50 protein-coding genes and 3 tRNA genes (2 of these 53 cut by a window edge) are annotated in these 57,671 nt (G+C 56.0%); 17 read left to right on the top strand and 36 right to left on the bottom strand.

Annotated features, from left to right (window positions below; all coding sequences use genetic code 11):
- Positions 1–1,814: the 3' portion of a two-component sensor histidine kinase BarA gene (gene barA, locus IAI47_RS04110; protein WP_008927114.1), read on the top strand. It extends 916 nt beyond the left edge of the window; the window shows 1,814 of its 2,730 coding nt (coding positions 917–2,730); its start codon lies beyond the left edge, outside the window; the stop codon is at positions 1,812–1,814.
- Between the two features lie 188 nt (positions 1,815–2,002).
- On the opposite strand, the gene IAI47_RS04105 is transcribed toward barA, so the two are convergent.
- The 6 genes from IAI47_RS04105 to IAI47_RS04080 all read right to left on the bottom strand — a co-directional run bounded on the left by IAI47_RS04105 (position 2,003) and on the right by IAI47_RS04080 (position 8,983).
- Positions 2,003–3,142, bottom strand: a complete 1,140-nt coding sequence (locus tag IAI47_RS04105; protein WP_003854619.1) for a glycerate kinase — start codon at positions 3,140–3,142, stop codon at positions 2,003–2,005.
- A 74-nt stretch (positions 3,143–3,216) separates the two neighbouring features.
- Positions 3,217–4,101, bottom strand: coding sequence for a 2-hydroxy-3-oxopropionate reductase (gene garR / locus IAI47_RS04100; RefSeq protein WP_003854621.1), 885 nt, complete (start codon positions 4,099–4,101; stop codon positions 3,217–3,219).
- Between the two features lie 19 nt (positions 4,102–4,120).
- Positions 4,121–4,891, bottom strand: coding sequence for a 2-dehydro-3-deoxyglucarate aldolase (garL, locus tag IAI47_RS04095; protein WP_003854622.1), 771 nt, complete (start codon positions 4,889–4,891; stop codon positions 4,121–4,123).
- A gap of 45 nt (positions 4,892–4,936) precedes the next feature.
- Positions 4,937–6,268, bottom strand: coding sequence for a glucarate dehydratase (gene gudD, locus IAI47_RS04090; RefSeq protein ID WP_008927115.1), 1,332 nt, complete (start codon positions 6,266–6,268; stop codon positions 4,937–4,939).
- A gap of 10 nt (positions 6,269–6,278) precedes the next feature.
- Complete coding sequence (locus IAI47_RS04085) at positions 6,279–7,625, bottom strand: enolase C-terminal domain-like protein (protein WP_008927116.1); 1,347 nt, start codon at positions 7,623–7,625, stop codon at positions 6,279–6,281.
- A complete protein-coding gene (locus IAI47_RS04080) occupies positions 7,622–8,983 on the bottom strand; it encodes an MFS transporter (protein ID WP_003854623.1) in 1,362 nt (453 codons plus the stop codon). The genes IAI47_RS04085 and IAI47_RS04080 overlap by 4 nt, the downstream gene beginning before the upstream one ends.
- Before the next feature lie 574 nt (positions 8,984–9,557).
- Here IAI47_RS04080 and garD point away from each other — a divergent pair.
- Positions 9,558–11,117 carry a galactarate dehydratase gene (garD, locus tag IAI47_RS04075; RefSeq protein WP_008927117.1) on the top strand — a complete coding sequence of 520 codons (1,560 nt, stop codon included), beginning with the start codon at positions 9,558–9,560 and terminating at the stop codon, positions 11,115–11,117.
- Between the two features lie 67 nt (positions 11,118–11,184).
- On the opposite strand, the gene IAI47_RS04070 is transcribed toward garD, so the two are convergent.
- The 4 genes from IAI47_RS04070 to syd form a co-directional block, all read right to left on the bottom strand.
- Positions 11,185–11,631 carry a flavodoxin gene (locus IAI47_RS04070; protein WP_008927118.1) on the bottom strand — a complete coding sequence of 149 codons (447 nt, stop codon included), beginning with the start codon at positions 11,629–11,631 and terminating at the stop codon, positions 11,185–11,187.
- A 12-nt stretch (positions 11,632–11,643) separates the two neighbouring features.
- The gene (truC, locus tag IAI47_RS04065; protein ID WP_008927119.1) at positions 11,644–12,423 is read right to left on the bottom strand and encodes a tRNA pseudouridine(65) synthase TruC; all 780 of its coding nucleotides are present in this window, start codon (positions 12,421–12,423) and stop codon (positions 11,644–11,646) included.
- A complete protein-coding gene (locus IAI47_RS04060) occupies positions 12,423–12,752 on the bottom strand; it encodes a YqcC family protein (protein ID WP_008927120.1) in 330 nt (109 codons plus the stop codon). Before IAI47_RS04060 ends, truC begins: the two co-directional genes overlap by 1 nt.
- Before the next feature lie 587 nt (positions 12,753–13,339).
- On the bottom strand, positions 13,340–13,888 hold the full coding sequence (gene syd / locus IAI47_RS04055) for a SecY-interacting protein (RefSeq protein ID WP_033743633.1): 549 nt from the start codon (positions 13,886–13,888) through the stop codon (positions 13,340–13,342).
- 62 nt (positions 13,889–13,950) lie between these two features.
- Here syd and queF point away from each other — a divergent pair, with 62 nt between their 5' ends.
- From queF to xni, 3 genes are all read left to right on the top strand, one after another.
- Positions 13,951–14,796, top strand: coding sequence for an NADPH-dependent 7-cyano-7-deazaguanine reductase QueF (gene queF / locus IAI47_RS04050; RefSeq protein ID WP_003854628.1), 846 nt, complete (start codon positions 13,951–13,953; stop codon positions 14,794–14,796).
- Between the two features lie 169 nt (positions 14,797–14,965).
- On the top strand, positions 14,966–16,330 hold the full coding sequence (ppnN, locus tag IAI47_RS04045) for a nucleotide 5'-monophosphate nucleosidase PpnN (RefSeq protein ID WP_003854629.1): 1,365 nt from the start codon (positions 14,966–14,968) through the stop codon (positions 16,328–16,330).
- A 34-nt stretch (positions 16,331–16,364) separates the two neighbouring features.
- Entirely contained in the window at positions 16,365–17,120 is a 756-nt protein-coding gene (gene xni / locus IAI47_RS04040; RefSeq protein WP_008927122.1) for a flap endonuclease Xni, read from the top strand.
- Positions 17,121–17,144: 24 nt separating this feature from the next.
- Here the strand turns inward: xni and rlmM are convergent, their stop codons facing one another.
- From rlmM to IAI47_RS04020, 4 genes are all read right to left on the bottom strand, one after another.
- Positions 17,145–18,245, bottom strand: a complete 1,101-nt coding sequence (gene rlmM, locus IAI47_RS04035; RefSeq protein ID WP_003854631.1) for a 23S rRNA (cytidine(2498)-2'-O)-methyltransferase RlmM — start codon at positions 18,243–18,245, stop codon at positions 17,145–17,147.
- Complete coding sequence (locus IAI47_RS04030; RefSeq protein ID WP_003854633.1) at positions 18,238–18,633, bottom strand: DUF423 domain-containing protein; 396 nt, start codon at positions 18,631–18,633, stop codon at positions 18,238–18,240. The genes rlmM and IAI47_RS04030 overlap by 8 nt, the downstream gene beginning before the upstream one ends.
- A gap of 50 nt (positions 18,634–18,683) precedes the next feature.
- Complete coding sequence (locus IAI47_RS04025; RefSeq protein WP_003854641.1) at positions 18,684–19,601, bottom strand: transcriptional regulator GcvA; 918 nt, start codon at positions 19,599–19,601, stop codon at positions 18,684–18,686.
- A gap of 335 nt (positions 19,602–19,936) precedes the next feature.
- On the bottom strand, positions 19,937–20,158 hold the full coding sequence (locus IAI47_RS04020) for a YgdI/YgdR family lipoprotein (RefSeq protein WP_003854643.1): 222 nt from the start codon (positions 20,156–20,158) through the stop codon (positions 19,937–19,939).
- Positions 20,159–20,367: 209 nt separating this feature from the next.
- Between IAI47_RS04020 and csdA the strand changes: the two genes are divergently transcribed.
- Together csdA and csdE are read left to right on the top strand one after the other, a co-directional pair.
- On the top strand, positions 20,368–21,576 hold the full coding sequence (gene csdA, locus IAI47_RS04015) for a cysteine desulfurase CsdA (protein ID WP_008925646.1): 1,209 nt from the start codon (positions 20,368–20,370) through the stop codon (positions 21,574–21,576).
- 2 nt (positions 21,577–21,578) lie between these two features.
- Complete coding sequence (gene csdE, locus IAI47_RS04010) at positions 21,579–22,034, top strand: cysteine desulfurase sulfur acceptor subunit CsdE (RefSeq protein WP_008925647.1); 456 nt, start codon at positions 21,579–21,581, stop codon at positions 22,032–22,034.
- Here the strand turns inward: csdE and tcdA are convergent.
- Both tcdA and mltA read right to left on the bottom strand, forming a co-directional pair.
- Positions 22,013–22,825, bottom strand: coding sequence for a tRNA cyclic N6-threonylcarbamoyladenosine(37) synthase TcdA (tcdA, locus tag IAI47_RS04005; RefSeq protein ID WP_003854645.1), 813 nt, complete (start codon positions 22,823–22,825; stop codon positions 22,013–22,015). The genes csdE and tcdA overlap by 22 nt on opposite strands.
- A gap of 48 nt (positions 22,826–22,873) precedes the next feature.
- On the bottom strand, positions 22,874–24,022 hold the full coding sequence (gene mltA / locus IAI47_RS04000) for a murein transglycosylase A (protein ID WP_003854646.1): 1,149 nt from the start codon (positions 24,020–24,022) through the stop codon (positions 22,874–22,876).
- 203 nt (positions 24,023–24,225) lie between these two features.
- Here mltA and IAI47_RS03995 point away from each other — a divergent pair.
- From IAI47_RS03995 to IAI47_RS03985, 3 genes are all read left to right on the top strand, one after another.
- Positions 24,226–24,302 (top strand) — tRNA-Met (locus IAI47_RS03995).
- Positions 24,303–24,367: 65 nt separating this feature from the next.
- Positions 24,368–24,444: transfer RNA gene (locus IAI47_RS03990), tRNA-Met, on the top strand.
- Between the two features lie 54 nt (positions 24,445–24,498).
- A tRNA-Met gene (locus tag IAI47_RS03985) sits at positions 24,499–24,575 on the top strand.
- Between the two features lie 111 nt (positions 24,576–24,686).
- Here the strand turns inward: IAI47_RS03985 and amiC are convergent.
- Positions 24,687–25,931, bottom strand: coding sequence for an N-acetylmuramoyl-L-alanine amidase AmiC (gene amiC, locus IAI47_RS03980; protein WP_003853935.1), 1,245 nt, complete (start codon positions 25,929–25,931; stop codon positions 24,687–24,689).
- Positions 25,932–26,163: 232 nt separating this feature from the next.
- Between amiC and argA the strand changes: the two genes are divergently transcribed.
- The gene (gene argA / locus IAI47_RS03975) at positions 26,164–27,492 is read left to right on the top strand and encodes an amino-acid N-acetyltransferase (RefSeq protein ID WP_003853937.1); all 1,329 of its coding nucleotides are present in this window, start codon (positions 26,164–26,166) and stop codon (positions 27,490–27,492) included.
- Between the two features lie 49 nt (positions 27,493–27,541).
- Here argA and recD read toward each other — a convergent pair whose 3' ends face one another.
- The 12 genes from recD to rppH form a co-directional block, all read right to left on the bottom strand.
- Positions 27,542–29,383, bottom strand: coding sequence for an exodeoxyribonuclease V subunit alpha (gene recD / locus IAI47_RS03970; protein ID WP_008925648.1), 1,842 nt, complete (start codon positions 29,381–29,383; stop codon positions 27,542–27,544).
- Positions 29,380–32,919, bottom strand: coding sequence for an exodeoxyribonuclease V subunit beta (gene recB / locus IAI47_RS03965; RefSeq protein WP_008925649.1), 3,540 nt, complete (start codon positions 32,917–32,919; stop codon positions 29,380–29,382). Before recB ends, recD begins: the two co-directional genes overlap by 4 nt.
- The gene (gene ptrA, locus IAI47_RS03960) at positions 32,916–35,807 is read right to left on the bottom strand and encodes a pitrilysin (protein ID WP_008925650.1); all 2,892 of its coding nucleotides are present in this window, start codon (positions 35,805–35,807) and stop codon (positions 32,916–32,918) included. The genes recB and ptrA overlap by 4 nt, the downstream gene beginning before the upstream one ends.
- A 106-nt stretch (positions 35,808–35,913) precedes the next feature.
- Positions 35,914–39,291 carry an exodeoxyribonuclease V subunit gamma gene (gene recC, locus IAI47_RS03955; RefSeq protein WP_008925651.1) on the bottom strand — a complete coding sequence of 1,126 codons (3,378 nt, stop codon included), beginning with the start codon at positions 39,289–39,291 and terminating at the stop codon, positions 35,914–35,916.
- A gap of 101 nt (positions 39,292–39,392) precedes the next feature.
- Positions 39,393–39,728 (bottom strand): prepilin-type N-terminal cleavage/methylation domain-containing protein, encoded by a 336-nt coding sequence (locus IAI47_RS03950; protein ID WP_008925652.1) that lies wholly within the window; start codon positions 39,726–39,728, stop codon positions 39,393–39,395.
- Complete coding sequence (locus tag IAI47_RS03945) at positions 39,679–40,083, bottom strand: DUF2509 family protein (RefSeq protein ID WP_033743127.1); 405 nt, start codon at positions 40,081–40,083, stop codon at positions 39,679–39,681. The genes IAI47_RS03950 and IAI47_RS03945 overlap by 50 nt, the downstream gene beginning before the upstream one ends.
- Entirely contained in the window at positions 40,080–40,613 is a 534-nt protein-coding gene (locus IAI47_RS03940; protein WP_008925653.1) for a prepilin peptidase-dependent protein, read from the bottom strand. The genes IAI47_RS03945 and IAI47_RS03940 overlap by 4 nt, the downstream gene beginning before the upstream one ends.
- Positions 40,604–41,074, bottom strand: coding sequence for a prepilin-type N-terminal cleavage/methylation domain-containing protein (locus IAI47_RS03935; RefSeq protein WP_008925654.1), 471 nt, complete (start codon positions 41,072–41,074; stop codon positions 40,604–40,606). Before IAI47_RS03935 ends, IAI47_RS03940 begins: the two co-directional genes overlap by 10 nt.
- 191 nt (positions 41,075–41,265) lie before the next feature.
- A complete protein-coding gene (thyA, locus tag IAI47_RS03930) occupies positions 41,266–42,060 on the bottom strand; it encodes a thymidylate synthase (RefSeq protein WP_008925655.1) in 795 nt (264 codons plus the stop codon).
- Positions 42,057–42,938 carry a prolipoprotein diacylglyceryl transferase gene (lgt, locus tag IAI47_RS03925; protein WP_003853950.1) on the bottom strand — a complete coding sequence of 294 codons (882 nt, stop codon included), beginning with the start codon at positions 42,936–42,938 and terminating at the stop codon, positions 42,057–42,059. Before lgt ends, thyA begins: the two co-directional genes overlap by 4 nt.
- A 142-nt stretch (positions 42,939–43,080) precedes the next feature.
- Complete coding sequence (gene ptsP, locus IAI47_RS03920; RefSeq protein WP_187961172.1) at positions 43,081–45,327, bottom strand: phosphoenolpyruvate--protein phosphotransferase; 2,247 nt, start codon at positions 45,325–45,327, stop codon at positions 43,081–43,083.
- Between the two features lie 12 nt (positions 45,328–45,339).
- Complete coding sequence (rppH, locus tag IAI47_RS03915) at positions 45,340–45,867, bottom strand: RNA pyrophosphohydrolase (protein ID WP_003853952.1); 528 nt, start codon at positions 45,865–45,867, stop codon at positions 45,340–45,342.
- Positions 45,868–46,551: 684 nt separating this feature from the next.
- Between rppH and mutH the strand changes: the two genes are divergently transcribed.
- From mutH to IAI47_RS03895, 4 genes are all read left to right on the top strand, one after another.
- Positions 46,552–47,229 carry a DNA mismatch repair endonuclease MutH gene (gene mutH / locus IAI47_RS03910; protein ID WP_008925657.1) on the top strand — a complete coding sequence of 226 codons (678 nt, stop codon included), beginning with the start codon at positions 46,552–46,554 and terminating at the stop codon, positions 47,227–47,229.
- A 99-nt stretch (positions 47,230–47,328) separates the two neighbouring features.
- Positions 47,329–48,039, top strand: coding sequence for a TerC family protein (locus tag IAI47_RS03905; protein WP_008925658.1), 711 nt, complete (start codon positions 47,329–47,331; stop codon positions 48,037–48,039).
- A gap of 118 nt (positions 48,040–48,157) precedes the next feature.
- A complete protein-coding gene (locus IAI47_RS03900; protein WP_003853956.1) occupies positions 48,158–48,376 on the top strand; it encodes a YgdI/YgdR family lipoprotein in 219 nt (72 codons plus the stop codon).
- A 140-nt stretch (positions 48,377–48,516) separates the two neighbouring features.
- Positions 48,517–49,557, top strand: coding sequence for an NADP(H)-dependent aldo-keto reductase (locus IAI47_RS03895; RefSeq protein ID WP_003853957.1), 1,041 nt, complete (start codon positions 48,517–48,519; stop codon positions 49,555–49,557).
- A 40-nt stretch (positions 49,558–49,597) separates the two neighbouring features.
- Here the strand turns inward: IAI47_RS03895 and IAI47_RS03890 are convergent, their stop codons facing one another.
- From IAI47_RS03890 to IAI47_RS03870, 5 genes are all read right to left on the bottom strand, one after another.
- Complete coding sequence (locus IAI47_RS03890) at positions 49,598–50,050, bottom strand: GNAT family N-acetyltransferase (protein ID WP_008925659.1); 453 nt, start codon at positions 50,048–50,050, stop codon at positions 49,598–49,600.
- A complete protein-coding gene (locus IAI47_RS03885) occupies positions 50,047–50,820 on the bottom strand; it encodes an FCD domain-containing protein (RefSeq protein WP_003853961.1) in 774 nt (257 codons plus the stop codon). The genes IAI47_RS03890 and IAI47_RS03885 overlap by 4 nt, the downstream gene beginning before the upstream one ends.
- Positions 50,821–50,916: 96 nt before the next feature.
- A complete protein-coding gene (locus IAI47_RS03880) occupies positions 50,917–51,234 on the bottom strand; it encodes a PTS sugar transporter subunit IIB (RefSeq protein ID WP_003853964.1) in 318 nt (105 codons plus the stop codon).
- A 15-nt stretch (positions 51,235–51,249) separates the two neighbouring features.
- Complete coding sequence (locus IAI47_RS03875; protein WP_008925660.1) at positions 51,250–52,677, bottom strand: glycoside hydrolase family 1 protein; 1,428 nt, start codon at positions 52,675–52,677, stop codon at positions 51,250–51,252.
- Positions 52,674–54,023, bottom strand: coding sequence for a PTS sugar transporter subunit IIC (locus IAI47_RS03870; RefSeq protein WP_003853969.1), 1,350 nt, complete (start codon positions 54,021–54,023; stop codon positions 52,674–52,676). Before IAI47_RS03870 ends, IAI47_RS03875 begins: the two co-directional genes overlap by 4 nt.
- A gap of 178 nt (positions 54,024–54,201) precedes the next feature.
- On the opposite strand from IAI47_RS03870, the gene IAI47_RS03865 reads away from it, so the two are divergent.
- Positions 54,202–54,510: a PTS lactose/cellobiose transporter subunit IIA gene (locus IAI47_RS03865; protein WP_008925661.1), complete on the top strand. Its 309-nt coding sequence runs from the start codon at positions 54,202–54,204 to the stop codon at positions 54,508–54,510.
- Between the two features lie 32 nt (positions 54,511–54,542).
- Here IAI47_RS03865 and lysA read toward each other — a convergent pair whose 3' ends face one another.
- Positions 54,543–55,799: a diaminopimelate decarboxylase gene (gene lysA, locus IAI47_RS03860; protein ID WP_008925662.1), complete on the bottom strand. Its 1,257-nt coding sequence runs from the start codon at positions 55,797–55,799 to the stop codon at positions 54,543–54,545.
- A 102-nt stretch (positions 55,800–55,901) separates the two neighbouring features.
- Here lysA and IAI47_RS03855 point away from each other — a divergent pair, with 102 nt between their 5' ends.
- On the top strand, positions 55,902–56,822 hold the full coding sequence (locus tag IAI47_RS03855; RefSeq protein ID WP_008925663.1) for a LysR family transcriptional regulator: 921 nt from the start codon (positions 55,902–55,904) through the stop codon (positions 56,820–56,822).
- Here the strand turns inward: IAI47_RS03855 and IAI47_RS03850 are convergent.
- Positions 56,819–57,671, bottom strand: the 3' portion of a protein-coding gene (locus IAI47_RS03850) for an MFS transporter (protein ID WP_008925664.1). It continues 311 nt past the right edge of the window; the window shows 853 of its 1,164 coding nt (coding positions 312–1,164); its start codon lies off the right edge, out of view; its stop codon occupies positions 56,819–56,821. The two genes, IAI47_RS03855 and IAI47_RS03850, sit on opposite strands and share 4 nt — an antisense overlap.

Raw genomic sequence — 57,671 nt, 5'->3', positions numbered from 1 at the left:
CGCCGCTGAATGGCGTGCTGGGCTTTACCCGCCAGATGCTGAAAACCCAGCTGCGCACGACGCAGCGCGACTATATGCAGACCATTGAACGTTCGGCTAATAACCTGCTCAGCATCATCAATGACGTGCTCGATTTCTCGAAGCTGGAAGCGGGCAAGCTGATGCTGGAGGCCATCCCCTTCCCGCTACGCGCCACGCTGGATGAAACTCTGGTGCTGCTGGCGCCGTCGGCACATGATAAAGGGCTGGAGCTGACGGTGGTGTGTGACAGCAGCGTGCCGGATAATGTGATTGGCGATGCGCTGCGCCTGCAACAGATCCTGATCAACCTGATCGGAAACGCCATCAAGTTTACCGAGAAGGGATACATCGGCCTGCGCGTCGGACAGCGGGTGATTACGCAGTCGCGCGTCGAGCTGGAGATTCAGGTTGAGGACAGCGGCATCGGCATCTCTGAGCAGCAACAGACCCAGATGTTCCAGGCGTTTCGTCAGGCTGACGCCAGTATTTCGCGCCGTCATGGCGGTACCGGGCTGGGGCTGGTCATCACCCAGAAACTGGTACGGGAGATGGGCGGCGAAATCACCTTTAGCAGCCAGCCGGATCAAGGCTCTGTCTTTGTCATTCGCGTACAGCTGGATCTTAATCCTAATGCACCCGGCATGCCGCGCGTGCTGGATGCGCTGTCACATGCGCGCATTGCCTACGTGGAACCGGATGCTTATGTTGCCAGCGCAGCGCTGGAGATGCTGAGCGCGACACCGTTGCAGATTGACTACAGCGAAACGCTGGAGGGATTAAAAGCACCTCACTATCCGCTGCTGCTGATGGCGATGCCCGTCGATATCAGCCAGCCCGAACTGCTCAACGAGCGCAGGATTAATGGGCTGCTGGATCGGGCTGACAATGTGCTGATGGCGCTTCCCAGCCCGATGATGTTGCTGGCTGATGAGCTGAAGGCGCGGGGCATTGACGGCTGCATTGCGAAACCAATCTCTCTGACGCGACTCCTGCCGATGTTACTGGATCTCCATACCCGTCAGATGAGTGAACTGCCGCCATCTCCCCGCCTGCCGCTGACGGTGATGGCGGTGGATGATAATCCCGCCAATCTTAAACTGATTGGCGCGCTGCTCGAGGAGCAGGTGCAGAATATCCTGCTGTGCAGCAGCGCTGAACACGCTATTCGCGAGGCTCGCCAGCAGCCGCTGGATGTGATTCTGATGGATATTCAGATGCCTGAGATTGATGGCATTCGCGCCAGCGAAATTATCCGTAGCCTGCCTCAACACGCCAGCACGCCGATTGTGGCAGTGACCGCCCATGCCATTGATGGCGAGCGCGAGCAGTTGATCAAGGCAGGCATGAATGACTACCTTGCGAAGCCAATTGATGAGAGCAAGTTAAGGCAGCTTCTGGCGCGCTATACGCCGCCGCCGGTGGTCCCTGTGCCTGAACTGCTGCCAATATTACCCACGCTCGACTGGCAACTGGCACTGCGACAGGCGGCGAATAAACCCGATCTGGCACGCGATCTGCTGCGGATGCTGCTGGAATTTTTACCGGAAGTGCATGCGAAGATGGCGCAGTTTATGGCGACCAATGAGGTCAACGCCCTGCGTGAGATTATTCACAAGCTGCACGGCAGCGCCAGCTACAGCGGCGTACCGCGCATGAAACAACTCTGCCATCAGCTGGAGCGAGGACTGCTGGAGGCCAGCGACATCGCGGCACTGGAACCGGAGCTGCTGGAGTTGCAGGATGAGATGGAAAACGTCGCCAGAGAAGCCCGTCAGCTGTTAGGAATTGGATAAGGCTGGCGGCAGCTGCCGCCGAACCTGCCACTGTCTCAAACGCTAACCGGCTTGCAGGGCTAACTTACAGCGCGCTGGCCAGAAAAGAGCGTGGTGCTTAAACAGACATTCTGAATATCAACGCCCTTTTCAGTCTGCTCAATGTCCGCTCAATCCGGCTGGGCTTAATAATCAGGTGCGCCTGCCGGTTACCTGAATCCGGCCAGTTTCAGCGTGGCAGCCACGTTACGTGCCGTCATCTCAACATTTTTTCCGGCACTGGCCAGTGCTTCATCCAGCGAACAGATGGTGTAAAGCACGCTGAATACCGCATCGATTCCATGTTGATGCACCACGCCAACATCCGCCGTCAGGCTGCCAGCAATACCAATCACTGGCTTGTTAAAACGTTTTGCCACGCTGGCGACACCAATTGGCACCTTGCCATTAATACTCTGGCTGTCGATACGCCCTTCACCGGTAATCACCAGATCAGCATCTTTCACCTGGTCAGCCAGCCCCAGCGCCTCTGTGACAATTTCAATGCCGCGTCGCAGTTCCGCCCGACAAAAGGCGTGCAGTGCCGCCCCCATCCCGCCCGCTGCACCACCGCCAGGAATGTGCAGGACATCAATATCCAGATCGCGATGAATAATGGCGGCGTAATGCACCAATGCCTGATCGAGCTGCTGCACCAGCGCCGGTGTCGCGCCTTTCTGCGGACCGAAGATGGCCGATGCGCCCTCTTTTCCGGTGAGCGGATTAGAAACATCACACGCCACTTCGATGCGGCACTGATGAATGCGGGCATCCAGTGCATCAATATCAATGCTGGCAAGCGCAGAGAGTGCGCCGCCTCCGTGACCAATCTCGCCGCCCTGGGCGTCCAGCAGTCGGGCGCCGAGCGCCTGCATCATCCCGGCACCGCCATCATTGGTGGCGCTGCCGCCGATACCAATGATGATATGGCCGACGCCCTTATCCAGCGCATGCCTGATCAACTCGCCGGTGCCGAATGAGGTCGTTATCAGCGGGTCACGCTGTGCTGCCGGAACCTGTTCCAGTCCGCTGGCCGCGGCCATTTCGATATAGGCCGTGGACTCATCGCCGGACAGGCCATAAAAGGCATCAACCTGCGTGCCCAACGGTCCGGTCACCTTCAGCCTGACGATTTTTCCCTTCGTCGCCGCCACCATCGCTTCTACCGTGCCTTCGCCACCGTCGGCGACCGGTATTTTCACGTAATGTGCATCGGGGAAGATGTCACGGAAACCCGCTTCAATCGCCGATGCCACATCCAGGGCGGATAAACTCTCTTTATATGAATCCGGTGCGATTACGATTTTCATAGGCAATCCGAGCGCAGTTGGGTGATTGAAACGGCTCTGAACCAGTCCGGTGTTGGGGAGACCGGCATCGGGTTTTAGCGGGCGATTTCAACCTTCGCTAACTTCTCATAATAGCAGGCCAGTGCGCTGTGGTCGGCGTTACCCTGCCCGTCATTGCGCAGCGCCTGCATCATCTCCATCACTGCTGCCGTCAGCGGCAGGTGCGCACCGATGCTGTGCGACGTATCCAGCGCGTTCGCCAGATCTTTGATGTGCAGGTCAATCCGGAAACCGGGCTTGAAGTTACGATCCATCACCATCGGCGCTTTGGCATCCAGCACCGTGCTGCCCGCCAGGCCGCCACGAATCGCCTGATAAACCAGATCCGGATTCACACCCGCTTTGGTCGCCAGCGATAACGCTTCGGACATCGCCGCAATGTTCAGTGCCACAATCACCTGGTTAGCCAGCTTAGTCACGTTGCCCGCACCGATGTCGCCGGTATGCACCACCGAGCCCGCCATCGCTTTCATGATGTCATAGCAGGAATCGAACACGGCTTTATCACCGCCGACCATCACCGAAAGCGTTCCTTCAATCGCTTTGGGTTCGCCGCCACTGACCGGCGCATCGAGCATTTTGATCTGCTTTTCTGCCAGCGCATCGTGTACCTCACGGCTCGCCAGCGGCGCAATGGAACTCATGTCGATGACCACCAGACCTGGCTTCGCCCCTTCGATAATGCCGTTTTTCCCCAGGCAGACGTCAATAACCTGCGGTGAATTGGGCACCATGGTAATCACCACATCGCACTGCTCAGCCACCTCTTTTGGCGTTTTCGCCACAGTTGCGCCCAGTTTAGCCAGTTCCGCTTCGTTTTCGGTGTTGTTGTCGCGCACTACCAGCGAATACCCGGCTTTCACCAGATTTTTACTCATGGGTTTGCCCATGATGCCCAGGCCGATAAATCCAATTTTCATGACGTTTCCCCTTAATCGATTAGCGCTTAAATTTGTCGCATAACGCCTGCGAGGCGTTGCGGAACATCCCGACATCGCTGCCGACAGCCACAAAGGTGGCGCCCCACTCCAGATAGCGACGCGCGTCCGCTTCTACCGGTGCCAGAATGCCGCTCGGCTTACCGGCGGCTTTGGCTCGTTCAAAAATGTGCTTAATCACTTTCAGTACTTCGGGATGTGCGGGCTGACCGAGATAGCCCAGCGCAGCGGAGAGATCGCCCGGCCCGACAAAAATGCCGTCGACACCGTCCACCGCTGCGATGGCATCAATGTTGTCAACCGCCTGCTGAGTTTCGATCTGCACCAGCACCGTGATGTTGTCATTGATGGTGCTGTTGTAATCCGGCAGCGTGCCGTACATGTTGCTGCGATGCGACACCGAAACACCACGAATCCCGGCTGGCGGATAGCGGGTTGAGGCAACAGCCCGCAGGGCTTCCTCTTCGGTTTCGACAAACGGCACCAGAAGATTGTTAAACCCGATATCCAGCAGACGCTTAATGATCACCGGCTCGTTGCAGGGCGGACGCACCACGGGCGCACTGTGGCTGCCTTTCAGCGCCATCAGCTGCGGTACAAAGGTGGTGATGTCGTTGGGCGCGTGCTCTCCATCCAGGACCAGCCAGTCGAAACCGGCCAGCCCCAGAATTTCAGTCGAGATCGGACTGGCCAGCGCGCACCAGCTGCCAATCAGGGTATCGCCCGCTAACAGGCGACGACGAAATCCATTGGGCCAGGCTGCATTACTCATGGTTGAACTCCTGTGACGATGGCTCCGCTTGGGGAGCCGAAAAGGTTAACGAACCAGGCATGGGCGCTTATTGTCGAACGTCCATCCCGGCACTAAAAACTGCATCGCTTCAGCATCGTCACGTGCACCCAGTCCCTGCTTCTGATAGAGCGCATTGGCCTGCATCACCTGATCCATATCCAGCTCTACGCCGAGACCCGGTTTCTGCGGCACCTGCACCATACCGCCTTTAATCTGGAACGGCTCTTTGGTCAGACGCTGATTGCCCTCCTGCCAGATCCAGTGGGTATCAATGGCGGTAATCGCACCCGGCGCGGCAGCGGCAACGTGAGTAAACATCGCCAGCGAAATGTCGAAGTGGTTATTGGAGTGCGAGCCCCAGGTCAGACCGAAGTCGTGACACATCTGCGCCACGCGCACCGAACCCTGCATGGTCCAGAAATGTGGGTCAGCCAGCGGAATGTCGACTGACTGCAGCGACAGGGTATGGCCCATCTGCCGCCAGTCGGTGGCGATCATATTGGTGGCCGTTGGCATGCCGGTGGCGCGGCGGAACTCAGCCATCACTTCGCGACCGGAGTAGCCCTGTTCGGCTCCACAAGGATCTTCTGCGTAGGCCAGCACATCTTTAAGCTGTTTGCCGAGCATGATCGCCTCGTTGAGCGACCAGGCTCCGTTGGGATCGAGGGTGATACGGGCTTCAGGAAAACGTTTTGCCAGCGCGGTAACGGCTTCAGCCTCTTCGCCGCCGCGCAGCACGCCGCCTTTGAGTTTGAAATCGTTAAAGCCATATTTCTCATAAGCCGCTTCCGCCAGACGTACGACCGCATCCGGCGTGAGCGCCTCTTCATGGCGCAGGCGATACCAGTCGCACGGATCGTTCTGCTGGTTCTGATAAGAGAGGGAGGTTTTATTGCGGTCGCCGATGTAGAACAGGTAGCCGAGCATCTCCACGCGGTCACGCTGCTGACCGTCACCCAGCAGCGAGGCGACGTTGACGCCCAGGTGCTGACCCAGCAAATCAAGCAGCGCCGCTTCGATACCGGTCACCACATGGATCGTGGTGCGCAGATCAAAGGTCTGGTTACCGCGCCCGTTCGCATCGCGGTCAGCAAAGGTGCTGCGCACCAGGCTGAGGGTATTTTTGTACTCACCCAGCGTTTTGCCGATCACCAGCGAGGCCGCATCTTCCAGCGTCTGGCGAATCTTCTCGCCGCCCGGAATTTCGCCAACACCAGTGTGTCCGGCGTTATCTTTGATAATCACAATGTTGCGGGTAAAGAATGGTGAGTGAGCGCCGCTGAGGTTTAGCAGCATGCTGTCATAGCCTGCGACCGGAATAACCTGCATGGCGGTCACTTTCGGTGTTGAACTCATCTCTTGCTCCTTATGCTGTTGCACGGCCAAATGCCGGACGCTTGCGATCAAAAGTCCAGCCAGGGACCAGATACTGCATCGCCGTGGCGTCGTTACGCGCACCGGCGGGCAGTGACTGATAAAGCTGATGGGCTTTGTTTACCTGCTCCCAGTCGAGCTCAATGCCCAGGCCAGGCGCATCCGGTACGGCAATTTTGCCGTTGCGGATTTGCAGCGGATTTTTCGTCAGGCGCTGATCGCCCTCCTGCCAGATCCAGTGGGTATCAATCGCGGTCGGGTTGCCTGGCGCTGCTGCACCCACATGGGTAAACATCGCCAGCGAAATATCAAAGTGGTTATTGGAGTGACAGCCCCAGGTGAGGCCCCATTCATCGCACAGCTGCGCGACCCGAACAGCACCGCTCAGCGTCCAGAAATGCGGATCGGCCAGCGGAATATCGACCGCATTGACCATCACCGCGTGGTTCATCTCGCGCCAGTTGGTGGCGATCATATTTGTGGCGACGGGCAGGCCGGTTGCGCGCCGGAACTCAGCCATCACTTCCCGGCCCGAATAGCCCTGCTCCGCGCCACAGGGGTCTTCGGCGTAGCTCAGCACATCCTGCATTCCTTTACACAGCGCGATGGCTTCATCCAGCAGCCAGGCTCCATTAGGATCGACGGTGATACGGGCATCGGGAAAACGCTGCTTGAGCGCCGCCGCCGTGGCGATCTCCTGCTCACCCGGCAGCACGCCACCTTTGAGCTTGAAATCTTTAAAGCCATATTTATCCTGTGCCGCTTCAGCCAGGCGCACGACAGCATCGCTGGTCAGTGCTTCCTGATGACGCAGGTGATACCAGTCGTGGCTGGCCTGATCACCGCTAAGATAGGGAAGATCGGTTTTACGGCGGTCGCCAAGATAGAACAGGTAGCCCAGCACCGTGACTTCATCACGCTGTTTGCCCGGCCCCAGCAGTTCAGCCACCGGTACGCCCAGACACTGTCCCAGCAGATCGAGCAGCGCGGCTTCAAGCGCAGCCACCGCATTGACCCGCAATTCAAAGGTCCATGCACCGTTACCGAAAGTGGTGAAGTCGGCGGACTGATTGCCTTTGTGCACCTGCTGCACCAGACGATTCATTCGGGCAATCTGCTGGCCTTTCACCTGCGGAATCGCCTCCACCAGCGTCTGATAGATGGTGTCGCCGCCCGGCGCCTCACCGACGCCGGTGTGACCGGCGCTATCAGTGAGCACCACAATGTTGCGGGTAAAACAGGCGTTGTGTGCACCGCCAATATTGAGCAGCATACTGTCATAACCGGCGACCGGGATAACCCGCATGTCAGTAATCACCGGCGAACTTTGCGTATTCATGATGCATCCTTACCAGGCCAGGTTTTCAGTTCGACACGTTTGATATCCCCGGCAATGACCAGGAAGCTGAATGCCGCGACAAAGGCGTGAATCCCCACATAAACCAGCGCGCCTTCAAATGAACCGCTGGTGGCAATGATGTAACCGATGGCGATAGGCGTGACGATGCCGGAGAAGTTACCGAACATGTTGAACAAACCACCGCTCAGGCCGCTGATCTCTTTCGGCGCGGTATCTGCCATCACCGCCCAGCCCAGCGCGCCGATGCCTTTACCAAAGAAGGCCAGTGCCATAAAGAACACCACCATCCATTCGGTATTGGTGTAGTTACACATCACCATTGAGATAGAGAGCAGCATGCCGAGAACGATTGGCGTTTTACGTGCGATATTCAGCGAGCCGGTTTTACGCATCAGCCAGTCAGAGATCACCCCGCCCAGTACGCCGCCGAGGAAGCCGCACACCGCCGGAATCGACGCAACAAAGCCCGCTTTAAGAATCGACATGCCGCGCGCCTGTACCAGATAGACCGGGAACCAGGTGATAAAGAAGTAGGTTAAGGCGTTAACACAGTATTGACCGAGATAGATGCCCAGCATCATGCGTGACGTCAGCAGCTGTTTGATCTGGAACCACTTCTCGCTCCAGCTCACTTTTCGGGTGTTCTTTTTGACATCCATGTTGATGAGCGCGCCGCCCTGTTCCATGTACTCCAGTTCAGCTTTATTCACGCCAGGATGATCGGTGGGATCGTGTATCACTTTGAGCCAGATGAAACTGAGGATGATGCCCAGGCCGCCCATGAACCAGAACACGTGCGCCCAGCCCACGGAAGAGACCAGCCAGCCCATAATCGGTGCGAAGATCACGGTGGCAAAGTATTGGGCCGAGTTGAAGATCGCCACCGCCGTGCCGCGTTCCTGCGCCGGGAACCAGGCTGCGACTATGCGGCTGTTGCCCGGGAAAGAAGGTGCTTCAGCCAGGCCGACCAGGAAACGCAGAATAAACAGCGACATGATGATGCCAAAGCCGCTGAACAGATCGACGAACCCTTGCAGAAAGGTAAACAGCGACCAGGTGAAGATGCTCCAGAAGTAGACGCGTTTTGAGCCGAAGCGATCGAGCAGCCAGCCGCCCGGAATCTGACCAATGACATACGCCCATGAGAACGCTGAGAAGATATAGCCAAGTCCGACTGAATCAAGGCCGATATCTTTGGACATCGCCGAACCGGCAATTGAAATGGTTGCGCGGTCACCGTAGTTGAATGAGGTGACGATAAATAACATCACCACAATCCAGTAACGGGCATTGGTGCGCTTCTGCACCGTTTCCGCGGTCTGGCTGAAACTATTCATGATGCACTCCTGAAATATAGCGTGAGCTACATCCGCTCTGACTGCATACACATCGCGTTGGGTATCAGAGAGAAATTGGGTTAAACACGGCGATCTTTTTGTTTTGGCAAACTTTTATTTATTCATCCGGCTGCTGACAGCTGCGGTCATTAACGCGCCTTTGCCCCTGCATCAGATGAGGAATACGTCGTGACAGATAACCTGACTTTGGCTAACGAAACTCAGTATAAGAACAGCCCGTAGCGATCACATTGGCGTATCGCCCTGGAATAAACTTATTAATGAAGTGATTATCTTGCGGATGCACAAAAGGCTGCGGTGTGGCTCACGAAAGTGGCAAATACCATGGCGAAATTAGCCGCTGACGACGCTTTCCCCCGCTGTTTGTGAGGTTCTTCACTTGCTTTTGGATAAGCGACCCAAAACAACGCGGTGAAATACCTCAATGGTGGTCATTTGCACAATGCGCCACGTGCGACGCCTCCCTATACTGAAGCTGGCAAACACGCGTGTGACAGATCAGAACATTACAACGTGCCGCACAAGTACGGCACGACAGACAGGAAGGTGAGCGATGAAACCCAATACAGATGAACAACCGCTCTATATCAAAGTCCATGAGCACGACAATGTCGCGATTGTGGTCAACAGCCTGGGTCTGCCAGCCGGCACGCAGTTTGCGGATGGCCTGACGCTTACTGAACATGTGCCGCAGGGCCATAAAGTGGCGCTAAGCGCCATTAACCAGGGTGCAGAGATCGTGCGATATGGTGAAGTTATCGGCTATGCGCTGCGGGATATTGCCCAGGGCAGCTGGATTGATGAATCTCTTGTTGCGCTGCCAGAAGCCCCTCCGCTGGAGAGCCTGCCGTTAGCCACGCAGGTTCCGCCTGATTTGCCGCCGTTAGAAGGTTACACCTTTGAAGGTTACCGGAATGCGGATGGGAGTGTAGGCACGCGTAACCTGCTCGGCATCACCACCAGTGTCCACTGCGTGGCGGGTGTGGTGGATCATGTCGTGCAGATCATTGAACGGGATCTGCTGCCACGCTTTCCGAATGTGGATGGCGTCGTCGCCCTGAACCATCTTTATGGCTGTGGTGTGGCGATCAACGCGCCTGCTGCGGTGGTGCCGATTCGCACTATTCATAATCTGGCACTGAATGCCAATTTCGGCGGCGAAGTGATGATCGTCAGTCTGGGTTGCGAAAAGTTGCAGCCTGAGCGCCTGCTGACCGGCACGCCTGACGTGCAGGCCATTTCACTGGACGACCATGACATCGTGCGTTTGCAGGATGAAAAGCTGGTGGGTTTCGGTGCGATGGTGAATGAGATTCTGCAGGTCGCAGAACGTCATCTTCAGCGGCTCAATGCGCGCCAGCGCGAAACCTGCTCCGCTGCAGAACTGATTGTGGGTATGCAGTGTGGAGGCAGCGATGCGTTCTCAGGCGTCACGGCGAATCCGGCGGTGGGCTTCGCCTCTGATCTGCTGGTGCGCTGCGGGGCGACCGTGATGTTCTCTGAAGTCACTGAAGTGCGTGATGCCATTCACCTGCTGACGCCACGGGTGATCAATCAGGAAGTTGGTAAGCGCTTACTGGAGGAGATGGCCTGGTATGACAATTACCTCGACCAGGGCCAGACTGATCGCAGCGCTAACCCGTCTCCCGGCAACAAAAAAGGCGGCCTGGCCAACGTAGTGGAAAAAGCACTGGGATCGATCGCCAAATCGGGACGCAGCGCCATTGTCGAAGTGCTCTCGCCGGGTCAACGGCCTACGCGGCGTGGATTAATTTATGCGGCGACGCCCGCCAGCGATTTTGTCTGCGGCACGCAGCAACTGGCATCCGGTATCACGTTACAGGTGTTCACGACCGGGCGCGGAACGCCTTACGGTCTGGCCGCGATTCCGGTGATCAAGATGGCGACGCGCAATGCGCTGGCAGAGCGCTGGCACGATCTGATGGACATCAATGCCGGAACGATTGCGACGGGTGAAGAGAGTATTGAGCAGGTGGGCTGGCGACTGTTTGAGTTGATTCTGGACATTGCCAGCGGCAGGAAGCAGACCTGGTCCGATCGCTGGGGTATCCGTAATCAGCTGGCTGTGTTTAACCCGGCGCCTGTCACCTGATATCGTCGCCAGTGCAGGCCAGGCTTATCATTACGCTGCGAAGGCAGAGATAAGCCTGGCACCACAATCAGAGCTGCGCGCCCCAGACTTCAACCCATGGAGAGGTGACCGCTTCTGGCTCAGGGTTTTCAGTGGCATCAACCAGTAAGACTTCGCCAACCCGCTGAGCGCCCTGCTCCTGCAGCAGCGCATCAAACGCTTTGCCCGCGCCACAGAAATGGTCATAACTGCTGTCACCCAGCGCAATCACGCCGTAGCGCAGCGCGGGCTGATGACCCAGCTTATCCTTGATCGCATGGAACAGACCGGAAATCGAATCGGGCAAATCGCCCTGGCCGGTGGTTGAGGTGACGATTAACGCCACATCGCCGGCACCGTTCTGCCAGTCTGCCAGCGTCGGATCATCAAATACGGTGACGCTGTGCCCCTGCTGTTGCAGTAACGGCTCCGCTTCTTCCGCCACCAGCAATGCATTGCCGTATACCGTACCTACAAAAATGCCAATCTTTGCCATCTGCTTTCTCCCTTATTCTGAAACGCTATCCTGTCCTGGCGCTGCGTTAAACTCAACCCGCGGCACCTCAGGAATCTGATCCTGCCAGCCAAACTGATTCATCAGATTCTGCCAGACGCCATCCAGTCCGGCGCGTATCAGCAATGGTTCACCGGTCACCGGATGGGTCAATGCCAGGCTGCTGGCGTGCAGCATCAGTCGGTTAGCGCCGAAATGTTCGGCAGCACCCCGGTTCTGACGCAGATCACCGTGCGCAGAATCACCAATAATCGGATGACGCAGGTGTGACATATGGCGGCGCAGCTGATGCTTACGACCGGTTTTAGGGGCCATCTCTACAAGGCTGTAGCGCGACGTGGGATAACGACCAATGCCGACCGGCATCTCAACGGTGGCCAGTGACTGATAATCGGTGACGGCGGGCTGTGCGGTGCGCGCTTCAGTGGCGTGTTTATCGGCAATTTTATCCAGCTCTTCCACCAGCGGATAATCGATCGTTCCACTGCTCTCCAGCCAGCCACGCACCACGGCGTGGTAGGTTTTCTGCATCTGGTGCTGTTCAAACTGCAGGGAAAGCAGACGTCCGACTTCACTCGAAAGCCCCATCAGCAGCACGCCTGACGTGGGTTTATCCAGTCGATGCGCGGTAAAGACATGCTGTCCGATCTGATCACGAACAGTCTGCATCACAAACACCGTTTCATGGCGATCCAGCCAGCTGCGATGAACCAGCCAGCCGCTGGGCTTGTTAACGGCAACCAGCCACTCATCCTGATAGAGTATCTCCAGCATCAGTGGGCAGCATCCTTCATCAAGGCATCCAGCTGACGCAGGGTCAGCAGCAGCGGCGCAATGCCGGGCTGGTCAGGTACCAGCGCCACTTCATAATAGGGGGCAACGGCAAAGTTTTGCGGCAGCGGATGTCCCGCGGCAATCAGGGCATGCATCCGCGGGACTAAGACCCACTGGAGCCACTGCAGCGGTTCCAGTGTATCCACACAAAAAGGTTCCTGGCTCTTAAGCGCACCCTCGGCCGGAGGAGTACTTTGCCAGAGATGGTGCTCACGCATCACCGCTTCCAGTTGCTCCAGCCGTTGCGTAATTAATTGTTCAGGCGCCATGCGCCACCTCCAGCGAGCAGTCAAAAATGGGCGGCAAGCATATCACTTGTTGGCACAGGCACAAAAAAAGGGAGCACTGTATAAACAGTGCTCCCGGTTCGTTTGCAGCTATCCTGCTACGTTTATGCTCCCTGCTCTTCCATGACAACTTGTCCAGTGCGAACTCCTGTCGCGCATCGTCCTGATGTATCCTTAGCCTCCTGGCCCACCGCCTCTTCTGAGGGGTTCTCGTTCTCCATCCTGGAGGTGTCCCTTACTCAATCCTGAGCGATCCTGTTTCGTCCTGAAACCTTCACTGTGCCGTAAGCTCCGTTACGTTCCTGCCTCATGGCTTACCATCATCCTGACGATATCTGTTTCCTGAGCATCCTGCAGTGAGAAACATTTTGACAGAAACCGTTACGCAAACAAGGTACTCAGAAGGGAACTTTACGAAATGTGCTGCAGATATTCAGATAAACGCCATTAAGTTTATGATTCACAATATTTTTACATTTCAGTTTTCCGAATATCTTATCTGTTATATGGCGATCTCTCACAGAAGATGTAAGAGATATCTCACAAGGTAAGCAGCCGATCACTGCAAATCAGTTGATAACCGGTTGTAATGACTTAAGAAATATCTCAAGACTTTCGGCTAATACCGCACGCTGTTTGCGGCCAGGCTGCTCCAGAATCACTTCACCACTGAGATTAGAAAGCGAGATGATCTCCTCTTCTGAATCGGTTGTGGCAATAAACAGCGTAGGCGACTGCCTGAGGCGGCGCTGCATCACCAGATGGCCAATCAGGTTCTCCTGTAACCGCAGGAAATCCTCTTCACTCCACACCTGCAACAGTGTCAGCTGATTCTCGCCAAAAGTGGCCTGCATATCCCCGGCAAACTGCGCGGTATAGAAATCTGTGACTGACGGCTGAAGCTGGATATCGATCGCCCGTTCAACTGCATCCAGCGTCGGTGGCAGACTAAAAGGCTGCGGCTGCCAGAGCACACGCTGATCGCGATCCTCAAGTGCGCAGGGCGAGGGAACGCCATAGAGATCGCTGCTGGCCGGCGCATGTCCCGCCTGCTGAAGCCAGTGCTGGCAGTATCGGGTAGTAAAGTCGCGCAACGCGGCGGCAGTTTGCTGCATCATTCATATTCTCACTTCTGATGGGTTACACTTAGCCACTTTGATTAATTTTGGTGGTAACCGCAATGACTACTCACGAACAGGATCAGGCGCTCAGTAACCTGACGCTGGGCAAACCCACAGCCTATCACGATCAGTATGACAACAGCTTACTGCAGTCGGTGCCACGCAGTCTGAACCGTGAACCGCTGGGCCTGTTTCCCGACAGCCTGCCCTTTACCGGCAGCGATATCTGGACCCTGTATGAACTCTCGTGGCTCAACAGTAAAGGGCTACCCCAGGTTGCCGTCGGGGAAGTGGTGCTGGATGCACAGAGCCGCAATCTGATCGAGTCGAAAAGCTTTAAGCTTTACCTTAACAGTTTTAACCAGACCCGCTTTGCGGACTGGGGCGAGGTCCGTCAGACGCTGGAGCGGGATCTGAGCGCCTGTGCAGAAGGTGAAGTGCAGGTTGCGCTGTTCCGTCTTAGTGAAATTGAAGGTCAGCCTGTCGGTCATTTTGACGGTTGCTGTATTGATGAGCAGGATATTGCTATCGACGATTATCGCTTCAATGCCGACTATCTGGCGGATGCCGCAGGCAGCGAAATCGTTGAGGAGACGCTGGTGAGCCACCTGCTCAAGTCAAACTGCCTGATCACCAATCAGCCTGACTGGGGCTCGGTGATGATCCGCTACACAGGCCCGCGTATCGACCGTGAAGCGCTGCTGCGCTATCTGGTCTCATTCCGCCAGCATAACGAATTTCACGAGCAGTGCGTCGAGCGCATCTTTAATGATGTGATGCGTTTCTGTCATCCTGAAGCGCTGACCGTTTATGCACGCTACACCCGCCGTGGCGGACTGGATATCAACCCGTGGCGCACCAATGTGCCCTTCTCACCCGGTTTTTCACGGCTGGTTCGTCAGTAGTTTGCGAGACTTCTCGCAGGCTGCGTGCTGTATGCGCAGTTCCGCTTGAGCTGTGCAGGCCGACAAGGCTACTCTGATGAAGGCGGCAATCTGCGGATTGCCGACCAGGGATTTTCGTCACTGCGGTTGCAGTGCCAACAGGCACCCAGGCGGGTGTAAAGGAGTTCATTTGATTACCCATATCAGTCCACTTGGCTCAATGGATCTGCTCTCGCAACTGGAAGTCGATATGCTCAAGCGCACAGCCAGCAGCGACCTCTACCAGCTGTTTCGCAATTGCTCTCTGGCAGTACTCAACTCCGGCAGCCAGACTGACAGCAGCCACGAACTGCTCTCCCGCTTTGAGAATTTTGACATCAACGTGCTGCGCCGTGAGCGCGGCGTCAAACTGGAACTGATCAATCCACCGGAAGAGGCGTTCGTTGATGGCCGCATCATCCGTTCCCTGCAGGCAAATCTGTTTGCGGTGCTGCGTGACATCCTGTTTGTCAGCGGCCAGCTCAACATGCCGGGCCGTTTCACGGCAGCCGAAGAGAACGATTCCGCCACGATCACCAACACCGTGTTTTCCATTTTGCGTAATGCACGGGCACTGCACATTGGCGAGTATCCCAACACCGTAGTGTGCTGGGGTGGACACTCAATCAACGCCGTTGAGTACCAGTATTGCCGCAATGTTGGTACGCAGTTGGGTCTGCGCGAGCTGAATATCTGTACCGGCTGCGGGCCGGGCGTGATGGAAGCACCAATGAAAGGGGCCGCCGTTGGCCACGCCCAGCAGCGCTATCGTGACAGCCGCTTTATCGGCCTGACAGAACCCTCGATCATTGCGGCTGAACCGCCGAATCCGCTGGTGAATGAGCTGATCATCATGCCAGACATCGAAAAACGTCTGGAAGCGTTTGTGCGTATCGCCCATGGCATCATTATTTTCCCGGGCGGGGTCGGCACGGCAGAAGAGCTGCTCTATCTGCTGGGCATTCTGATGAATCCGCAGAACAACGACCAGGTACTGCCGCTGATCCTGACCGGACCAGAAGAGAGCGCCGATTATTTCCGTGTGCTGGATGATTTCATCGTCAACACGCTGGGTGAACAGGCGCGTAAGCATTATCAGATTATTATCGATGATGCGGCAGAAGTGGCGCGTCTGATGAAGAAAGCGATGCCGCAGGTTAAAGAGAATCGTCGCGAAACCGGCGATGCTTACAGCTTTAACTGGTCGATTCGCATTGAACCCGATCTGCAGGTGCCGTTCCTGCCCACCCATGAAAATATGGCTAACCTCAATCTCTACACGAATCAGCCTCCTGAGAAGCTGGCCGCCGACCTGCGCCGCGCCTTCTCAGGCATCGTCGCGGGTAACGTTAAAGAGATGGGCATCCGCGAAATCCGTGAGAAGGGACGCTTTAAACTGCATGGCGACCCCGACATCATGCACCGCATGGATGAACTGCTGCAGGGATTCGTTGCCCAGCAGCGCATGAAGCTGCCAGGCACTGCTTACATCCCCTGCTACGAAATTATCAAATAAACCAGGAGGCAGCCCCCGGGCTGCCCATACTCTCATGGCTTTTCATCTTGTTATTGTTGACGCATTGAATCTGATTCGCCGTCTGCATGCGGTACAAGGCTCCCCCTGTGTCGACGGCTGTGTGGCTGCGCTGCGCCAGGTACTGGGTCACGCCCGCCCGACCCATGCCGTGGCGGTATTTGATGGCGAAGCGCGTCATCAGGGCTGGCGGCATCAGCTGCTTCCCGACTACAAAAGCGGTCGTCCGCCGATGCCAGACGATTTGCAGGCAGAGATGCCGGCGTTACAGGAGGCTTTTCGCGCAGCAGGCGTAAGCTGCTGGATTGCGGGCGAGGATGAAGCGGATGATTTAGCGGCGACGCTGGCGGTTAAAATGGCCCAGGCCGGACATCAGGCCACCATTGTTTCCACTGACAAAGGCTACTGCCAGCTGCTGGCACCCGAGATCCGCATCCGCGACTACTTCCAGAAACGGTGGCTCGACCTGCCTTTTATCGAGGCAGAGTTTGGCGTGGCGCCCCAGCGGTTACCTGACTACTGGGGATTATGCGGCATCAGCAGCAGTAAAATTCCGGGCATCACCGGCATCGGCCCTAAAAGCGCAAAGCAGCTGCTAACAACGTTTCAGACGCTTGAGGGGGTCTACCAGCAACTGGACCAGGTGCCCGCCAAATGGCGGGAAAAACTCGCTGAAGGGCAGCATATGGCAGAGATTAGTCGTCAGGTGGCCACACTGAAGCAGGATCTGGTGTTGCAGGGAAATCTGAACACGCTGCGTTACACCGGCTGAGTGCAACGGCACTCAGCCGGTCGATTAACGCTCGTCGCGACGGCCACCGGTCGCAGCCCACATACGACGCACATGAACCGTTACCTCTTCGCGGTCATGATAGAGCTGACGGGCGCGAATCTGCACGTTGATGCCATTCTCATCAAACCGCTCCTGCATCATGGCCAGATTCTGCGTGACCTCTTCATAGCGCTTTTTCATCGGCAACTTAAGGTTGAAGATCGCTTCGCGGCACCAGCCGTTGACCAGCCAGTCGGTCATCAGGTTAGCCACGCGAACCGGCTTCTCTACCATGTCACACACCAGCCAGCTGATGTTGGTGCGAGGCGGACGGAATTTAAATCCATCCGCTTTCTCATGCATCACCTGGCCGGTATCCATCAGGCTCGGTGCCATCGGTCCGTTGTCTACCGCATAAACCATCATGCTGCGCTGGACCAGTTGATAGGTCCAGCCGCCCGGACAGGCTCCCAGGTCCACCGCGTACATGCCGCTGGCTAAACGCTCATCCCACTCATCCGCAGGGATGAAGACGTGGAATGCCTCTTCCAGCTTAAGCGTGGAACGGCTTGGCGCATCAGAAGGAAACTTAAGGCGTGGAATACCCATATAAAACGGCGAGCTGTTTTCCCGAATGGAGTAACCGACGTAACAGGTGCCAGGTGCGATGAAAAACACATGCACAACCGGGCGTTTCGGGCTTTCATAGTTCAGCAGGATTTTGCTTTCACGCAGTGCTGAACGCAGCGGCACGGTGAACTTGCGGCAGAATTTGGTCAGCTCTTTGGCTTCGTTGGTGTCAGGCACTTCAACACGCAGTTCGCCCCCCTTCTCCACCACGCCGGTCAGCATGCCGACAATCGGGGTGATACGATCTTCCTGTGGCAGGTCACGCAGCATTTCGCCGACGACCAGCATCTGACGGGCAAAGATCAGCTCGTCAAATGGCAGCTCACGCGCCAGGCGATCAGCATCTTCGAACTGATAGCACTCAAACAACACGTAGCCGGAGTCATCTTTAACGCGGGGAAAGCCGTAGATTTCGCGTTCCGCCGCTTTAGCGCTGATTTCTGCCGCGCACTCTTTTTCAAAACCGGGGCGACAATAGAGTAAAACTTTATTCATGGCGTTCTGCCTTTCGTTTAAGACGCAAAGCGCCAATCAACATCAATACCCAACCGGCGAGGAAACAGACTCCACCCACAGGTGTGATAAAAACCCAAAACTTAAGATGTGACAGCGCCAGACAATAGAGGCTGCCACTGAACAGCACGGTGCCGAGCGCCATTAACGCACTGCTCCAGTAAAACCAGATATTGGCGCGACGTAACATCGCAGCGCCCAGCCCCATCACCGCTAAGGTGTGATAAGCCTGATACTCCAGCCCGGTATGAATCCAGGCCATTTCAGCCGCACCAAGCGACTGACTCAACACGTGGGCACCAAATGCGCCAAAAGCCACCAGCAGAAATCCGCTGATAGCCGCAAAAACAAACATGGCACGACTGGACATGAACTGACCCTCAGGGTGCTTTTGCATCTGAATGCAAATAAATCAATACGTTATTGTTGATAGCGAAAGCGGAATTTTTCTTGTTCGGTTGCAGCTTTTTCCAGAATCCACTGTCGGAAGGCGGCTATTTTACCCAGTTCTGCCTGACTGTCATGACAAACCAGATAAAAAGCGTTTTTACTGACTAATACATCATTAAATGGGCAGATTAATCGTCCGGCTTCTATTTCACTCTGCGCCATAACATTGTTGGCCAGCGCCACGCCCTGACCATGAATCGCCGCCTGCAGAACCATCGCGCTGTGGCTGAAAATTGGCCCCTGCTGCACATTAATATGCTGCAGGCCCAGCTGCCGGATATAGGATTGCCAGTCGCGGCGGGAGGCATCATGCAGCAGGGTAAAACGCGACAGATCCATCGGCGTTTTCAGCGGATTATCCCCGGTCATCAGTGACGGCGAGCAGACCGGCAACAGATATTCGGCATAGAGTTTTTCCACCCGCAGTCCGGGCCAGTTGCCCCGCCCGTAAAAAATCGCCACATCGACATCGTCTGCCAGTTTCTCTTCGTCACGGTCAACCGCCTGGATGCGCACGTCAATTCCCGGATAAGCCATATTAAAGCTGGAGAGGCGGGGAACCAGCCACTGAATGGCAAAGCTTGGCAGTAAACTGACCGTCAGCGCCCCCTTGGCACTGCGGGCCTGCAATTTGCGCGTCGCTTCGTTTATCGCCGAGAAAATCTCTTTGATGTCGAGATAGTAACTTTGTCCTTCCTCGGTCAGTAACAGCGAACGATTCCTCCGGCGAAACAGCTTTAACCCCAGAAAATCTTCCAGAGATTTTATCTGATGGCTTACAGCAGCCTGGGTGACAAACAGCTCTTCAGCCGCTTTGGTAAAGCTTAAATGGCGTGCAGCTGCATCAAAAACACGCAGTGCGTTAAGAGGAGGAAGGCGTTTCGACATGGTTTTCCGTATCCGGATCGGCGAAAAATACGCAGGCTAATACAAAGCGTTTACGTATTAGAATTTTTAATCCGAGGCATTATAATTTGTCCGTTGAGGAACCTCCAGCAAATACCTATAGTTGCCACACTTCCTGAGCCGGAACGAAAAGTTTTTAGATTTGTGAGTGAGTTCGCAGATTTTCTGAAAGCTTTTGGCTTGTGGTCGTGATGTTGTGTTTGCAAATTTTTGATCCGACGATTGCGGATCGAGCGCTTAATTCCTGTAGATTTACCCTGTCTGTCCATAGTGATTTTTAAATAGCACCGCAAATTGCGGTGCTTTTTTTTTGCTGCTTACTTTGACTCGACCATTTCTTTGACGTCTGAGCGGTTAATCTGCTGCTCGTTGCCATTCGCATCTTTATAGCTGATCATGCCGGTATCATTATCAACTTTAGGCTTGCCCGCAGCCACGATAGTGCGGCCATCGTTGGTATGCATCACGTAATTACTTGAACAGGCACTCAGTGTAAAAGCAAGAGTACACACGGCCAGAACTGCGGTAAGTTTTTTCATCTGCTATCTCCTTGTAGATTGATTGCATCAAACCACCCGCGCTACGCTAACCAGAGGCAGCCGATAAGTGAGATCGACTATTAAACGTCCACTCGTTATGCGGGTTTGGTTCAAACCTTGCAATATTCAGCATAACGCGCTTTTCCAGCTTTGCCAGACGCAGACCATTCTTTCAGTGTGGTCCTAATTTTTCTTATCATGGACCCGGCATGATCCCATTTAACCCTAGCGACTTTCGCCAGCAGTTTCCCGCGCTCGCCGACGCCGGCGTTTATCTCGATAGCGCCGCGACCACGCTGAAGCCGCAGGCCGTCATTGACAGTACACAGCAGTTTTACAGCCTCAGCGCAGGGACGGTTCATCGCAGCCAGTTTGCCGCTGCGCAGGCCTTAACCCATCGCTATGAACAGGCGCGTCATCAGGTTGGCCGCTGGCTGAATGCCGCAGACGATCGTGAGATTATCTGGACGCGCGGCACCACCGAAGCGATAAACCTGGTGGCGAACAGCTGGCTGCGCCCGCGCCTGCAACCCGGTGATGAGATTGTGGTGAGTGAGGCTGAGCACCACGCCAACCTGGTCCCCTGGCTGATGGCTGCGCAGGCATGCGGTGCCCACGTCATAAAATGGCCGTTAGGGCCAGATCGCCTGCCCGATATCAGCCTGTTACCCAACCTGCTCAACAACCGCACCCGCCTGCTGGCTATAGGCCAGATGTCGAACGTCACCGGAGGATGTCCCGATCTCGCCAGAGCGATTCCGCTGGCACACGCTGTGGGTGCGAAAGTGATGGTCGATGGCGCGCAGGGGGTGGTGCATTGCCCGCCTGACGTACAGGCGCTGGATATCGACTTTTACGCTTTTTCCGGCCATAAGATTTACGGCCCGATGGGCATTGGCGCGTTATATGGCAAAGCGGACCTGCTGGAAGCGATGTCACCCTGGCAGGGTGGCGGAAAAATGATAACGGATGTCGATTTCAGTGGCTTCACACCACAGCCAGTGCCCTGGCGTTTTGAGGCAGGTACTCCGAATGTGGCGGGCGTAGTGGGCCTGAGTGCAGCACTGAGCTGGCTGGCGCAGTACGATCTGGCCGAAGCGGAGCGCTGGAGTCAGCATCTGGCGACACTGGCGGAGGAGCAGCTGGCAGAATTGCCTGACTTCCGCAGCTTCCGCAGTGGCAACGCCAGCCTGCTGGCCTTTGAATTTGCTGGCCTGCATCACAGCGATCTGGTGACGCTGCTGGCTGAGCAGGGAATCGCCCTGCGCGCTGGCCAGCATTGTGCGCAGCCGTTGCTGGCAGCGCTGGGCGTCAGCGGCACGCTGCGGGCTTCTTTTGCACCCTATAATAGTTTGCAGGATGTTGATGCGCTGGTGCGCGCCATGAAAGGTGCCATCTCGCTGTTATCGGAGTTTTGATTATGTGTTCATCGCTGTTAGCGCCACACCCGTTTGGCGAACAGATTACTGTTGCCAGCCTGAAAGAGAGCTTTGGCCGCTTTCATCAATGGGAGGATCGTTATCGTCAGCTGATTCAGCTGAGCCGACAGTTACCTGGGTTGCCGGAGGAACTGAAAACCGCAGAAATTGAACTCAGCGGGTGTGAAAATCGGGTCTGGCTGGGCAGCCAGTTATGCGAGGATGGCACGCTGCATTTCTATGGTGACAGTGAAGGACGGATTGTGCGCGGCCTGCTGGCCGTGCTGCTGACTGCGGTTGAGGGCCAGACGCCACAACAGTTACTGGCCAGCGATCCCTTAACGCTGTTTGACGAACTGGGCCTGCGCGCCCAGCTCAGCGCTTCCCGTAGCAGCGGCCTGCAGGCGCTGGCTACCGCCGTGGAGCACGCCGCGCGTCAGGCGCTGACGGCATCCTGACGAACAGCGCGCGCCAGAAACTTCTTCAGCGCATGTGAAACGGCAACAAAGCCGAACGTAGCGGTAACCATGGTTGCCGCGCCAAAGCCGGATGTGCAATCCATCCGCTTCGGACCTTCCGCCGTGCTGCGTGAAGCACAGACGCTGCCATCTGCCTGCGGATAAACCAGCGCTTCAGTTGAAAAAACACAGTCGATGCCGAGTTTACCTTTGCTGTTTTTCACCACGCCCAGGCTTTTCAATCGTTCGCGCAGCTTCGCCGCCAGGGGATCCTGAATGGTTTTCGCCAGATCGGCGACCTGAATTTGCGTCGGATCAATCTGCCCACCCGCACCACCGGTGGTGATTAACGGGATCTTATTCCGGCGACACCAGGCGATCAGCGCCGCTTTAGGCCGCACGCTGTCGATAGCGTCGATCACGTAGTCAAAACCGGCAGCCATCAGTTCAGCAGTGTTCTCCGGCGTAATAAAGTCATCTATGCAGATCACTTCGCAGTCAGGATTGATCGCACGCAGCCGCTCTGCCATCACGTCCGTTTTGGCTTTGCCCACGTTGCCCTGAAGCGCATGAAGCTGCCGGTTGGTGTTGGTGATACAGACATCATCCATATCAATCAGGGTAATTTTACCAATCCCGGTGCGCACCAGTGCTTCCGCCGCCCAGGAACCGACGCCGCCAATACCGATGACGCAGAAGTGTGCGTCAGCAAAACGTTGCAGCGCATTCTGACCATAGAGACGCGCCGTGCCGCCAAAGCGCTGATGCCAGGCGTCGTTTAACACTTTCATAGTTGAACCTGTTACGTCGTGCGGGCCCGAAGGCCCGCAGAGAAGAAATTAGTTAGCGCCGAGAAGCAGTGAACCATTATTACCGTTTTGCGTGCCGGAGAACAGCGGCTGTCCGGCACCCGGTGCAGCTTTGAGTACCCAGACGCGGCCATAGTGATTATAGAAGCCGGCGAGATGCGCGGCGTCCGGGCCGATACCCTGATAGATATCAAAGTGCTGGCCTTTAATCGCGCCACCCACGTCGAGTGCGACCATCAGGCGCATCTCATATTTGCCGTTGAATTTGCCCTTCTCATTTAACTGCGGCACTTCAGCCAGCAGTACGGTGCCCGCCGGAATAATTGAGCGGTCAGAGGCAACCGAGGCTTTTGCTACCAGCGGAACGGCGCTGGCTCCACGCACCGGCGTAAACGGTTCAGCTTTAAAGAAGACAAACGATGGGTTGGTTTCCAGCAGTGCGCGAACTTCCTGCGGTGAGTGCTCCTGCGCCCACTGGCGAATGGCCTGCATCGACATATCTTCGCGTTTCACTTCGCCGCGATCGATCAGCTCTTTACCAATACTGTGGTAGCCCCAGCCATTTTTACCGGCGTAACCGAAGAAGGTCATCGGGCGGCCATCGCCAAAGTCGACATAACCACTGCCCTGCACATCCATCATGAAGTTATCAATCAGCGAGTTGCTGTAGGCAATGACATAGCGGTCATCGAGTCCGCCACTATAGATAGAAGCGCGGCTCGGTAATTTTTCTCCGCGTTTGCGCGGCGGCATGCGGTAGATCGGATACTGGAACTCACCCTGACGGGTGTAGCGCGCTTCCACGACCGGCGTGTAGTAACCCGTGAACTGCACGTTACCGTAGTTGTCCGTGCCCTCCATCTGCCAGGCGTTCAGGCCATACTGACGAAGCTGTCGGGTATCGGCTCCCGCCATCAGCCAGCTTTCAATTGCACTATAGGTGCCGTTCTGACGACTATAAAGGGCAGATGAGGCGGACTGAATCTGGCGCACCTGATCGCCAAAGTCTTTACCATTAACTGGCGCACCTTTGGCATTGGGCTGATTTACCAGCGCCAGCGGCTGTTCCAGTTTGCCATCTTTATATTGCTGACCGCGATCGGTCGGTTTAGAGCTACAGGCCGCCAGCAGCGTAATTAACGCGCCAGTGAGTGCATACTTCACCCAATGTGATTTCATTATCTTCTCTTTTTATAACTGTTCGCCCCGCGACGATAGCAAAGCCCCCGACAGAATGAAATGCATCCGCTTTGACCCGGTGCATATCAGTTCAATAATTAATCAGATGGTTGAATCCTTCAGCAACTGGCTGTTAATTTGGCTTTTATCTTCAAAAAGGGGTTGCATGAATTAGCGCGGAGAGTATAGTGCGCTTCCACGGACGCGGGGTGGAGCAGCCTGGTAGCTCGTCGGGCTCATAACCCGAAGGTCGTCGGTTCAAATCCGGCCCCCGCAACCAATACTTCTGCAGCAGGTTTACAGAAGTCACAGTGTGAGAAGTAAAAGTAATAGAAGCAATACGGACGCGGGGTGGAGCAGCCTGGTAGCTCGTCGGGCTCATAACCCGAAGGTCGTCGGTTCAAATCCGGCCCCCGCAACCAATACTTCTGCAGTTGTTTTACAGAAGTCACAATGTGAAAAAAGTATGATACGGACGCGGGGTGGAGCAGCCTGGTAGCTCGTCGGGCTCATAACCCGAAGGTCGTCGGTTCAAATCCGGCCCCCGCAACCAATCATTTAAACACCTGAAAGGGTGTTTTTTTGTTTCTGACGTTCCTGAAACCTCGTTAGTCTCTCTCCTGCCCTGAAAAGTGCACGGATAGCCGTAACTACCCGCAAACCGTTACCGATGGGCCAGCGCCGCCCCACTCTTCACATAAGCCTTAATGCCGTCCAGAATCGCCTCCGCAACCTGATGCTGATAGCGGGTGGTTCGCAACTTACGCTCCTCTTCCACATTACTGATAAACGCGGTCTCGACCAGAATAGACGGGATATCCGGGGCTTTCAGCACCGCAAACCCAGCCTGATCCACGGTACGTTTGTGCAGATGATTGATGCGCCCCATGCGATGCAGCACCTCTTTACCAAACTTCAGGCTGTCATGAATCGTCTGGCGCTGCACCATATCGAACATGGTGTGATCAAGATAGCGGTCGCCGCTTTTGCTGACGCCACCAATCAGATCGGATTCATTCTGGGTCTGCGCCAGGAAACGGGCTGCCGCCGAGGTCGCACCGCTGGTTGATAAGGCAAACACTGACGAGCCGCGAGCTGCACGGCTGGTAAAGGCATCCGCATGGATCGAGACAAAAAGATCAGCGCGCTGTTTACGGGCTTTCGCAACCCTGACGCGCAGCGGAATAAAGACATCTTCATTACGCGTCATATAGGCTTTCATATTGGACTCTTTGTCGATCAGCGCTTTGAGCCGCCGTCCAATCTTCAGCACAATATCCTTCTCGCGGGTCTTATATTTGCCGTGCGCACCCGGATCTTCCCCGCCGTGACCGGGATCGATCATGATAATGATCGGACGATCGCGCCCCGCTTTACCTGGCAAGGGTGCCTGCACGCCTTCATCTTTCTCCAGATCACCCTGGTTATAGTCTTTCAGCAGGGCCAGAAGAGGATCATCTTCTATCGGGTTCTGACTCGGATAGAGGTCGACCACCAGCCGGTGATTGATCCCGGCGACCGGCGAAAGGTTAAAAATCTTTGGCGCAACGTTGCGCTTTAACTCCAGAACGACGCGCACTGTATTGCTGTCGAACTGGCCGACCCGGGCATTTTTAATAAAAGGATCGTCGACCCGTACCTGCTTATCCACCCCTTTCAGGGCCGAATTGAGATGCAGGCCCTGAATATCTATTACGAGCCGTTCGGGATTGCTCAGCGCAAACTGCTTGTATTTCAGCGCGACGTTTGACTCCAGCGTCATCCGCGAGTAAGTGGATGAGGGCCAGATACGCACCGCCACAATGTGGTTTTTTGCCGCCAGTCCTGTGCGGCTGACGCTTAACAGCAGTAAGGCGCCCGTCCCCTGTAAAAATCGTCTGCGTGAAAAATGGGAATTAACGTCTGACATGCCGCTCCAGCTGCTGTGTTATGTCTAAAAAAGCGCCAGTTAATAAAATGGCGGCGAAAACTTTATCCAATCCGTAGCATGATGTCACCCCGGAAACCCTAAATAATGCAGGCTGTTAGCGGCTTTGACACCCATAAAAACGTAAATTTTCGTCAGGATTAAGACTTGCAAAACCGGGCGTAAAAGCATAAAAATACAAAAAATACGAATAAACATTCACTGAGGGTTGGCCGTGAAGGAACGTAGTACCGAACTGGTTCAGGGTTTTCGCCATACCGTTCCCTATATCAATGCCCACCGGGGTAAAACCTTTGTCATCATGCTGGGTGGCGAAGCGATTGAGCATGAGAACTTCTCTGGCATCGTTAATGACATCGGCCTGCTGCACAGCCTGGGCATCCGCCTGGTGGTGGTTTATGGTGCCCGGCCGCAGATTGATGCTAGCCTGGCGCAGCAGCAGCTGGAGCCGGTTTATCATAAATTTACCCGGGTGACCGACGCGCAATCGCTGGAGCTGGTCAAACAGGCCGCCGGCCGGCTGCAGCTGGATATCACTGCCCGCCTCTCTATGAGTCTCAACAACACCCCGCTGCAGGGCGCACATATCAATGTGGTCAGCGGCAACTTCATTATTTCACAGCCGCTGGGCGTGGATGATGGCGTGGATTACTGCCATAGCGGGCGTATCCGTCGTATCGATGAAGAGGCGATTCATCGCCAGCTGGATAACGATGCCATTGTGCTGATGGGCCCGGTGGCGGTGTCTGTTACGGGCGAGAGCTTCAACCTCACCTCGGAAGAAGTGGCCACGCAGCTGGCGATTAAGCTGAAAGCGGAAAAAATGATCGGCTTCTGCTCTGAGCAAGGCGTCCTGAATAGCGAAGGTGAAATTATCTCTGAGCTGTTCCCGAATGACGCGCAGGCCCGTATCGACGAGATTGAAAAGGAAGGCGATTATCTTTCCGGCACTGTTCGCTTTCTGCGTGGCGCGGTGAAAGCCTGCCGAAGTGGTGTGCGCCGCAGCCATTTAATCAGCTATCAGGAAGATGGCGCACTGTTGCAGGAACTCTTCTCACGCGACGGTATCGGCACGCAGATCGTTATGGAGTCGGCAGAGCAGATCCGCCGCGCCAATATCAACGATATCGGCGGCATCCTCGAACTGATCCGGCCGCTGGAGCAACAGGGCATTCTGGTACGTCGCTCTCGCGAGCAGCTGGAAATGGAGATCGATAAGTTCACGATTATTCAGCGCGACAATCTGACCATCGCCTGTGCCGCACTCTATCCGTTTATGGATGAGAAGATTGGCGAGATGGCCTGTGTGGCGGTTCATCCTGATTATCGCAGCTCCTCACGCGGAGAGATGCTGTTGCAGCGCGTGGCGTTGCAGGCAAAGCAGATGGGACTGGAAAAGCTGTTTGTGTTGACCACGCGCAGTATCCACTGGTTCCAGGAGCGCGGCTTTACGCCGGTTGATATTGAGTCACTGCCCGAAAGTAAAAAAGAGATGTATAACTATCAGCGCCGTTCAAAAGTGCTGATGGCCGACCTCACCTGATTCACCGCAGAAGGGACAATCACCCACATCGTGATCTGTCCCTCTCTTCTCAGCGCGTTTCCGCCAGTCGCTCTACCAGACCGCTGCGCCGCTGCGTTTGCTGCTGCACGGCACGCTGAAACACGCCAGGTTCACTGTAAATAGTCAGTTGTTTACGCGCACGGGTAATCGCGGTATAGACCAGTTCACGGGTCAGAACCGGCAGCAACTGCGTGGGCATCACAAGCGCGGTGTGATCAAACTCCGACCCCTGCGATTTGTGCACCGTCATCACCCAGGCGGTTTCATGTGAAGGCAACCGGCTCGGCTGAATTGCCTTGATCGACCCATCGGGTAGCGGGAAAAAGACTTTCAGGTTGCCCTCTTCATCCCGCAGCGTAATGCCGATATCGCCATTAAACAGGCCGAGTGCGCTGTCGTTTCGGGTAATCATCACCGGACGACCTTCATACCAGCGGCTACCCATTCCAGGACGCCGGATGCGCTGCAGTTGCATCAGTCGCTGCTCAATACGCTGGTTCAGACCCTGAACGCCAAAGGGTCCGTCACGTAACGCGCACAACAGCTGATAACGACCAAAAGCGGTTATGATCTCAGCGGGTGGTGCGTGCTGCCTGATGAGCTGCAGGAAGGGCTGGTAGCCCTGTGCGACTTCGTCCAGCATCCCCTGATACGCTTCCGCGCTGTTCAGCGGCTGGTAACTGACATCTTTATGGGCCGCTGCAAACACCGCTCTGACCTGGTCGGCATCACCCTGATTAATCGCTTTTGCCAGCTGGCCGATGCCGGATACGGCGTCAAACCGATAACTCTTTTGCAGCAGGCAGATGCTGTCGCGCACTGCCGGTGCCTGCGCATCATCACTGCCCTGTAACGTGCAGCCGGTCAGCAGGGCGAGCTGTTCTGCCCGCGCCAGGCTGTAGCCGCTTTCCGTGCAGCGGCAGATATCGCCCAGCACCGCACCGGCTTCAACAGAGGCCAGCTGATCGCGATCGCCCAGAAACACCACGCGGGCATGGGCAGGCAGCGCGGCGATCAGTTTTGCCATCATTGAGAGATCGACCATCGACGCTTCATCGACAACCAGCACATCCAGATGCAGCGGATTACCGGCATGGTAGCGTAGCCGCTGGGTATCCGGCTGAGCGCCCAGCAGGCGATGCAGCGTAGTGGCTTCGGCAGGAAAACGCTGCCGTTCTTCGTCGCTGACGGCCAGATCCTGCAGTGCCCTGCCCAGTGACTCGGTCAGCCGCGCGGCAGCTTTGCCCGTCGGTGCCGCCAGCTGGATGCGCAGCGCGCCCGGATTCAGGCGAATCAGGGCGGCGAGCAGTTTCGCTACGGTGGTGGTTTTGCCTGTGCCTGGCCCGCCGGAAATGACTGCTGTTTTGCGGGTCAGCGCCACTGCTGCAGCAATTTTCTGCCAGTTCTCTGGCTGGTCGTCAAACAGGCTGTTAAGGACATCTCCTGCGGCACGGATATCAAACGCGGTTTTCACTTCCTGGGCAGCAAAAAAATCGACAACGCGACCTTCGCTTTGCCAAAGCCGATGCAGATATAAACGCTGGTTGCTTAGAACCAGTGGCGTCACCCGGCTTCCATCACTCACCGCCGGCCAGTCAGCGAAGTGTGATAACCAGTCATCCGGCGCGCCAGCAGCCTGCCAGATCGCCTGGGCCAGCGCAGGCTGACGTCCGGCAAACAGGTGCGCCTCACAGAGATTGCTCAGCGGAAAACAGACGTGCCCTTCACCTGCCTCAGCGCTGACGCAGGCGGCAGCGAGCAGCCGCGCAGGCTGTGATTCCGGCACCACGAGTTGTGCAAACTGAATATCGAGCGGGCGCAGGAGACGCTTCTCTACTGCCTGCTGCAGCAGACTCAGCATGTCACTCATAACACCTCTCCGGTTTCACCAAACAGTGCATCGATCGCTTCCACAAAGGCTTCGCCAGGTCGGGTGGCAAAAATGCCGTTGTCCGGCGAGCTGCCGTCCATCCCGCGTAAAAACAGATAAAAGACGCCGCCAAAATGTTGCTCATAGTGGTAGTCCGGCAGGCGATGTTGCAGATAGCGATGCAGCGCCAGCGTATAGAGCTGATACTGCAGATCATAACGGTGGCCGATCATGGCCTGCGCCATCGCCTCGGGTGTGTAAGCGGCATGGCTATCGCCCAGCCAGTTCGATTTGTAATCGAGCAGATAATATTTTCCCTGCCAGCGGAAAACCAGATCGATAAACCCCTTGAGCATGCCGCGCACCTGACGAAAATCCAGCGGGGCGGCCTGCAGAGAGAGGCTGTCGTGCTGGCGCAGCAGATCGTCAAGATCGGCCGCCGTCAGCAGATTGTTGATCGGCAAATAGAACTCCATTTCGATCAGTCGTTCGCTGCTTTTAATTGCCGATAGCGTCAGCCCTTCCGCGTTAAGCGGCGTATGCAATACCCGCTCAATCCACTGTTCCAGGACCGGTAACCAGTCTGACGGATAGCCATTATGCTGCAGCTGATCCTCCAGCCAGACGCGATCCGGCAGTTCGGTAAAGTCGATCGACTCAAACAAACCGTGCAGGAAGGTGCCCGGCGCCGCACCGCGCGGAAAATGGTGCGGTGTCAATGCAGCCTCTTCACCACTCTCGTCCTCGCCCGCCGCATCAATATCGAAGTTTGGCAATGCATCAAGAAGTGACGAGCTGTGATGCTGTTGCAGGCCGGAATAGCTGGTGACCCGCCAGGCATCCGCCAGTGCGCGGGTCACGTCGCGACTGCTCAATACCTCATCGCCCTGCTCAGCGTCCTGCCACCTTTCTCCCGGCATCAGATCGGCTTCAACCAGCGCAATCCCCTCACCGGTTAGCGCATTCAGTTTCTGGCTGAGCTGCTGCGCATCCGCCGCCTCACCCTGCTGCACCAGATACCCGAGCGCGCTTTTGTGCAGATCGCTTTCGCCCTCTTTTTTTCGCGTGCCTTTAATCAGCGGTGCAATGCCGACGCTGCAGTGATAGATCGAGCGGGTCAGCGCCACATAGAGCAGACGCAAATCTTCCGCCAGACGCTCCTCTTCGGCTAACGCCAGACTCTGTGCATCGCCCTGCACATCAAGCAGCGCCATGAAGTTGTCACGATCGTGATAAAGCGCGCTGGCCGCCTCGCGGAATCCGGCAGCAAACGGCAGCCATACCAGGGGATACTGCAGCCCTTTCGATTTGTGGATGGTGACGATTTGCACCAGATGGCGGTCGCTTTCCAGACGCAGCTGCTGGCTGGCGGCCTGGCTGTTTGGTCGGGCAATCTGCTGCGCCAGAAAACGCACCAGAGCGTGAGGACTCTCCAGCTGTACTGAGGCTTCCTGCAGCAGTTCACCCAGATGCATCAGGTCCGTCAGGCGACGTTCCCCGTTCTCCGAGGCCAGCATATTTTCCGCCAGCTGCCGCTTGATCATGACATCACGCAGCATCGGTAACACGCCGCGCTGGTGCCACAACTGCTGCCAGACGGCAAACTGCTCCACCAGCGCATCCCACTCGCGTTCATTCTGCGTCAGCGCATCCAGCGTCGCGGCATCAATAGCAAAAATAGAGGTGGCCAGTGCGCTACGCAGCAGCCGTTCCTGTTCAGGAGCCTGAATCGCCTGAAGTAACCAGAGTAATTCGCGCGCTTCCGGCGTGGTGTAAACGCTGTCCCGGCTGGAGAGATAGACCGAGGGAATTGACAACGCATTCAGCGCGTCGCGGATCAAACCGGCCTCATTGCGACTGCGCACCAGCACGGTAATATCAGAAGCCCGCACTGGCTGTAGCGCGTCGCCTTTGCCCAGGCAGGCACGTCCCTGCTGTCCGGCCACCAGCCAGCGGCTGATATCTGCCGCACACTGTTGCGCCATAAACTGCTGGTAATCGCTGTTGCCGACGCCCTCACCGGGCTGCAGCCAGAACCGTAACGCCGGTTGCTGCTGCTCGTCAAAAATCAGCTTCAGTGACTGGTTGGGCGCAGCGGGCATTACCGGCTGAAAGGGGATCGCCGAAAACAGAAAAGGCGAATCGATCTGAGAAAAGAGGCGATTGACGCTCTCGACCATCTCAGGTGAAGAACGCCAGTTAGTATCAAGTGTGTAGTGAGCACTGACTTCGTTTCTGGCCCGCAAGTAGGTAAAAATATCCGCACCGCGAAACGCATAGATGGCCTGCTTGGGGTCACCGATCAGAAACAGCGCCTGTTCTGGCTGATTAATGTAGAGCGTACGGAAGATGCGATACTGCTGTGGATCGGTATCCTGAAATTCATCAATCAGTGCCACCGGGAAACGCGCCCGGATAGTTTCAGCCAGCAACACGCCGCCCGGCTGCTGCAACGCTTCATCCAGCTTACTGAGCAGGTCATCGAAACCTAACAGCGCACGTAACCGTTTCTCGCGCTGAACTGTGGCTCGTACATCGGTCAGCGCCTGCGCAATGATCACATCCCGCAGCGACAGCGGTTCTGCCAGAAACTGATCAACAGCCTCAAACAGCGAATGGCGCGGTGCTTCACCCTTTTTCGTTTTCTCATCAAGCACCTGCTGTCCAAAACGCTCCAGCTCTTTAGGCAACTGATAATCACGCGTTTCGCTGCTGGCCCACTGCGTGACGCGGGCGACCCAGTTGGGCAGGTGTTTACTGCTATAGCTACGCTTATCAACGCCAGATGCGCTGATCATCCCTTCAACATCGGCGCTCAGCGCCTGCCACTGCTGCTTCATGGCGTTGATGCGCGCCAGATTGCGGGCGTGACGTGACGCCAGATCCTCATCGGCAGCGGGCGGCCGTTTGAGCACTGGCGACTCACCCTGTAGCCAGGGGCGCAGTGTCGTCAGCAGGCTGTCGGGTCCGCTCCACTCTGCGGCGATAATCCGTGCCACATCCAGACTGAGTGGATAGCACTGACGCCGCCAGAAATCGGCAGTGGACTGCTTGAGCAGTGCCTGTTCATCTTCTATCAACTCCTGCTCGAATAGCATGCCCGATTCAAACGCGTTGAGATTCAGCATTCGCTGACAGAAGCCGTGAATGGTGAAGATGGCGGCTTCATCCATCTGGCGTTCGGCCGCCAGCAGCTGCGCAGCGGCCTGACTCAGATCGGGCATCTGCGCCAGCAGCAACTGGTGCATCGGATTGCGGCTTTCGCCGCGAATACAGGCCAGCCGCAGCTGATGAATATTTTCGCGGATGCGGCCGCGTAACTCCGCCGTCGCGGCCTCGGTGAAGGTCACCACTAAAATTTCTTCTACCGAGAGTGGCCGGCTATACGCGTTTTCGCCGCCCAGCCCCAGCAGCAGGCGCAGATAGAGCAGACCAATGGTAAAGGTTTTTCCGGTGCCTGCTGATGCCTCAATCAGCCGCTCGCCTCTGAGCGGCAGCGTTAAGGGATTCAGCGATACGGGCGGTAACTGCGTCATTGGGTCTCACTCTTAACCGGCAGCGACTGCTGCAGTTTCGCCAGTTCTTTCCAGGTTTTCCAGCCAGGCTGGCGGGCAAATTCAACCTTGCCGTTGCCGGTGCCGGCAATCTGTGACGTCATCACCATGCCCTTGTGTTCGATCACCGCCTGCCGGAAAAAGTCAGCCAGGCTGGCCGGGGTTAACCGCGCCACCTGCTCGGCCATTTTTTGCCGGGTGTTAAACAGATCATTCTGTCGATCAAAGTCGCGGCTATAACGGTCCGCTTCCTCAAAGAGCGTCTGAGGACGCTGCTGCAAATCATTGATCATCGCCTGCTGATACTGAACAAAGTCTGCCTGACTCATGCTGCGAAGACGCTTTTCTGCCTGCGGATAGAAGGCCTGATAGCGCTGCAATAGCCAGCCCGGTTGCTTGCTATTACTCTGCAGCAGGAAACCGATGCCCCACTGACGGCCCACTGGCATCTGGAAGGCAAAGACGGCATAACCGAGCTGCTCTTTGGTGCGCAACTGATTGTAGAACCAGGGCTGCACAATCTGACTCAGCATAGAACTGTGCGCCATGCTCTGATATTCGCTGTATCCCAGTGGAACATAGAGCGCGGCAAGGGCGGAGTCAGTGCTGCTGCCCTGCTGTTGCAGGTTGGCTTTCATCGGTTTTTTAATGGCCACATACTGGCTGTGCCAGTCGCGGGTCGCATTACTCTGCACCTGCTGTTTAAGCTCATGTCCCAGTTGCTTCACACTCTCCGCACTGAGATTACCCACCACCAGCATCTCCGGGGTCGCGTCGCGGAACAGCGAGTCGCGATAGGTCGTTACATCCTTCAGTGTGAGCGTGCTCACCAGCTTGCGACGGGTTTCGCGCTGGGTATAAGGCAACTGTGAGAGCAACTGCATCGGCTGAATCGCCTGTTCAAACGCCTTGCCTTTCTCCGCCGCGTCCAGCCGCTCCAGATACCAGGATTTAGCCTGCGCCAGCTGCTGTTCTGTCGGCTGGAAGGTGGCATAGCCCTCTACCAGTTTCTTCAGCAGCGTGGGCAGGCGCTGAGTAAAGCCACTGGCGCTAAACACCAGCCCGTCATCCTCACCGGTTGAGAAGCTGATGCCGCCCACCGAGGCCTGTGAGTTTAACGTGTCCAGTGCCAGACTTGAGAGGTAGTCATTGAGGCCAAACAGCACCTGCTGGCGGGCGTCACTGATCGCATGCCGGTTACGTAACGCGAGGGTTATGGCCGCTTTGGGCTCGCTGGCATAATAGCGGCTGGGCATCCAGTAAATACGCATACCGTCTTCGTTATCCAGCTTCACCGGATGCTGATACGTTTTACCGTCTGATGGCAACAGGGTGAAGTCATCCGGGATATAGGGGTTCAGCACCGGCATCGCCAGCGAAATCTGACTGGCGCGCTGCTGCCAGTCGGCAAACGTTTGTGGCGTGATCTTCTCAACCTGATAAGGCGCTTCCACAAAATAGGCGGTTTTATTGTGCGGCTCCTGCGGACTGATGTACCAGATTCGCGCATGCTGCGGGGTCATCTCTTCAAGCCGGGATTTGATCGCCGCGGCATCGTACTGATCCGCCAGATAAGGTGCATCCAGCGTATCTTCCACCGGTACGCGCAGCATGGTATCAACCAGCCATTCAATATAATCCATATCGCGGGTAATAGAGGGGTAGCGGAAGTCGAGTGCCAGCACGTGTGAAACTTCGTCGAAATAACGCTTATCATCGCCCTGCTGACGCAGCAGGTTGATATAGCTGAAGATCGCCGCCACCACGTCATCACGCTGTGCCAGGCCTTTATCCGTGAGTGAGACGGTAATAGCAAACACGCCGCTATTACGCTCGGTCATTGGGTCCGCGCCTGCATTCACTCCATCGGCCAGTCCCTGTTTTTGCAGCCAGTCGGTGAGCGTGTTTTTACTGCGATTACTGATTAAGTAGCTAATCAGCGTGTCGGTTTTACTGCGGAAGCGATCGCTGTTGTTGGCAATGCGGAACTCAATTTTAAGCTGCTTGCGCGGCTGTGCAGGAACGTAATGAATAATGACGCCCTGCTGGGCATCGGTCACCACCGGCACCGTAATGTCTGGCACGCTGGCATTATGATTTTGTACCCGCCCAAAGGTTTTAGCTGCAATTGACGCCATTTCCGGCAGCGGTTTATTGCTGTAGATCACCGCCTTCATCAGGTTGGCGGAGTAATGAGTATGGTAAAAATCGAGCAGCGCCTGGTGCAGTTTGCTGCCGGGTTTATCTTTCAGGGTTTCAAGATTGCCGCCCGAGAAACGTGATGCCGGATGTGCCGGGTTCAGGGTTTCAGCACCGACCTGTGCCATACGCAGGCCATCACGCGAGCGGGCCATGGTCAGCTCCGCATTCACAGCATGGCGCTCACGGTCGGCATTAACCGGATCCAGCAGCGGCTCGGCCACGGCATCCGCCAGGCGATCCACCGCAGGCTCCAGCGAATCGTTTTCCACTTCCAGATAAAAAGCGGTGCGGTAAGAGGCCGTGCTGGCGTTGTGGCTGCCGCCATGCTTTTTCAGGAATTCAGCCAGATTGTCGGGTTGCGGATAATGTTTTGAGCCCATCAGCACCATATGCTCAAGGTAGTGCGCCAGCCCCGCCTGCTGATCGGGATCGTCCAGCGATCCTATCGGCAGCGTCAGCGCCGCCAGCGATTTCGGCGCCACAGGATCGGAAACCAGTAATACCGTCATCCCGTTGTCCAGCCGGATAGCCTGATAATGACGAGGATCCTGTTCACTTTTGTGAATGGTGTCGTTAACTGGCTGCCAGCCTGAAGATGTCTGCGCCTGTGCCGTGCAAGCCACCAGGCTTAACATTAGCGCCGCTATCCAGCGTGCGTGTACCCGCATGTAAACCCCTTTCATTTCCCGATAAGCCGCCAATATCGGACACGGCGGCTCAAAGCAGAGCAAAATTGCTGTGTAATGAATCAGTTAGCAAAACGCTTTCTGATGGCTATTCATCATCCTGATGTGCAGCCAGCACCGGTAAATACCAGCGCTGTGCCGCCTCAGTTATCTGTTGTAATTGGGGCACATCCAGTACCCGGCAAAGACGTTGCAGATAGGGATCGCTGCCTTCACCCTCAACCTGATAGTTGCCAGACCAGGCCGTCAGCAGGCGATTGCGCGCCTTGAGCTGAGTCGCCTCATCAGTCAGCAACTGCTGACTTTTTTTGTCGTAGCTGGCGGTGAGCCATGCGCCGCCGCTCCTGTTAAGCAGCATCAGCGGCTGACGCATACCGGCAAGATAGCCAGCGACATACTCATTCAGGGCAGCGATCGCCTCTTGTTGCGATACGGCAAGGAAACACCAGCGGCTTTGCTGCCGGCCAAACATCCGGCTGCTGCCTGTGCCTCCCAGCGCGCAGTAAACCAGGTGCTCCAGCCAGAGCAGCAGTCCGTCGTTCATATTGAGCACGCCAGGTCGCCAGCGCAGTAATCCATCACCCTGCACCTGTGTCAGCCAGCCGGTTAAGCTGACCTGCTCAAGTTGCAGATTCACTTCCCAGCTCTCGCCGTCGCTGCGTTGCGTCACGACTTCTGCCGCCACTTCCTGCATCTCATCACGCTGCGCCTGCCAGAACAGCTCACCGAAGGCGCCATAAGGCAGATTGCCGGCCGCACGATGGTATGTATAGAGCCGCTGCGTATCCTCGCCTTCGACCAGAGCATTCAGCAATTGTGCGTTGATCTGATAACGTTCCAGGTTGTCGAGCGAAAACGGCTCGCTGTCGGGCAGTTCGTCCTCCTCCAGCCAGAAGCTCACGCCAAGCCGCTGATGAAACCAGGCACGCACCGGATGCCGCCAGAAGCGCAGAAGTGCCTCCAGTGTCAGCGCATCCGTTACCGGCGCCTCAATTGGCTGAACAAAATCGGGCTGGGGCTGCCCCATCCCCTGCGCGGCAGGCAGCCATTCACGCGCGAAACTCTGCAGTCTGGCCGCCGGCTTAAAGTTCTCCGCAGCAAAGGGCATCCGGCTGTGCAGGTGCTGCAAATGCATCCGCACCCGTTCAGCACTCTCATCCAGCTCAAGGTGCCCATCACCGTCCAGATAAAAACTCTGTCCGATGTACTCCAGTAATTCTGTGACCAGCACCGAAGGGTAGCGTTCCGTATTATCCTGAATCGCCCGGCCGATGTAGCTGATATAGAGCTGCCGCTGTGCCGAAATCATCGCTTCCAGGAAGAGGTAGCGGTCATCATCGCGGCGACTGCGATCGCCTTTGCGGGACTGTTGCTGCATCAGATCAAAGCCTAATGGCGCCAGGGTGCGCGGATAGACGCCGTCATTCATGCCCAGCAAACAGACCAGTTGAAAAGGGATGGAGCGCATCGGCATCAGGGTACAGAAGTTAATCTGTCCTGCCAGGAATCGCTGGCTGATGCGTTGCTGATCAAGCCGGCTACGCAGATCATCGCGCAACAGCGCCACCGGAATCGCCTCTTCAAACCGTGCATCCATGCCATATTCAATCAATTGCTGCCACTGCTCTTCCACCAGCAGCAAGGCGGCCTCGGTTTCTGCATCGGGGCTGAAAAAGGCGTTCAGCAGTTCCCGGCACAGGGGCAGCCAGGCCGCCAGTGGCCGCGGTTCAGCCAGCCGCTGTCGCCAGTGATTAAGCCGGGAGAGCAGCTCTGCGAGATGGCCCGCCAGTTCGCCTGCCAGACCACCCGACTCGTCATAAGGCAGAATCCCCTCCCAGTCTCCATTGTGGCTCTCCATCGCATAGCCCAGCAGCATACGCTGCAGGCCAAAACGCCAGGTGTGCTGCCCGGTGACAGGAAGAGACAGGGCTTCAACACTGGCATCATCCAGCCCCCAGCGCACACCCGATTCGCTGACCCAGCGCCGCAGTAAGCGCAGGCCGCTTTCATCAATGGCGAAGTGGGAGGCCAGCGCCGGAACATCCAGTAGCGCCAGTACATCCTCTGAGACAAAACGGCTGTCCGGCAGTGCCAGCAGATGAAGAAACGCGACAATGGCCGGATGCGCCTGACTGGCACGGCGATCTGAAATGGCAAACGGCAGATAGCGATCGGCAGGTGCGTTGGCGAACACAGCCTGAATAAACGGGGCGTAGGCGTCGATATCCGCCACCATGACGATGATGTCACGCGCTTTCAGCGTCGGATCGGCCTCCATCATCGCCAGCAGATGATCCTGCAATACTTCAACTTCACGCTGGGCGCTGTGACAGACCTGCACCGCAATTGAGCGATCCGCCGGATCCAGGCAGCGCTTCTGATCGCTGTGCGCCAGTTCCGCCGCATTCAAGCCGATAACGGCGTTATCCTGCAGATTGAGAAGATCGTGCTGCATGCAGTGCAGCAGGTTGTCTGGCTCGACATCCACAAACGCATCGATATCGTCGTTAGAGTCCATCTGACTGAGCAGAAACAGGTTATCGCGCCCCAGCTTGCCCCATGAGGCGAGCAACGGATTGGTCAGCTGCTGTTCGCCCGCGTCGTTAAACAGCGCGGGTGCCTGCTCTGCATCCCGGAAGAGTCCGCGAGATTCATCAGCACCATGACGCCGGCGCTGACGGCTTTGCAGTTTTGCCAGAAACGCATAGTCCTGAATGTCACCCCAGTAATCGCGGCAGGGATTGGTGAACAGCAGATGGATGTCGATGTGCCGTCCCAGCGCCTGCAACGCCTGCAGGTAAACCGGCGGCAGCGCAGAGATGCCACAGATGAAGACGCGTTTGGGCAGATTTTCCGGCGTGCTTTTCGCCTGCCCGAGCGTCTGGATGAATCGTGAATAGAGGTTGGCACGGTGCCACTCAGGCTGCCCCAGCGCCTGGGTATAACTCACCAGATCGCGCCACAATGCGGCCTGCCAGCGCTGCGCCTCGCCCAGCCCCTCAATGGTTTCGCCACGCTCCCAGCTATTGAGCCAGTCGGCGCGATAGACCAGATACTGGTCGAACAGATCGGCTACGCGGGCGCTGAGCTGAAACAGCTTTCGCTTATCCCCGTCGTCATGGAGATAGTGGCGTAAAGAGGTGAACTCTTCCTGCTCCAGCATCACCGGCAGCCGGTGCATCAGCTTCCAGCCCATGCTGGCCTTACTGAAGGCACTTTCAACCGGAATATCAGGCAGAACGCGGACGAACATCTCCCAGATAAAACTGGCAGGCAGCGGGAATTCGATATTGGCCGCAATACCAAAGGTTTGCGCCAGCTCCATTTGCAGCCACTGCGCCATCCCCGGGCTCTGCACCAGCACCATTTCTGAGGCGAAAGGATCATCAAGAGGATCATGTTTAATCACCGCAGCCGCCAGAATTTTCAGAACATCAAGCTGATTTGAGTGATAAACGTGAAACATGAAAACTCCTGTGATAACTCAGAACATGACTGCGGTATTGCGGCACTCTCACTTTACCGCGTATCGCCGTTGAAACCCATCAAAAGGGCGACCCGCGACGTTTAACAACGCAGGCGTGTCAGGCTGGCACTACGCTGATAAGGCCCCGTTACGTCAGCCCGCTCCAGAGTGCAGCCTGAGGGACTGCTCTGCTCTTGCAGCGTGGATTTCCAGCCTGCCACTTCATGCCCTGCCAGACGTTGCTCAGCAACCCGCCATGCCTCACGCTGATACCATTGCTGGCTGAATCCCACTGCCAGTGCGCGATGATAGTGCAACAGGGTGCTGCTGCTTAATGCCATTAACAGCAGAGCAAACAACACTTCCGGCAGGCTGAATCCATCGCGCTTACAAACAGGCTGCCAGAGGCGTGAGCGGGCAATAGTCGATCCAGCCATGCGGCAACGCGGTAATCTGATTGCCCTGTAGCCGGACCCAATGCCAGACCGCCATGCCACTGCCGCTTGCCTCACCTTTAAGCAGACCTTCATCCTTTTCTCCTCGTTGTAAACAGCTGCGCCAGCCCTGGCGATCATCCTGCTGACAGCGGGCCGCCTCACTGGCTGGCCAGTTCAGGGATAAACCCCATTGCAGCGCCGACTGCGCCCGCCAGAAATCCTGCACAAACTGCTGCTCATCGGCCAGCAGTCGCATTCCCTGCTCTGACATCTTTCGGCTGGCGTGCAGCGTAAAACTCCCGATGACCATAATCATTAACACCATGCCCATGGCGCTGCTGCCTCGCTGCTTCACAGGTTCTCTCCCTCAATCCAGCTCTCCACGGTTTCAAGCCAGCGACCAGCCCGACCCTGCAACACTATCCTGACCTGCCTGCCCTGCTGGCTCACGCTGAACTGCTCCACCGTCATAAACGCGGGATCGGAGAGCCGCTCCCAGCCTGCTGACTGACACTGATCAACACCACGCTGCATCTCAAGCTGCTGTTGTCGCAGGCGATAACCGTAATAGTCACTTTCTGCATGGCTCACCCCTTCCCATTGACCGTTGCTGTTTTCATCCCAGCGCAGCAGCAGGCAATTTTCACTGATTTTCAGTACCTCCCTGGCACATTCACCGTGACAATAACCCGCACGCCGCACCGACTTTTCCAGCGTTGCCATCATCTGCTGTAACTCCTGACGCAGCTGTGCCCGTTGCAGCACACCCGCGTTCTCTGCCAGCAGCAATGGCAGAAAACGGCCAACGCTGAGCATGATGACGGCGCTGATTGCCATGGCGATCAGCATCTCCAGCAGGCTGAATCCTGCGATTTTCAACGGCATGTTTCCTCATCGATCATGCAGAGGCGAATACGGGCTCTGGCTGAGATAATCAGACGTATGCGTCCGGCGCGATTTCCCAGTTCAATGCTGCCCGCTCTGGCGACATTGCGGCGGCCATAGAAACCCGGTTCACCCCGGATGCCATAGAACACAACATCCGGGTGCGGCGCGATGAAATACAGCCGTTTCCCGTTACCGCAACCCGTCACAGGGCGGCTTCCGGCACCGATACACCAGGGCTCGCCAGGCTGTGACCATAGCACCAGGTCGCTATTCTGCCGGTTGGCCTGGGCGCGCAGCCGTAGCAGAAATCCCTGCAGTTGCTGAGCGCTGTCAAGTAGCGCCTGCCGCTGTTGCCAGCGCTGCCAGCCATTCATCGCGGCAAGACTCAGCATGCCAGCAATGACCATCACCAGCAGCAGTTCCGGCAGAGTAAAACCACGTAAGTATGCTGTTTTCATCACTGCAGAGTGCGGGGTATGAAAAGGTGAAACAAGGCGTGTTGTAGCAGACTGGAAAGCGCATTGCAGAGAATATGCCCCATCAGCAGACAGTGGCAAAAAAGAACGAGCGGTGCCGCAGATTTGCCGGTTTGCAGGCAAAAAAAAGCCCCGGCGAGGTTGCCAGGGCGTTATTTTCTATCTATCGCAAATCAGACAGCGACAGGGGCTTTGATCGCAGGATGGGGATCGTAGCCTTCAATCTCGAAATCGTCGAACTGATAATCAAACAGTGATGCCGGTTTGCGTTTGATAACAAGTTTTGGCAGCGGACGTGGCTCACGAGTCAGCTGCAGACGCGCCTGTTCCAGATGGTTGCTGTAGAGGTGCGTATCACCGCCGGTCCAGACGAAATCGCCCACCTGCAGATCGCACTGCTGCGCCACCATATGCACCAGCAGCGCATAGCTGGCAATGTTAAACGGCAGGCCCAGGAAGATATCGCACGAGCGCTGATAAAGCTGGCAGGAGAGCTTGCCGTCCGCCACGTAGAACTGGAAGAACGCGTGGCAGGGAGCCAGCGCCATCTCACTGAGTTCACCGACGTTCCAGGCTGACACGATAATCCGGCGAGAGTCAGGATCGCGCTTTAGCTGCTCCATCACCTGACTTAACTGGTCAATTTCCTGACCGCTGGCTGTTCCCCAGCTACGCCACTGCTTACCATAGACCGGGCCGAGATCGCCGTTCTCATCCGCCCACTCATCCCAGATTGAGACCTTGTTTTCCCTGAGATAAGCGATGTTGGTGTCACCTTTCAGAAACCACAGCAGCTCATGAATAATGGAGCGGATATGGCATTTTTTGGTGGTGACCAGCGGAAAACCATCCTGCAGATTGAAACGCATCTGGTGGCCAAAAATTGAAAGCGTACCGGTGCCGGTACGGTCAGCTTTTGGTGTGCCTTCGTGCAGCACATGTTGCATTAAATCCAGATACTGTTTCATTTTTCCTCGCGAAATTGTGGCTGCGGGCGACGACGATACGCCCAGATCATCATAATAATACCGGCAACAATCATTGGCACAGAGAGGATCTGTCCCATACTGATTCCGCCTTCAAACAGGCCAAGCTGGGCATCCGGCTGGCGGAAGAACTCAACGATAATACGGAAAGCGCCGTAACCAATCAGGAACAGGCCAGAGACGCTACCCATCGGGCGTGGCTTACGGATAAACAGGTTCAGGATGATGAACAGCACCACGCCTTCCAGCGCCAGTTCATAGAGCTGGGAAGGATGACGCGGCAGTACGCCATAGGTGTTGAGCAGCGCCTGATATTGTGGATTGGTGGCGGCCAGCGCGACATCTTCGCTGCGGGAGCCCGGGAACAGCATAGCGTAACGGAAGCCCGGATCGACACGGCCCCAGAGCTCGCCGTTAATGAAGTTACCGAGACGACCAGCACCCAGACCAAACGGGATCAGCGGCGCAATGAAATCAGCAACCTGGAAGAAATGTCGTTTGGTACGGCGGGCAAAGACCAGCATCACCACAATCACCCCGATCAGGCCACCGTGGAACGACATGCCGCCATCCCAGACTTTAAACAGATAGAGTGGATTTTCCAGAAACAGCGGTAAGTTGTAGAAAAGCACATAGCCGATACGTCCGCCCAGGAATACACCCAGGAAACCTGCATAAAGCAGATTCTCAACTTCCTCTTTTTTCCAGCCGCTGCCAGGCTGATTGGCACGACGTACAGCCAGCCACATGGCGAAAACAAAGCCCACCAGATACATCAGACCGTACCAGTGAAGCGAAACCGGTCCGAGCGAGAAGATCACTGGATCGAACTGCGGAAATGCAATATAGCCGTTATTCATCATTCACCGTCTATTTTTCAACCCTGAAAAGGGGCGTTGTCAGGCACATAAATTAAGGCTGCGCATAATAGCACAGCCGGTTTTCTGAATTGTCTTGCAAATGTAAAGGCGGATAACGCGCAAAGCCTGAGCCGGTGTGGTACTAACGACCACCGCGAATCAGCCCGCCTAATCCACGCCGCTCCATAAAGGCCGAGACCAGATGGCGCACTTCCGTGGCGGTGTCGGCCTTCATCCCCTGCTCGCTGAGCTTCTGCGCTTCTTCGTGATCCAGATGGCGCAGCAGGTATTTAACGCGCGGTACGTTTTTACCGTTCATGCTGAGATGGTGATACCCCAGGCCAACCAGCAGTGCGACACACATCGGATCGCCCGCCATTTCACCACACAGGCACAATTCCAGATTGGCCAGGCGGGCTTCCTGTGCAATCGCATTCAGCGCGCGCAGCATCGCCGGATGCAGCGAGTCATAAAGGTTTGCAACACGGGTGTTATTGCGGTCCACCGCCAGCAGATACTGCGTCAGGTCGTTGGTGCCGACCGAGACAAAATCGACGCGTGACGCCAGATGCGGGATCATAAACAGCATCGACGGCACTTCGATCATGATCCCGATACGCGGTCTGGGAGTCGGGAAGCCCAGCATCTCTTCCACTTCGCGACCGGCGCGATCGATCAGCTCTTTTGCATCATCGATTTCGTCGATATGACTGATCATCGGCAGCAGAATACTGAGGTTGCCAGAGGCGGCGTTGGCGCGCAGCATTGCGCGTACCTGCACCAGGAAGATTTCCGGCTGATCCAGCGTCAGGCGAATGCCGCGCCAGCCCAGGCAGGGATTCTCTTCACTGATCGGCATGTAAGGCAGCTGTTTATCGGCACCCACATCCAGCGTTCGCAGCGTCACTGGCTTGTTGCGAAACAGCTGCAACATACCCTGATACTGAGCCACCTGCTCCTCTTCCGACGGGAAGCCATTCTGCAGCATAAACGGGATTTCGGTGCGGTAGAGACCGATGCCATCCACCCAGTCGCCCACCGTCTGCTCATGTTCCGGGCTTAAGCCAGCGTTGAGCATCACCTGCACGCGCTCGCCACTTTTCAGCTCACCCGGCTGATCGACCACGCCTTCCGCCATTTTGCTCAGCGCGTTCTCTTCGCTGATCAGCCGCTGATACTCCTGGACCAGCACCGGCTCAGGATCGATCAGCAGTTCACCGCGATAACCGTCGACGATCAGCAGGCGTTTGTTGAGCTGATGAGGCTGGATGTCAGCGCCCATGACTGTCGGGATCCCCATCGCGCGGGTCAGGATCGCCGCATGGGAGTTGGCTGCACCGTCACGCACCACTACGCCCGCCAGCCGCTCCTGCGGCAGCTCAGCTAAGGTCGTGGCGGTCAGCTCATCGGCCACCAGCACAAAGCGTTCCGGCCAGGCATTGGTGCCGACCAGGGTGTCATCGAGGTGGAACAGCAGACGCTGGCCCAGTACCCGCAGATCGCCTGCACGTTCACGCAGGTAGTTGTCAGTCAGGCTCGCGAACTGTTCAGCGAACTTCTCGATCACCTGTTTCACCGCCCATTCCGCGACCGATCCGCGCTCGATCTCATCGAACAGATCTTTCTTCAGACGGGCATCGGTTAACAGGTGAGAGTAGAGATCGAAAATGGCCGCGCTCTCTTTTTGTGCGCTGGCGCTGAAACGTTTGCTGAAACGGCGAAATTCATTGGTTGCTTCGCTCATGGCGAGCGACAGACGCTCACGTTCACGATGAACATCCAGCGTTGAGGCGGCTGAGACCTGATCAAGCAGTGGCTGCGTCTCATCGACCCAGCCTGGTGCTACCGCCACGCCAGGCGCTGCCGCAATCGCACGCACCCGGGTCTGTCGGAACTGGCCAAACAGTTGGCCCATTTGAGATTGCGACAGCAAAGCCGCCATCTGCGTAGCCAGCGTGACCAGAAATGACTCTTCGCTTTCATCAAACTGACGGTGTTCGCGCTGCTGCACCACCAGCACGCCAAGGAGCTGGCGGCGGCTGATAACAGGCACACCGAGGAAGGAGCGATAGCGCTCCTCTTTCACTGCGGGGATATATTTGAAGCTGGGATGGCTTTGGGCGTCAGCAAGGTTAATCGGTTCGGCCAGACGGCCCACTAAACCGACGATACCCTCGTCGAAAGCCAGCGTTACGGTGCGGCCACGCGGTTTTTTGAGTCCGCGCGTCGCCATCAGGTAATAGCAGCGACGGTCCTGGTCGGCGAGGTAAACGGAACAGACTTCCGTATCCATCGCCAGACAGATCTCATTGACCAGGATGTCGAGTGCTTCATTGAGACGCGGCGCACTCGCCACTTTTTCTACAATTTCACGCAACTGAGTGAGCATAAAGGGCGTGGCCTATCCTCTCTTACGACGATGGGCAGGATTATTTCGCTGCCCCGCACTCTCCTGCATAGACATCACCACGCCAGCGAATTCCTTCATCACCCGACGATAAACATCGCGCTTGAAGGAGACAACCTGACGCACCGGATACCAGAAGCTGACCCAGCGCCAGCCATCAAATTCAGGCGTGCTGCTGCGCTGCACATTGATATCCGCGTCATTACACATTAACTGCAGAAGAAACCACTTTTGTTTCTGGCCGATACATACCGGCTTTGTGTCCCAACGCACCAAACGTTTTGGCAACTTGTAACGTAACCAGTTGCGGGTAGAGGCAAGTATTCGAACATCTTTCCGATGCAATCCGACTTCTTCGAACAGTTCGCGATACATCGCCTGTTCTGCGGTTTCACCGGGATTGATGCCTCCCTGAGGAAATTGCCAGGAGTGCTGTCCAAAGCGCCTGGCCCATAACACTTGTCCCTGCCGGTTACAGATTACGATACCAACATTCGGGCGGTAGCCATCATCATCGATCACCGGACTACCTCAAAGCAAAATTTGAATGGGCTGATTGTTTCACACTCCTTACAGGCGGTAAACCACTGGATTCATGGGGTATCAGACCATCAAATGCGGGATAACTCACAGAAAACGGCAAAGTTATAAACAAACAGCGTGAAAAAGATCGATCTTATTCACTTTTTCTGTGGATAGCTTTGTGCAGAACGCGGGAGTTAACTGAATAACATTTTCACTGCTCGCAGAAGGACCCAAAAGAACCAACAACGCATCCTTATGATATTTAATGTAAATAAATCATTCTGGCTCTCCCTGAGACTTTTATAAACTGCCAATATTCTCGCGACAACTGACAATTGATTAAAAGATAACCACGCTCTTTTTTATCCACAGATAATCGCTCAGGGTTAGGTCAGAGCGGCGAAATTATGCTCAGAAAAAGAAAAGTCAAGGCTGTAAATGGAACCAGTACCGCACCAATACGGGGGTTATCCCATTTTTCTGTGGATAACCGGGATGGAGATCCTGTTCATTGTTGCGCGTAAGCTGGGATAACAATGCCTGTCTCATGATGGTGCAAGGGTTATCCGTTAAAAAAAGTGCGATCTATCATGTTATTATCGATCCCTGATGCGGTGAATTTTAGTGAAAGGATTTCCTCACCCGCAACTGTACAAATTTTAATCATTGCGAGTTATCAACATGAGTTACCTGCCAGGACCACCTGAAGATGAAGCCAGCCTGCTGGCGCGTGCGCAGGATTTAGCCGGCTTAACACTGGAAACGCTGGCCGCTCGCGCCGGGCTGCCCATGCCTGCGGATCTTAAACGTGATAAAGGCTGGGTCGGCATGCTGCTGGAGTTACATCTTGGTGCCAGCGCGGGCAGCAAAGCGGAACAGGACTTTGCGCATCTGGGTATCGAACTGAAAACCATCCCGATTGATGCGCAGGGAAAACCGCTGGAAACCACCTTTGTCTGCGTCGCCCCGCTGACCGGCAACAGCGGCGTCACCTGGCTCACCAGTCATGTGCGCCATAAACTGGCGCGGGTATTGTGGATTCCGGTTGAAGGCGGGCGTGAGATTCCGCTGCGGGAACGTCGTGTGGGCGCGCCGCTGTTATGGAGCCCGGATGCAGAAGAAGATGAGATGCTGCGTCAGGACTGGGAAGAGTTGATGGATATGATTGTACTGGGACGCGTTGAGCAGATTACCGCACGGCATGGTGCCTGGTTGCAAATCCGCCCGAAAGCCGCCAACAGTAAGGCGCTGACAGAAGGTATTGGCGATCAGGGCCAGCCAATTATGACCTTGCCGCGCGGCTTCTACCTTAAAAAAAGCTTCACCGGGCCACTGCTGGCGCGGCATTTTCTCCTGTGAATCGCGCCACTCGCGCTGAGCAATCGCAATTTTGTGGGAGATCGGTGAATTGAATGCGTATAATCGCCGTTTACTTTTCGTTTAGGATTGAATGTCGGTATGTTTGAGTGGATTGCTGATCCCAACGCCTGGCTGGCGCTGGGCACCCTGACCATCCTTGAGGTGGTGCTGGGTATTGATAACATCATTTTCCTGTCGCTGGTGGTCGCTAAACTGCCAAAGCACCAGCAAGCCAGCGCACGTCGCATTGGTCTGATGGGCGCGATGCTGATGCGTCTTGGCCTGCTGGCCTCTATCGCGTGGGTTGCCCGTCTGACTAATCCGCTGTTTACGCTGATGGATCATGCGTTTTCAGCGCGCGATCTGATTCTGCTGTTTGGTGGACTGTTCCTGCTGTGGAAATCGAGCATGGAGATCCATGAAACGATCGAAGGCAGTGAAGGCGAACATAACACCCGCGTTCATTCGTTCCTCGGCGCGATTGTACAGATTATGATGCTCGACATTATTTTCAGTCTCGACTCTGTTATCACCGCTATCGGCCTCTCCGATCATCTGTTCATTATGATGGCAGCCGTCGTCATTGCGGTGCTGATGATGATGTTCGCCGCGCGCGCCATTGGTGAGTTTGTTGAACGCCATCCGTCGGTGAAAATGCTGGCCCTCTCCTTCCTGATTCTGGTCGGTTTTACCCTGATTCTGGAGAGTTTTGCGGTCCATGTACCAAAAGGTTACATTTATTTCGCGATGTTCTTCTCGATGGCGGTTGAGTGTCTTAACCTGATGCGCAGTAAGAAAAAGCACGCCTGATAAAGTCAAGGGCGAGCCTGCTCGCCCGGTTACTTTCAGATTTCTGCGATTAACCCTGCCGGCAAAAACATTTATTACTACACTGTTTGCACGTGACCATTTGTGAGGATAAGGCGTGATGAAAGGGTTGGCAGGAGTAGCACTGGTGATGGTAACCGCAGCATTCTTAAGTGGATGCAGTTCTGATTATGTCATGGCGACTAAAGATGGTCGTATGATTATGACCGAAGGTAAGCCAAGCATTGATAAAGAGACCGGTCTGGTTGAGTACACGGATCAGACGGGTCACATGGTGCAGATTAACAGCGATGAGGTTTCAACAATCATTGAACGTTAAGTGCCCTGTTTAATCGCCTGCCAACAATTCCCCGCTGGCAGGCGATTTCCCCGACTTTTCCCCCTTCCTTCCCCGCCATTGCTCGCGCTATAGTCCCTGAGAACACAACATTCCATTCCATAAAGAAAAGGAAGCTGGCAATGCACTATCATCGTATTCCTCACAGCACGCTGGAAGTGAGTCAGCTGGGATTGGGTACCATGACGTTTGGCGAACAGAACAGCGAAGCCGACGCCCATGCTCAACTGGATTTAGCACTCCGTTCCGGCATCAACTTTATTGATACTGCCGAGATGTATCCGGTGCCACCGCGCCCGGAAACCCAGGGTCTGACCGAACAATATATTGGAAGCTGGCTCAAACAGCGCGGCAGCCGCGACAAAATCATTCTGGCCAGTAAAGTCGCCGGACCGTCGCGCGGCAATGATGCGTCCATTCGCCCGGATATGGCGCTGGACCGTAAAAATATCCGTGCCGCGCTTGATGCCAGTCTGAAGCGCCTGAATACCGACTACCTTGATCTTTACCAGCTGCACTGGCCTCAGCGTCAGACCAACTTTTTTGGCAAGCTTGGCTATCAGTACAGCGAAACCACCGCACAGGTCACACTGCTGGAGACGCTGGAAGCGCTGGCCGAACAGGTGCGCGCCGGTAAGATTCGTTATATTGGAGTGTCGAATGAAACGGCATGGGGCGTGATGCGTTATCTGCAACTGGCAGAGAAGCATGAGCTGCCGCGCATTGTCAGCATTCAGAACCCCTACAGCCTGCTGAACCGCAGCTTTGAAGTGGGTCTGGCCGAAATCAGCCAGCATGAAGGCGTGGAGCTGCTGGCCTATTCCAGCCTGGCGTTTGGTACGCTAAGTGGCAAATACCTGAATGGCGCGCAGCCTGCGGGCGCACGTAACACGTTGTTCAGCCGCTTTACCCGCTACAGCGGCGAGCAGTCACAGCAGGCCGTTGCAGAATATGTGGCGTTAGCGCAACAGCATCAGATTGACCCATCGCAGATGGCTTTAGCCTATGTGCGTCAGCAGCCGTTTGTGGCCAGCACACTGCTGGGTGCCACCACGCTTGAACAGCTGCAGATTAATATCGACAGTTTCAATCTGACCTTAAATGCCGAGATTCTGGAAGGCATTGAGGCGATTCATCGTCGCTATACCTATCCGGCGCCATAAGTGCGTCTTTGCCAGCTGCCGCCCTGGCGGCTGGCCTCTTTTACAGATCGCGATAATAGAGTTTTACCGGTTTATCGGGATACTCCAGCGCTTCGCCCTGTGGCAACCAGCCATAACGTTCGTAGTAGCCCCCAAACGTTGACCATAACCACAACCGTGAATAGCCCCGTGCCTGTGCATAAGCAATGACATGCTGCTGCAGCGCCTCGCTGACACCTTTGCCGCGCGACGACTCATCAACATAGAGCGCCGCCAGCCACGGGAAAAGATCCTGACGGCTGATCAGGTCGCAGCGCCAGAATCCTACAGTGCCGACCGCCCTGCCCGCCTCCAGAGCGACAAAGGTTACGGGGAAGTCAGCACCGTTCAGGCTGCTGTTCACCACACTGGCAAAGAACGCGTGGCTACTGGCTTCACCAAATGCGCGCCACTGCCAGTCAATAATCTGATCGGCAAACTGTGGGGCATCACTGAGCGAGACAATCTCAATCACATCAGTTTCCCCTGAAAGATCGGGACTGAATCAAACAGGTAGCCATCAAAATCAGGCGCATCGGCGTCGGAAAGCTCCAGCAGCGTATTTTTGACATTCTCAAGGTGCTGCCAGGTCGACTGCCAGGCCCCCATCACATCGCGCCGACGCAGAGCAGCCAGGATAGTCTGGTGATCGCCGAGCCACTTCAGGCGATAGGCGCGGGTTTCAAACTGCGGGCGCAGCTGCTGCCAGAGCGGGCTGCTGTCGTGATGCCGCCAGATACTGGTAACGGTATCGAGCAGCATCTGATTCTGACTCGCACCCGCCAGCAGCAGATGAAACAATTTGTCGTTGTCCTGACTGCTGTCGTTGGCGGCGATGGCACGTTGCTCCTGTTCCAGCGTACGTCGCAGATTTTCAATGTCCGCTTTAGTCGCCATTTTTGCGGCAAAGGCGGCAATATTGCTCTCCAGCAACTGACGCGCCTGTAGCATTTCAAACGGGCCTACGTCGCTGCGGAAAAAGGCCTCTTCTTCATCATCACTGGCGGAAGGAATACGCATTACATAGACGCCGGAGCTCTGACGGATATCCACCGTACCTTCCAGCTCAAGCATCAATAATGCCTCGCGCACGATGGTCCGGCTGACGCCCCAGGTTTCAGCCAGCTGACGTTCAGGCGGCAGGCGCGATCCCACCGGATAGTGTCCGTCACTGATCTGCTGACGCAGGTGCTGACCAATTTCCTGGTACTGCTTTTTTTCTTGCGGCGCTTCGGCTTTGTCCACACTTTTACCCTTTGCAATCAACGCGCTAACGGCATTGTCGCCGTTCCCTGCGCGACAATGCCCGCGAACCGGAGAGGCTGGCTCGCAAACTGGGGCTCAGTGTATCAAAGCCAGCGCCTGATCGAGTACCTTTGCACCATTCAGCGTGCCGTAAGCAACCGTATCGATTACCGCGATAGGCAACTGATAGCTGTCAGTGAGTTTTCTGTTCTCCTCCAGTTTGAAGCGCACCTGAGGCCCGAGCAGCACCACCGCCACCTCGCTGCCGTAGTTTTGCAGCTCTTCACGCAGGTTTTGCTCCGGAATAGCGTAGATCTGAAATGCCAGTCCGCGAGCGGCGACCTCTTTTTCCATCCGCGTTACCACCATTGAGGTCGACATGCCCGCAGCACAGGCCAGAACAATTCGTTTCATGCTCGTTTCCTCGCGTTATTTCGGCTCATCATCAAGCCACAGGGTAAATTGCTGCGTGTCACGCAGCGTACGGAACCAATGGGCAGATTTCTTCATACGGCGCTGACGGTGCTTATCTAAGTCGATTTCGATCAGACCATAGCGGTTTTTAAAGGCATTCATTGGTGAGACGTTGTCGGTAAACGCCCACAGCATGTAGCCCTGACAGTTAATGCCCGCCTGGCTGGCGCGTATCGCCTGATGCAGGTGTTCGCTGATAAACGCGATACGGTAATCGTCCTGAATTTCCCCACCGGCATCTTTGAATTGGGTTTCGTTCTCAATGCCCATACCGCTTTCCGCCACAAACCACGGGATATTGTCGTACTCATCGCGCATTCGTTGTGCCATATCCCAGATAATTTCAGGCTGAATTTCCCAGCCGCGCGAACGATTCATCCGCCGCCCAGGCAGTTCAAAGTGTTCGTAATACCAGGCAGGATGAAAGGGTGTCTCGGGATGCCAGGCGCGGGACGGCGCCTTCACGCGATGGGGATAGTAGAGATTAAGGCCGACCTCATCGACGGTATTGGCAGCAATAATCGCCAGCTCTTCCGGCGTGGTTTCCCACTCAATCTGATGCTTATCAAGCAGCGCCAGCAGCTCCGCCGGATACGCGCCTTTAATCGCGGGGTCGAGAAACACCCGGTTGTAGAACAGGTCATAAATATGCGCCGCCTTCTGGTCGTGCGGGGCGGATGATCGCGGATAGGTGACCTCCGGGTTAAGAATGGTACCAATGCGACCGGCATAGCCACGCTTGCGGAAAAGCTGCACTGCCCGGGCAGTCGCGAGATTTTTATGGTGGTTCCACTGCATCCATTTATGCGTGTTCTGCTCATAAGGCCAGCGCAGCGCGTCGAGATAGACGCGGGTCTGCACCACAATGGGCTCATTAAACACAAACCAGCGTGTGACCCGACCGGCATAACGTTTAAAAACCTGTTCGACATAACGAATAAACAGTTCAACCACATGCTTTGACTGCCAGCCTCCATATTGCTCAAGCAGTAAGGCTGGCAGCTCGTAATGCTCCAGACAGAGCATCAGTTCAATGCCCTGACGCTGCATTTCATCAATCAGCCGGTCATAGTAAGCGGCATATTCCTCATCGACCGTGGCGGTTTCATAATCGATCAGGAAACGCGACCAGTTAATGGAAGTCCGGTAGTGGGTCAGCCCGCTGGCCTTCATTAGCGCCACATCTTCACTAAAGCGATTGATAAAGTCAGTGGCAACCGCCGGGCCATAGCCGTTGTGCCAGACGTGACGATCCTGCTGATACCAGGCGTCAGGCCAGGAGTCCTGGCCCGGCTTTTTTCCGCTCCAGCCTTCCGTCTGCCAGGCGGAGGCAGCAGCCCCCAGAATGAAATGCTCAGGTATGTGGACAGTCTGACGACTCATAACACCTCCGTTCGGTTGGGGTTCAGCTCAGGTTGCAGGCTCTTTGCTTCCGCTGCATCCGCGCGGCGGGCTGCGACTTTCACAAAGGGCAGATAGATGAGTACTGACACCAGAATGCAGACGATCTGCGTCACCACTGCGCCCATCGATCCAGCCGTTGAAAGCCAGGCATTGATAATCGGAGGCGTGGTCCAGGGCACCATCACCACGGCTTTCCCGGCAAAGCCCATCACCGTCGCGAAGTAGCCAATAGAACCTGTCACCAGCGGTGTGATGATGAAAGGGATAGCCAGAATCGGGTTAAGCATAATCGGCATACCAAATATAACCGGCTCGTTGATATTGAAAATGCCGGGCCCGAACGACAGCTTGGCGATTTCACGCATCTCTTTGCGCCGCGTCGCCAGCATCACGGCGGTGAGCAGCCCGATGGTCAGGCCGGAACCGCCGATGCTCATATAAACATCCCAGAACGGCATCGTGATAATGTTCGGCGCCTCTTTTCCCTGCTCAAAAGCGGTCATGTTGACCAGAATTGCGCCCAGCAACAGTGGCTCACGAATCGGTTTCACCATCTGGTTGCCGTGAATACCAATCACCCAGAACAGCTGGGCAACGAACATCAGAATCAGAATGCCCCACAGACTCTGCACCACCGACTCCAGCGGCTGCTGCACCACCTGGTATACCGCGTCGTAGAGGTACATGCCGGTAACGCGATGGAAGATAAAGCCAAAGGTCGCTACCAGCGTCACAGTAATAATTGAGGGGATAAGCGCAGAGAATGAGGCGGCCACATTGGGCGGCACAGTGTCGGGCATTTTGATTTTCAGCCGCTCAACCTGTTCAAGGCGGCAGTAGATCTCTACCGACAGAATGGCGATAAACATGCCGAGAAACAGGCTCTTGGTATCGGAGAATTGTTTGGCCAGCACATCGGTGACCAGATGCATCTGCCCATCGACCATCATCTGTAAGGTGGTCGGCGTTACGGATACAAAGCAGATGATTGCCAGCAGACCGGGAAACAGCGTTTTTATACCGTTGATGCGCCCAAGCTCAATACCAATCAGGAACACCGCACCAATGTTAAGAAAGCTGAGCGTGGCGTAATTGATACTGCTGGTGATGGGCTTGAGGTCAGCTAAGAAAGCCAGAGCGGCAAAGCTGGCAAGGCCATTTTTGCTGTCCAGCACCATGTTAGAAATCAATACCGAGAAGGCGCCAACAATGATTACCGGCATCAGGGTAATGAACGAGGCTTTAATCGCCATGATATAGCGATAACTGTTAAAGCGGGTGGCGAAGCTGCCCAGGGAATCGATAAGGCGGTCCTGTAAAGACATGATCAATCCTCAGAGATGTAAGATCGGTAGTCCTATAATCATCATGATCTTCCTTGTTAGTGGCATACCAAAATGACGAATATCATCAGTTTTTTCTGTGACGAACTTCCCGGAAACGTTTTTTGGCATTCCGGTATGATTAAATTCGCCAATTTGGCATACCAATAGCGGAGGCGTTATGGATTACGAACAGACTATGATGGACTTACTGATCAATGCGGGAGAAGCACGCTCGTCGGCGATGATGGCGATTCAGTGCGCGCGCAAACGCGACTGGGCCGGGGCTGATGCCGGGCTGGCAGCCTCTGATACTGCGGCAAAAGCGGCACATAAAATCCAGACCGCGTTGATTGGCGCAGACGAAGGAAGCGGAAAATTACCGGTCACGCTGATTCTGGTACATGCGCAGGATCACCTGATGAATGCCATGCTGTGTCGCGAGCTGGCAGAGGAATTGATAATGCTGCGAAAAGAGATCTATAGCTGACAGGCGGCACGTGGGCCGCCTGAGCGAGGTGATTAGATAATTTCCAGTGCCAGCAGCGACTCGATAGTTTGTGCACGTCGAATCTCGCGCGGCTGGCCCTGCTCAAACAGCACTTCCGGGATCAGCGGACGGCTGTTGTAGTTAGAAGACATGGATGCGCCGTAAGCACCGGTGTCGTGGAACACCAGATAATCGCCCACTTTCGCCGCCGGAATCGCGCGCGGTTCGACCATGCCGCCCTCCAGCTGGGTAAAGACATCACCCGATTCGCACAGCGGACCTGCAACCACCGTGTCGATCGTCTGCTGCTCATCAATGGCCCGCTCATCGCCCGCCATCAGCGAGATATGGTGATAGCTGCCATACATGGATGGGCGCATCAGATCACTGAAACCGGCATCAACCAGCACGAAGTGACGGCTGCCCATCGACTTCACTGCCCGGACCTGCGACACCAGTACGCCAGCCTCGGCCACCAGGAAGCGGCCTGGTTCGATCTCCAGTTTGACCGCGTGCCCCAGATGCTGAGCAATGCGCTGCCGCGCTGCGTCCCACAGGCCGAAATAGTGATGCGTATCGATCGCCTCTTCACCGTAGCGATAAGGAATAGAAAGGCCACCGCCCGCAGAGATTGCTGACAGATCCTGACCTGACGCCATCACCAGTTCCACCATCGCATCACAGACCTGCTGCAGATGCGCATAATCCACACCTGAACCGATATGCATGTGGATGCCCACCAGCTGCAGACCGTACTGTTTAATGGTTGCCAGCGCCTCGGCTAAGTCACCGTGCCAGATACCGTGCTTGCTGTTTTCGCCACCAGTATTGGTTTTCTGACTGTGGCCGTGACCAAAACCAGGGTTGACCCGTAGCCATACCGCGTGTCCCGGTGACACCGCACCGAGTTGATGCAGCATATCGATCGAACCGGCATTCACCGGCACCTTTAACGCAGTCACCCGCTCAAGTGTCGGTTGATCGAACAGATCAGCGGTAAAGACGATCTCATCACCACCAGGCTGATAACCGGCGGCCAGCGCACGTTCGATCTCACCCAGCGATACCGAGTCCACTTTCACGCCCGCCGCGCGCATCAGGCGCAGGATATGCGTATTAGAGCAGGCTTTCTGCGCAAAGCGCACCACATCAAAGGCCTGCAGCTGAGCAATACGCGCCTGAATAATCTGCGCATCATAGGCCCAGAACGGTCCACTATAACGACGTGCCAGTGGCAGCAGGTTAGTGGCGTTGAGTGCGGTTTCGGTATTCTGTAAGGAACGTGGCATAACAATTCTCCTGTGGCGTTAACCGCATTAAGCCAGATTCGTGTCATAGCGAAAAATATCTGTTTTAATAGCATCTATGCAGAATTGATATGGATAAACGGCGTGGCAAACATTAACTGGCGGCATATCGAAATTTTTCATGCGGTGATGACCAGCGGCAATCTGACGCAGGCCGCCACGCTGCTGCACACCTCACAGCCTACCGTGAGCCGGGAGCTGGCACGTCTGGAGCAGCAACTGGGATTAGAGCTGTTCGGGCGGGTACGCGGTCGCCTGCAGCCGACGGTGCAAGGGTTGCGTCTGTTTGAAGAGGTTCAGCGCTCCTGGTATGGCCTGGACCGCATCATGGAAGCGGCAGAAGGCCTGCGCCAGTTTCGTCAGGGCGAGCTGTCGATCGCCTGTCTGCCCGTTTTTTCGCAGTCGCTGCTGCCGCCGCTGTGTCAGCCCTTTTTACAGCGTTACCCGGATGTGAGTCTGAATGTGATTCCGCAGGAGTCGCCGCTGCTGGAGGAGTGGCTGTCGGCGCAGCGCTACGATATCGGCTTAACCGAAACCCAGCACGCGCCGGCCGGAACTGACCGCCTCGCCCTGCTGACCTGCGATGAAGTGTGCGTGTTGCCGCAGAATCACCCCTTGAGTCAGCGTGAGGTGCTGACGCCGCACGACTTTGCGGGTGAAAAGTATGTGAGCCTGTCGCGCAGCGACAGCTATCGTCAGCTGCTGGATGCGCTGTTTCAGGAGCAGGGAGTGGAACGGCGGCTGGTGATGGAGACACACAGCGCCGCTTCGGTATGCGCAATGGTCAGGGCGGGCGTGGGGATTTCGATTGTGAATCCGCTGACGGCGCTGGATTACGCCGACAGCGGTGTGGTGATGCGTAAGTTCAGCGTGGCAGTTCCGTTTACCGTCAGCCTGGTGAGACCGCAGCACCGCCCTGCGTCGGCGCTGGTGGATGCCTTTGTCAGCCATCTGCAGCAGCAGGTGGCTGACTTTCCGGCGCGAATCGCCGCCCGCCTGGCTTAAGCGCGAACCCTGGCGACCGCGCTGCCCGATTTACGGAAGGTAATCAGGCAGACCAGCAGACCGACAGCGGCCAGCGCAGCCGCAGCAACCGGCACCGCCGTCAGGCCAAAACCACGGCCAATCACTGCGCCACCAACCCAGGCACCCAGCGCATTACCGACGTTAAACGCCGAAATGTTAAGGGTTGAGACCAGGTTCGGTGCTTCTTTGCCGTGACGCACGACGTTAATTTGCAGACCCGGCACCGTCGCAAAGGTTGCCATCGCCCAGAGGAACAGGGTGATCTCTGCCAGCCACAGCGCATGGCTGGTCCAGCTGAACAGCAGCGAGAAGATGGCAATCAGTGAGAAGCTGAGGATCAGGCTGAAGGAGACTTTCCAGTCAGCCAGTTTTCCGCCGAGAATATTGCCAACTGTCAGGCCCGCACCTATCAGGAACAGCGTCCAGCTGACGCCGCGGTCGCTGATGCCCGTCACCTCTAACAATAGCGGCGCAATGTAGCTGAACAGTGCAAACATCGCCGCCGCAAAGCACACCGTCATCAGCAGCGACAGCCACAGTTTGCCGTTGGCCAGTGCGCCAATTTCACTCGCCAGATGAACCGGTTTTTCCTGTTTGTTGTTGGGCAGACTGACGATCAGGGCGATAAACGCCAGCACGCCGATCACCGCCACGCCCCAGAATGTCGCTCGCCAGCCAAACATCTGTCCGAAACTGGTTCCCAGCGGCACGCCCAGCACGTTAGCTAAGGTCAGCCCTGTAAACATCAGTGCCACAGCCGAAGCCTGACGCCCGGCAGGCACCAGACTGGCGGCGACAACCGCGCCAATCCCGAAGAAGGCACCATGA

It is taken from the genome of Pantoea sp. MT58 (assembly GCF_014495885.1).
Taxonomy (GTDB): Bacteria; Pseudomonadota; Gammaproteobacteria; order Enterobacterales; family Enterobacteriaceae; genus Pantoea; species Pantoea eucalypti.
This window is presented reverse-complemented; position numbering and strand designations above follow the sequence as displayed.

Bases quoted from the DNA above. Each gene is read 5' to 3' on its own strand.
- tcdA (WP_003854645.1), bottom strand. From the start codon at position 22,825: ATGAAAGTGTTAAACGACGCCTGGCATCAGCGCTTTGGCGGCACGGCG.
- gudD (WP_008927115.1), bottom strand. From the start codon at position 6,268: ATGAGTTCAACACCGAAAGTGACCGCCATGCAGGTTATTCCGGTCGCA.
- csdA (WP_008925646.1), top strand. From the start codon at position 20,368: ATGATCCCATTTAACCCTAGCGACTTTCGCCAGCAGTTTCCCGCGCTC.
- mutH (WP_008925657.1), top strand. From the start codon at position 46,552: ATGAGTTACCTGCCAGGACCACCTGAAGATGAAGCCAGCCTGCTGGCG.
- truC (WP_008927119.1), bottom strand. From the start codon at position 12,423: ATGCTGGAGATACTCTATCAGGATGAGTGGCTGGTTGCCGTTAACAAG.
- thyA (WP_008925655.1), bottom strand. From the start codon at position 42,060: ATGAAACAGTATCTGGATTTAATGCAACATGTGCTGCACGAAGGCACA.
- IAI47_RS03875 (WP_008925660.1), bottom strand. From the start codon at position 52,677: ATGAGTCGTCAGACTGTCCACATACCTGAGCATTTCATTCTGGGGGCT.
- IAI47_RS04080 (WP_003854623.1), bottom strand. From the start codon at position 8,983: ATGAATAGTTTCAGCCAGACCGCGGAAACGGTGCAGAAGCGCACCAAT.
- IAI47_RS04060 (WP_008927120.1), bottom strand. From the start codon at position 12,752: ATGGCGCCTGAACAATTAATTACGCAACGGCTGGAGCAACTGGAAGCG.
- IAI47_RS03935 (WP_008925654.1), bottom strand. From the start codon at position 41,074: ATGAAAACAGCATACTTACGTGGTTTTACTCTGCCGGAACTGCTGCTG.
- IAI47_RS03880 (WP_003853964.1), bottom strand. From the start codon at position 51,234: ATGAAACGAATTGTTCTGGCCTGTGCTGCGGGCATGTCGACCTCAATG.
- lgt (WP_003853950.1), bottom strand. From the start codon at position 42,938: ATGAATAACGGCTATATTGCATTTCCGCAGTTCGATCCAGTGATCTTC.
- IAI47_RS03900 (WP_003853956.1), top strand. From the start codon at position 48,158: ATGAAAGGGTTGGCAGGAGTAGCACTGGTGATGGTAACCGCAGCATTC.
- IAI47_RS04105 (WP_003854619.1), bottom strand. From the start codon at position 3,142: ATGAAAATCGTAATCGCACCGGATTCATATAAAGAGAGTTTATCCGCC.
- IAI47_RS04030 (WP_003854633.1), bottom strand. From the start codon at position 18,633: ATGTCCAGTCGTGCCATGTTTGTTTTTGCGGCTATCAGCGGATTTCTG.
- ptrA (WP_008925650.1), bottom strand. From the start codon at position 35,807: ATGCGGGTACACGCACGCTGGATAGCGGCGCTAATGTTAAGCCTGGTG.
- lysA (WP_008925662.1), bottom strand. From the start codon at position 55,799: ATGCCACGTTCCTTACAGAATACCGAAACCGCACTCAACGCCACTAAC.
- garD (WP_008927117.1), top strand. From the start codon at position 9,558: ATGAAACCCAATACAGATGAACAACCGCTCTATATCAAAGTCCATGAG.
- recD (WP_008925648.1), bottom strand. From the start codon at position 29,383: ATGAGTGACATGCTGAGTCTGCTGCAGCAGGCAGTAGAGAAGCGTCTC.
- IAI47_RS03895 (WP_003853957.1), top strand. From the start codon at position 48,517: ATGCACTATCATCGTATTCCTCACAGCACGCTGGAAGTGAGTCAGCTG.
- IAI47_RS03865 (WP_008925661.1), top strand. From the start codon at position 54,202: ATGGATTACGAACAGACTATGATGGACTTACTGATCAATGCGGGAGAA.
- IAI47_RS03905 (WP_008925658.1), top strand. From the start codon at position 47,329: ATGTTTGAGTGGATTGCTGATCCCAACGCCTGGCTGGCGCTGGGCACC.
- IAI47_RS04025 (WP_003854641.1), bottom strand. From the start codon at position 19,601: ATGTCGAAACGCCTTCCTCCTCTTAACGCACTGCGTGTTTTTGATGCA.
- IAI47_RS03950 (WP_008925652.1), bottom strand. From the start codon at position 39,728: ATGGCTGGATCGACTATTGCCCGCTCACGCCTCTGGCAGCCTGTTTGT.
- IAI47_RS03940 (WP_008925653.1), bottom strand. From the start codon at position 40,613: ATGCCGTTGAAAATCGCAGGATTCAGCCTGCTGGAGATGCTGATCGCC.
- mltA (WP_003854646.1), bottom strand. From the start codon at position 24,022: ATGAAATCACATTGGGTGAAGTATGCACTCACTGGCGCGTTAATTACG.
- syd (WP_033743633.1), bottom strand. From the start codon at position 13,888: ATGATGCAGCAAACTGCCGCCGCGTTGCGCGACTTTACTACCCGATAC.
- IAI47_RS03870 (WP_003853969.1), bottom strand. From the start codon at position 54,023: ATGTCTTTACAGGACCGCCTTATCGATTCCCTGGGCAGCTTCGCCACC.
- garR (WP_003854621.1), bottom strand. From the start codon at position 4,101: ATGAAAATTGGATTTATCGGCCTGGGCATCATGGGCAAACCCATGAGT.
- amiC (WP_003853935.1), bottom strand. From the start codon at position 25,931: ATGTCAGACGTTAATTCCCATTTTTCACGCAGACGATTTTTACAGGGG.
- IAI47_RS04020 (WP_003854643.1), bottom strand. From the start codon at position 20,158: ATGAAAAAACTTACCGCAGTTCTGGCCGTGTGTACTCTTGCTTTTACA.
- csdE (WP_008925647.1), top strand. From the start codon at position 21,579: ATGTGTTCATCGCTGTTAGCGCCACACCCGTTTGGCGAACAGATTACT.
- IAI47_RS04070 (WP_008927118.1), bottom strand. From the start codon at position 11,631: ATGGCAAAGATTGGCATTTTTGTAGGTACGGTATACGGCAATGCATTG.
- IAI47_RS04085 (WP_008927116.1), bottom strand. From the start codon at position 7,625: ATGAATACGCAAAGTTCGCCGGTGATTACTGACATGCGGGTTATCCCG.
- garL (WP_003854622.1), bottom strand. From the start codon at position 4,891: ATGAGTAATGCAGCCTGGCCCAATGGATTTCGTCGTCGCCTGTTAGCG.
- xni (WP_008927122.1), top strand. From the start codon at position 16,365: ATGGCTTTTCATCTTGTTATTGTTGACGCATTGAATCTGATTCGCCGT.
- ptsP (WP_187961172.1), bottom strand. From the start codon at position 45,327: ATGCTCACTCAGTTGCGTGAAATTGTAGAAAAAGTGGCGAGTGCGCCG.
- rlmM (WP_003854631.1), bottom strand. From the start codon at position 18,245: ATGAATAAAGTTTTACTCTATTGTCGCCCCGGTTTTGAAAAAGAGTGC.
- queF (WP_003854628.1), top strand. From the start codon at position 13,951: ATGACTACTCACGAACAGGATCAGGCGCTCAGTAACCTGACGCTGGGC.
- recC (WP_008925651.1), bottom strand. From the start codon at position 39,291: ATGTTTCACGTTTATCACTCAAATCAGCTTGATGTTCTGAAAATTCTG.
- recB (WP_008925649.1), bottom strand. From the start codon at position 32,919: ATGACGCAGTTACCGCCCGTATCGCTGAATCCCTTAACGCTGCCGCTC.